Origin of the sequence: Roseovarius sp. THAF8 (assembly GCF_009363735.1) — a bacterium.
Lineage (GTDB): Bacteria > Pseudomonadota > Alphaproteobacteria > Rhodobacterales > Rhodobacteraceae > Roseovarius.
On record NZ_CP045410.1, the window covers coordinates 3934383 to 3989994 of the forward strand.

Annotated in this window: 56 protein-coding genes (1 of these 56 running past the window's edge); 25 read left to right on the forward strand and 31 right to left on the reverse strand. The window is 65.7% G+C overall.

From position 1 onward, the window contains the following. The 3 genes in view from FIU85_RS19330 to FIU85_RS19340 are tightly spaced (at most 20 nt apart) and all read left to right on the forward strand, a layout consistent with a single transcriptional unit that may run on beyond the window. A protein-coding gene (locus FIU85_RS19330) for a biotin--[acetyl-CoA-carboxylase] ligase (protein WP_152492800.1) crosses the window boundary here: on the forward strand, positions 1 to 253 show its 3' portion. It extends 500 nt beyond the left edge of the window; 253 of the gene's 753 nt are visible here — the last part of the coding sequence; its start codon lies beyond the left edge, outside the window; it ends in the stop codon at positions 251 to 253. A gap of 20 nt (positions 254 to 273) precedes the next feature. Next, positions 274 to 1044: a type III pantothenate kinase gene (locus FIU85_RS19335; RefSeq protein WP_152492799.1), complete on the forward strand. Its 771-nt coding sequence runs from the start codon at positions 274 to 276 to the stop codon at positions 1042 to 1044. Between the two features lie 6 nt (positions 1045 to 1050). Further along, the gene (locus tag FIU85_RS19340) at positions 1051 to 2718 is read left to right on the forward strand and encodes a ribonuclease J (protein WP_152498055.1); all 1668 of its coding nucleotides are present in this window, start codon (positions 1051 to 1053) and stop codon (positions 2716 to 2718) included. A 143-nt stretch (positions 2719 to 2861) separates the two neighbouring features. Here the strand turns inward: FIU85_RS19340 and FIU85_RS19345 are convergent, their stop codons facing one another. The 5 genes from FIU85_RS19345 to FIU85_RS19365 form a co-directional block, all read right to left on the reverse strand. Beyond that, on the reverse strand, positions 2862 to 4343 hold the full coding sequence (locus FIU85_RS19345; RefSeq protein ID WP_152498056.1) for a DEAD/DEAH box helicase: 1482 nt from the start codon (positions 4341 to 4343) through the stop codon (positions 2862 to 2864). A 181-nt stretch (positions 4344 to 4524) separates the two neighbouring features. After that, on the reverse strand, positions 4525 to 5496 hold the full coding sequence (locus FIU85_RS19350; RefSeq protein WP_152498057.1) for a glycosyltransferase family 2 protein: 972 nt from the start codon (positions 5494 to 5496) through the stop codon (positions 4525 to 4527). Between the two features lie 78 nt (positions 5497 to 5574). Then, a complete protein-coding gene (locus FIU85_RS19355) occupies positions 5575 to 6192 on the reverse strand; it encodes a hypothetical protein (RefSeq protein WP_152498058.1) in 618 nt (205 codons plus the stop codon). Next, the gene (locus tag FIU85_RS19360) at positions 6189 to 6941 is read right to left on the reverse strand and encodes a hypothetical protein (RefSeq protein ID WP_152498059.1); all 753 of its coding nucleotides are present in this window, start codon (positions 6939 to 6941) and stop codon (positions 6189 to 6191) included. The genes FIU85_RS19355 and FIU85_RS19360 overlap by 4 nt, the downstream gene beginning before the upstream one ends. A gap of 27 nt (positions 6942 to 6968) precedes the next feature. Beyond that, positions 6969 to 8576 (reverse strand): peptide chain release factor 3, encoded by a 1608-nt coding sequence (locus FIU85_RS19365; RefSeq protein ID WP_152498060.1) that lies wholly within the window; start codon positions 8574 to 8576, stop codon positions 6969 to 6971. Positions 8577 to 8798: 222 nt separating this feature from the next. Here FIU85_RS19365 and FIU85_RS19370 point away from each other — a divergent pair, with 222 nt between their 5' ends. Continuing rightward, entirely contained in the window at positions 8799 to 9173 is a 375-nt protein-coding gene (locus FIU85_RS19370) for a nuclear transport factor 2 family protein (protein ID WP_152492792.1), read from the forward strand. Between the two features lie 6 nt (positions 9174 to 9179). Here the strand turns inward: FIU85_RS19370 and FIU85_RS19375 are convergent, their stop codons facing one another. Beyond that, positions 9180 to 10196 carry a Hint domain-containing protein gene (locus FIU85_RS19375; protein ID WP_152492791.1) on the reverse strand — a complete coding sequence of 339 codons (1017 nt, stop codon included), beginning with the start codon at positions 10194 to 10196 and terminating at the stop codon, positions 9180 to 9182. A gap of 172 nt (positions 10197 to 10368) precedes the next feature. On the opposite strand from FIU85_RS19375, the gene FIU85_RS19380 reads away from it, so the two are divergent. The 5 genes from FIU85_RS19380 (at position 10369) to FIU85_RS19400 (ending at position 14048) form a co-directional block, all read left to right on the forward strand. Further along, positions 10369 to 11148: an SDR family oxidoreductase gene (locus FIU85_RS19380; protein ID WP_152498061.1), complete on the forward strand. Its 780-nt coding sequence runs from the start codon at positions 10369 to 10371 to the stop codon at positions 11146 to 11148. Positions 11149 to 11327: 179 nt separating this feature from the next. Continuing rightward, complete coding sequence (locus FIU85_RS19385) at positions 11328 to 11558, forward strand: twin-arginine translocase TatA/TatE family subunit (protein ID WP_152498062.1); 231 nt, start codon at positions 11328 to 11330, stop codon at positions 11556 to 11558. Positions 11559 to 11566: 8 nt separating this feature from the next. After that, positions 11567 to 12196 carry a Sec-independent protein translocase protein TatB gene (gene tatB / locus FIU85_RS19390; RefSeq protein WP_152498063.1) on the forward strand — a complete coding sequence of 210 codons (630 nt, stop codon included), beginning with the start codon at positions 11567 to 11569 and terminating at the stop codon, positions 12194 to 12196. Further along, positions 12193 to 13212 carry a twin-arginine translocase subunit TatC gene (locus tag FIU85_RS19395; protein WP_152498064.1) on the forward strand — a complete coding sequence of 340 codons (1020 nt, stop codon included), beginning with the start codon at positions 12193 to 12195 and terminating at the stop codon, positions 13210 to 13212. Before tatB ends, FIU85_RS19395 begins: the two co-directional genes overlap by 4 nt. Continuing rightward, the gene (locus FIU85_RS19400; RefSeq protein WP_152498065.1) at positions 13209 to 14048 is read left to right on the forward strand and encodes an ATP-binding protein; all 840 of its coding nucleotides are present in this window, start codon (positions 13209 to 13211) and stop codon (positions 14046 to 14048) included. The genes FIU85_RS19395 and FIU85_RS19400 overlap by 4 nt, the downstream gene beginning before the upstream one ends. Before the next feature lie 302 nt (positions 14049 to 14350). Here FIU85_RS19400 and FIU85_RS19405 read toward each other — a convergent pair whose 3' ends face one another. The 5 genes from FIU85_RS19405 to FIU85_RS19425 all read right to left on the reverse strand — a co-directional run bounded on the left by FIU85_RS19405 (position 14351) and on the right by FIU85_RS19425 (position 18574). Further along, entirely contained in the window at positions 14351 to 15493 is a 1143-nt protein-coding gene (locus FIU85_RS19405) for a peptidoglycan DD-metalloendopeptidase family protein (protein WP_254702955.1), read from the reverse strand. Between the two features lie 112 nt (positions 15494 to 15605). Beyond that, positions 15606 to 16259 carry a protein-L-isoaspartate(D-aspartate) O-methyltransferase gene (locus tag FIU85_RS19410; RefSeq protein ID WP_152498329.1) on the reverse strand — a complete coding sequence of 218 codons (654 nt, stop codon included), beginning with the start codon at positions 16257 to 16259 and terminating at the stop codon, positions 15606 to 15608. Positions 16260 to 16264: 5 nt separating this feature from the next. Next, positions 16265 to 17047, reverse strand: coding sequence for a 5'/3'-nucleotidase SurE (gene surE, locus FIU85_RS19415; protein WP_152498067.1), 783 nt, complete (start codon positions 17045 to 17047; stop codon positions 16265 to 16267). Positions 17048 to 17333: 286 nt separating this feature from the next. Then, positions 17334 to 17747 carry a DUF1801 domain-containing protein gene (locus FIU85_RS19420; protein WP_254702956.1) on the reverse strand — a complete coding sequence of 138 codons (414 nt, stop codon included), beginning with the start codon at positions 17745 to 17747 and terminating at the stop codon, positions 17334 to 17336. Between the two features lie 173 nt (positions 17748 to 17920). Then, the gene (locus tag FIU85_RS19425) at positions 17921 to 18574 is read right to left on the reverse strand and encodes an SDR family oxidoreductase (RefSeq protein ID WP_152498068.1); all 654 of its coding nucleotides are present in this window, start codon (positions 18572 to 18574) and stop codon (positions 17921 to 17923) included. Positions 18575 to 18683: 109 nt separating this feature from the next. On the opposite strand from FIU85_RS19425, the gene FIU85_RS19430 reads away from it, so the two are divergent. Then, positions 18684 to 19250, forward strand: coding sequence for a biotin transporter BioY (locus FIU85_RS19430; RefSeq protein WP_152498069.1), 567 nt, complete (start codon positions 18684 to 18686; stop codon positions 19248 to 19250). Positions 19251 to 19386: 136 nt separating this feature from the next. Here FIU85_RS19430 and FIU85_RS19435 read toward each other — a convergent pair whose 3' ends face one another. The 15 genes from FIU85_RS19435 to FIU85_RS19505 form a co-directional block, all read right to left on the reverse strand. Further along, on the reverse strand, positions 19387 to 19809 hold the full coding sequence (locus tag FIU85_RS19435; protein WP_152498070.1) for a DUF1284 domain-containing protein: 423 nt from the start codon (positions 19807 to 19809) through the stop codon (positions 19387 to 19389). Between the two features lie 39 nt (positions 19810 to 19848). Further along, positions 19849 to 20112 (reverse strand): hypothetical protein, encoded by a 264-nt coding sequence (locus FIU85_RS19440; RefSeq protein ID WP_152498071.1) that lies wholly within the window; start codon positions 20110 to 20112, stop codon positions 19849 to 19851. A 171-nt stretch (positions 20113 to 20283) separates the two neighbouring features. Continuing rightward, positions 20284 to 21762: an amidophosphoribosyltransferase gene (gene purF, locus FIU85_RS19445; RefSeq protein WP_152498331.1), complete on the reverse strand. Its 1479-nt coding sequence runs from the start codon at positions 21760 to 21762 to the stop codon at positions 20284 to 20286. A gap of 155 nt (positions 21763 to 21917) precedes the next feature. Further along, a complete protein-coding gene (locus FIU85_RS19450; RefSeq protein ID WP_254702957.1) occupies positions 21918 to 22364 on the reverse strand; it encodes a DMT family transporter in 447 nt (148 codons plus the stop codon). A gap of 10 nt (positions 22365 to 22374) precedes the next feature. Beyond that, entirely contained in the window at positions 22375 to 22974 is a 600-nt protein-coding gene (locus FIU85_RS19455) for a CvpA family protein (protein WP_152492779.1), read from the reverse strand. A gap of 33 nt (positions 22975 to 23007) precedes the next feature. Then, on the reverse strand, positions 23008 to 24372 hold the full coding sequence (gene radA, locus FIU85_RS19460) for a DNA repair protein RadA (protein WP_152498072.1): 1365 nt from the start codon (positions 24370 to 24372) through the stop codon (positions 23008 to 23010). Between the two features lie 66 nt (positions 24373 to 24438). Further along, complete coding sequence (locus tag FIU85_RS19465) at positions 24439 to 25203, reverse strand: DNA repair protein (protein ID WP_152498073.1); 765 nt, start codon at positions 25201 to 25203, stop codon at positions 24439 to 24441. A gap of 137 nt (positions 25204 to 25340) precedes the next feature. Further along, positions 25341 to 25781, reverse strand: coding sequence for a paraquat-inducible protein A (locus FIU85_RS19470; RefSeq protein WP_152498074.1), 441 nt, complete (start codon positions 25779 to 25781; stop codon positions 25341 to 25343). Between the two features lie 149 nt (positions 25782 to 25930). Beyond that, positions 25931 to 26677: an ABC transporter ATP-binding protein gene (locus FIU85_RS19475; protein ID WP_152492775.1), complete on the reverse strand. Its 747-nt coding sequence runs from the start codon at positions 26675 to 26677 to the stop codon at positions 25931 to 25933. Further along, complete coding sequence (locus FIU85_RS19480; protein WP_152498075.1) at positions 26674 to 27459, reverse strand: ABC transporter permease; 786 nt, start codon at positions 27457 to 27459, stop codon at positions 26674 to 26676. Before FIU85_RS19480 ends, FIU85_RS19475 begins: the two co-directional genes overlap by 4 nt. After that, a complete protein-coding gene (gene alr / locus FIU85_RS19485) occupies positions 27456 to 28496 on the reverse strand; it encodes an alanine racemase (protein WP_152498076.1) in 1041 nt (346 codons plus the stop codon). Before alr ends, FIU85_RS19480 begins: the two co-directional genes overlap by 4 nt. Positions 28497 to 28557: 61 nt before the next feature. Next, on the reverse strand, positions 28558 to 30060 hold the full coding sequence (locus FIU85_RS19490; RefSeq protein WP_152492772.1) for a replicative DNA helicase: 1503 nt from the start codon (positions 30058 to 30060) through the stop codon (positions 28558 to 28560). 292 nt (positions 30061 to 30352) lie between these two features. Next, the gene (locus FIU85_RS19495; RefSeq protein ID WP_152498077.1) at positions 30353 to 31027 is read right to left on the reverse strand and encodes an orotate phosphoribosyltransferase; all 675 of its coding nucleotides are present in this window, start codon (positions 31025 to 31027) and stop codon (positions 30353 to 30355) included. Positions 31028 to 31091: 64 nt separating this feature from the next. After that, positions 31092 to 32129 carry a dihydroorotase gene (pyrC, locus tag FIU85_RS19500; RefSeq protein WP_152492770.1) on the reverse strand — a complete coding sequence of 346 codons (1038 nt, stop codon included), beginning with the start codon at positions 32127 to 32129 and terminating at the stop codon, positions 31092 to 31094. Between the two features lie 42 nt (positions 32130 to 32171). After that, positions 32172 to 33137, reverse strand: coding sequence for a phosphoadenosine phosphosulfate reductase (locus FIU85_RS19505; RefSeq protein ID WP_152498078.1), 966 nt, complete (start codon positions 33135 to 33137; stop codon positions 32172 to 32174). Between the two features lie 186 nt (positions 33138 to 33323). Between FIU85_RS19505 and FIU85_RS19510 the strand changes: the two genes are divergently transcribed. From FIU85_RS19510 to FIU85_RS19530, 5 genes are all read left to right on the forward strand, one after another. Beyond that, complete coding sequence (locus FIU85_RS19510; RefSeq protein ID WP_152498079.1) at positions 33324 to 34232, forward strand: MoxR family ATPase; 909 nt, start codon at positions 33324 to 33326, stop codon at positions 34230 to 34232. 127 nt (positions 34233 to 34359) lie between these two features. Beyond that, positions 34360 to 35613, forward strand: a complete 1254-nt coding sequence (locus tag FIU85_RS19515; protein ID WP_152498080.1) for a VWA domain-containing protein — start codon at positions 34360 to 34362, stop codon at positions 35611 to 35613. Between the two features lie 123 nt (positions 35614 to 35736). Beyond that, on the forward strand, positions 35737 to 37890 hold the full coding sequence (locus FIU85_RS19520; RefSeq protein ID WP_152498081.1) for an OmpA family protein: 2154 nt from the start codon (positions 35737 to 35739) through the stop codon (positions 37888 to 37890). A gap of 160 nt (positions 37891 to 38050) precedes the next feature. Continuing rightward, the gene (locus FIU85_RS19525) at positions 38051 to 39019 is read left to right on the forward strand and encodes an XdhC family protein (protein ID WP_152498082.1); all 969 of its coding nucleotides are present in this window, start codon (positions 38051 to 38053) and stop codon (positions 39017 to 39019) included. After that, a complete protein-coding gene (locus FIU85_RS19530) occupies positions 39016 to 40011 on the forward strand; it encodes a molybdopterin-binding protein (RefSeq protein WP_152498083.1) in 996 nt (331 codons plus the stop codon). The genes FIU85_RS19525 and FIU85_RS19530 overlap by 4 nt, the downstream gene beginning before the upstream one ends. 40 nt (positions 40012 to 40051) lie before the next feature. Here the strand turns inward: FIU85_RS19530 and FIU85_RS19535 are convergent, their stop codons facing one another. Continuing rightward, the gene (locus tag FIU85_RS19535; protein WP_152498084.1) at positions 40052 to 40483 is read right to left on the reverse strand and encodes an SRPBCC domain-containing protein; all 432 of its coding nucleotides are present in this window, start codon (positions 40481 to 40483) and stop codon (positions 40052 to 40054) included. Next, a complete protein-coding gene (locus tag FIU85_RS19540) occupies positions 40480 to 40821 on the reverse strand; it encodes a helix-turn-helix transcriptional regulator (protein WP_152498085.1) in 342 nt (113 codons plus the stop codon). The genes FIU85_RS19535 and FIU85_RS19540 overlap by 4 nt, the downstream gene beginning before the upstream one ends. A 210-nt stretch (positions 40822 to 41031) precedes the next feature. Between FIU85_RS19540 and FIU85_RS19545 the strand changes: the two genes are divergently transcribed. The 10 genes from FIU85_RS19545 (at position 41032) to FIU85_RS19590 (ending at position 51606) form a co-directional block, all read left to right on the forward strand. Then, the gene (locus tag FIU85_RS19545; RefSeq protein ID WP_152498086.1) at positions 41032 to 41517 is read left to right on the forward strand and encodes a (2Fe-2S)-binding protein; all 486 of its coding nucleotides are present in this window, start codon (positions 41032 to 41034) and stop codon (positions 41515 to 41517) included. A 6-nt stretch (positions 41518 to 41523) separates the two neighbouring features. Then, entirely contained in the window at positions 41524 to 41973 is a 450-nt protein-coding gene (locus tag FIU85_RS19550; RefSeq protein ID WP_152498087.1) for a VOC family protein, read from the forward strand. A gap of 47 nt (positions 41974 to 42020) precedes the next feature. After that, on the forward strand, positions 42021 to 44384 hold the full coding sequence (locus tag FIU85_RS19555) for a xanthine dehydrogenase family protein molybdopterin-binding subunit (protein WP_152498088.1): 2364 nt from the start codon (positions 42021 to 42023) through the stop codon (positions 44382 to 44384). An 11-nt stretch (positions 44385 to 44395) separates the two neighbouring features. After that, positions 44396 to 45184: a xanthine dehydrogenase family protein subunit M gene (locus FIU85_RS19560; protein WP_152498089.1), complete on the forward strand. Its 789-nt coding sequence runs from the start codon at positions 44396 to 44398 to the stop codon at positions 45182 to 45184. Positions 45185 to 45391: 207 nt separating this feature from the next. Then, the gene (locus FIU85_RS19565) at positions 45392 to 47026 is read left to right on the forward strand and encodes a hypothetical protein (RefSeq protein WP_152498090.1); all 1635 of its coding nucleotides are present in this window, start codon (positions 45392 to 45394) and stop codon (positions 47024 to 47026) included. A 398-nt stretch (positions 47027 to 47424) separates the two neighbouring features. Continuing rightward, positions 47425 to 47952: a hypothetical protein gene (locus tag FIU85_RS19570; RefSeq protein WP_152498091.1), complete on the forward strand. Its 528-nt coding sequence runs from the start codon at positions 47425 to 47427 to the stop codon at positions 47950 to 47952. Between the two features lie 59 nt (positions 47953 to 48011). Beyond that, a complete protein-coding gene (locus FIU85_RS19575) occupies positions 48012 to 48776 on the forward strand; it encodes a hypothetical protein (RefSeq protein ID WP_152498092.1) in 765 nt (254 codons plus the stop codon). Between the two features lie 251 nt (positions 48777 to 49027). Then, entirely contained in the window at positions 49028 to 49612 is a 585-nt protein-coding gene (locus FIU85_RS19580; RefSeq protein WP_152492755.1) for an HNH endonuclease, read from the forward strand. Positions 49613 to 49685: 73 nt separating this feature from the next. Further along, complete coding sequence (locus FIU85_RS19585; protein WP_152498093.1) at positions 49686 to 50444, forward strand: carbon-nitrogen hydrolase family protein; 759 nt, start codon at positions 49686 to 49688, stop codon at positions 50442 to 50444. Positions 50445 to 50454: 10 nt separating this feature from the next. Then, a complete protein-coding gene (locus FIU85_RS19590) occupies positions 50455 to 51606 on the forward strand; it encodes a Xaa-Pro peptidase family protein (protein WP_152498094.1) in 1152 nt (383 codons plus the stop codon). 30 nt (positions 51607 to 51636) lie between these two features. Here FIU85_RS19590 and FIU85_RS19595 read toward each other — a convergent pair whose 3' ends face one another. The 3 genes from FIU85_RS19595 to FIU85_RS19605 form a co-directional block, all read right to left on the reverse strand. Next, positions 51637 to 52929 carry a DEAD/DEAH box helicase gene (locus FIU85_RS19595; RefSeq protein WP_152498095.1) on the reverse strand — a complete coding sequence of 431 codons (1293 nt, stop codon included), beginning with the start codon at positions 52927 to 52929 and terminating at the stop codon, positions 51637 to 51639. A 624-nt stretch (positions 52930 to 53553) separates the two neighbouring features. Next, positions 53554 to 54093 carry a polymer-forming cytoskeletal protein gene (locus FIU85_RS19600; protein ID WP_152498096.1) on the reverse strand — a complete coding sequence of 180 codons (540 nt, stop codon included), beginning with the start codon at positions 54091 to 54093 and terminating at the stop codon, positions 53554 to 53556. Further along, positions 54083 to 55405 carry a M23 family metallopeptidase gene (locus FIU85_RS19605; RefSeq protein WP_172978097.1) on the reverse strand — a complete coding sequence of 441 codons (1323 nt, stop codon included), beginning with the start codon at positions 55403 to 55405 and terminating at the stop codon, positions 54083 to 54085. Before FIU85_RS19605 ends, FIU85_RS19600 begins: the two co-directional genes overlap by 11 nt. Positions 55406 to 55612: the final 207 nt, after the last annotated feature.

Below are 55612 nucleotides of genomic sequence, written 5' to 3' on the forward strand. Positions count from 1 at the left end.
CGACCCCGAGGAGTTCCTCGATCTACTGGCGCCGGCCTATGCGCGGCTCGAGGCGCAGTTCGTGACCTACGGGTTCGCCCCCATTCGCGCGGCCTGGATGGACCGGGCAGCGCGGCTGGGCGAGGTGATCACGGCGCGGACCGGGCGCGAGACCTTTACCGGCACGTTCGAGACGGTGGACGCGGGCGGCAATCTTGTTCTAACAGATGCCAAATCGCGCCACGTCATCCCGGCGGCGGACGTGTTTTTCTAAGGGGAAGAGAGGGCGGTGCCATGCTTCTGGCGATCGACTGCGGCAACACCAACACGGTTTTCGCGATCTGGGACGGGTCGGAGTTTCTGTGCACCCTTCGCACCTCGACCCACCATGCGCGGACGGCGGATGCCTATTTCACGTGGTTCTCGACGCTGGTGAAGCATTACGAGATCGATCTGGACATCACCGACGTGATCATCTCGTCCACGGTGCCGCGTGTGGTGTTCAACCTGCGCGTCTTTGCCGACCGTTTCTTTGGCTGCCGGCCCATCGTGGTGGGCAAGCCGGAATGCGCCCTGCCGCGCCAGCCGCGGGTGGACGAGGGCACGCAGGTGGGGCCGGACCGGCTTGTTAATGCGGCCGGGGCCTATGACCTTTATGGCGGCAACCTGATCGTGGTGGATTTCGGCACCGCGACGACCTTCGACGTGGTGGCGGATGACGGGGCCTATGTGGGGGGCGTGATTTCCCCCGGCGTCAACCTGAGCCTAGAGGCCTTGCACATGGCGGCGGCGGCCTTACCTCATATCGACGTGACGAAGCCGCAGAAGGTGATCGGCACCAACACGGTGGACTGCATGCAGTCGGGCGTATTCTGGGGGTACGTGGGATTGGTCAACGGGGTGTGCGACCGCATCCGGGCCGAGTATGAGACGCCGATGAAGATAATCGGCACGGGCGGCCTTGCGCCGCTTTTCGCGCAGGGTGACCTGCTGTTCGACGAAATTAGAGAAGATCTGACGATGCATGGGCTGACCGTGATCCATGCCCATAACAAGGAAGGCTGATCGGGGATGAGCAGTGAGAGATTGACGTACCTTGCCCTTGGCGGGGCGGGGGAAATCGGCATGAACGCCTATGTCTACGGATACGGCGCGCCGGGCAAGGAGAGGTATATCCTTGTGGATCTGGGCGTGACCTTTCCGGACATGGACGGCACGCCGGGGGTGGACCTGATCTTCCCCGACATCGCGTGGCTGGAAGAGCGGCGCGACCAGTTGGAGGCGGTGTTCATCACGCACGCGCATGAAGACCACGTGGGGGCCGTGGCGCATTATTATGACCAGTTGGGCGCGCCCATCTATGCGCGGGCCTTCACCGCCAATATCGCGCGCCGCAAGATGGACGAGCATGGCCACCCCGAAAAGGCGGTGCAGACCGTGTCGCCCTGGCCCGAGACGACCGAAGCCGGGCCGTTCACGGTGGGGTTCGCGCCGATCTCGCATTCGATCCCGGAAAGTTCCGGCCTGGTGATCGACACACCCGCGGGCCGGATCGTGCATTCGGGCGATTTCAAGATCGACATGAGCCCCGTGGTCGGCGAGGCGTTCGACGAGGGAATGTGGGCCGAGATCGCCAGACCGGGGGTGAAGGCGCTGGTTTGCGATTCGACGAACGTGTTCAACGCCCATGAGGGGCGTAGCGAGAGCACCGTGGGCCCCGAGATCGAGAAGCTGGTGGCGGGGTGCAAGGGCATGGTCGTGGCGACCACGTTTGCCAGCAACGTCGCCCGGGTGAAGACGCTGGCCGAGGCCGGCGAGCGGGCCGGGCGGTCGATCTGTCTGTTGGGCCGGGCGATGCGGCGAATGATCGAGGCGTCGGTCGAGACCGGCGTGCTGACGGATTTCCCGCGCACGATCAGCCCCGAGGAGGTGCGAGAGATCCCGCGCGAGAACGTGATGTTGATCGTCACCGGCAGCCAGGGCGAGCGGCGCGCGGCCAGCGCGCAGCTGGCGCAGGGCAAATATAACGGGATCGAGCTGAAGCCCGGGGATACGTTTCTGTTTTCGTCCAAGACCATTCCCGGCAACGAGCGTGGCGTCATCCGCATCATCAACCAGTTCAGCGAACAGGGCGTGGATGTCGTGGATGACAGCAGCGGGCTCTACCACGTGTCGGGGCACGCCAACCGGCCCGACCTGAAGAAGCTGCACCAGATCGTCCAGCCGCAATTCGTGATCCCGATGCATGGCGAGCACCGGCACCTGCGCGAGCATGTGAAGCTGGCGGGGGAAAGCAAGCTGCACGGGGTGATGGCGCCCAACGGCACGATGATCGACCTATCCGGCAACCGCGCGGAGGTGGCCGAGTATGTCGAGACCGGGCGGACCTATCTGGATGGGTCGGTGAAGATCGGGGCGCTGGACGGCATCGTGCGGGATCGGATTCGCATGGCGCTGAACGGTCATGTCACGATCAACGTTATCCTGGACGAGAGCGACGAGCCGCTGGGCGAGCCCTGGTGCGAGATCATGGGGCTGGCCGAGACGGGCGGCAGCCGTGCGCCGCTGGTCGATGTTCTGGAAGAGGATCTCAGCCAGTTCATGGGGCGCGCGAAGTCGAAAACCCTGAGCGATGACGATGCGCTGGAAGACGGGTTGCGCAAGGTGGCGCGGCAGAGCGCGCTTGGCGAGATCGGCAAGAAGCCCGAGGTGACGGTGATCATCAGCCGGCTGTCGTAACGCGCGGCGAAGGGCGCGCGTGGGCTTTCGCCCACCCTACGCGGGTGTTGAGGAGCGGCGCGTTGGGGTGGGTTGGAAACCCACCCTACGGGATCGGTTGGACGCGTGGGGAAGTGAATATTCACCCACCCTACGGGATCGGTTCAGGAGACCATCCGTTCGTCGAAGCTTTTGGCGATGAAGCTGGGCAGGTGGTCGCCCATGCCCACCGGGCCTGCCTTGTCCTTGCTGTCCTGCTTTTGACCGCCTCCGCGGCCACGTGAGGAGGATTTGCGCGCGTCCTGCGGCGTGTCCTCGGGTTTGGCGTCGGGCTTGGCGTCGGACTGTGCCTCGGGCTTGGTGTCTTCGGGTTTATCCGCTGCCGTGTCTTGCCTATCGGGCGTGTCGTCGGATTTGCGGCGGCTGCGCGAGCGACGCGGCTTTTTCGGTGCGTCCTCGGAGGGCGCATCGCCGGCGTCGGCCTTGGGCGCGTCGTAGCCGGCGGGATTGTCCAGCTTGGGGATCTCTTTCTGGATCAGGTTCTCGACCGCCGCCAGGGCCTTTTCGTCGCGCGGGTTGCAGAGCGTGATCGCCTTGCCGTCGCGCCCGGCGCGGCCGGTGCGGCCGATGCGGTGGACGTAATCCTCGGGGTGGCCGGGGACGTCGAAGTTGAAGACATGGCTGACCGACGGCACGTCGAGGCCGCGGGCGGCCACGTCGGAGGCCACGAGAATGCGCAGATCGCCGGCGCGGAAGCCGTCGAGGGTGCGCGTGCGCTGGCTTTGATCCAGATCGCCGTGGATCGGCGCGGCGTCGTATCCGTATTTCTTGAGCGACTTGGCGACGATATCCACGTCCGTCTTGCGGTTGCAGAAGATGATCGCGTTGGTGAGCTTGTCGCCCTCGGCGTCGATGAGCGCGCGCAGAAGCTTGCGCTTTTCGCTGTCGGCGCGGTCGCGGCGGGAGGGTTTGAACATCGCCACGCCCTGTTCGATCGTCTCGGACGCGGTGGCCTGACGGGCGACCTCGATGCGTTCGGGGCTGGACAGGAAGGTGTTGGTGATGCGCTCGATCTCGGGCGCCATGGTGGCGGAGAAGAAAAGCGTCTGGCGGGTGAAGGGGGTCAGGCCGAAGATACGCTCGATATCGGGGATGAAGCCCATATCCAGCATCCGGTCGGCCTCGTCCACGACCATCACCTTGACGTCCGACAGGATCAGCTTGCCACGCTCGAAATGGTCGAGCAGGCGGCCGGGCGTGGCGATCAGGACGTCGACGCCCTTGTCGATGATCTGTTCCTGTTCCTTGAAGCTGACGCCGCCGATCAAGAGCGCCTTGGTCAGCTTGAGGTACTTGGAATAGGTGTCGAAATTCTCGGCCACCTGGGCGGCGAGTTCGCGCGTGGGGCAGAGCACCAGGCTGCGCGGCATCCGGGCGCGGGCGCGGCCCCGGGCCAGAAGCGACAGCATCGGCAGCGTGAAGCCCGCCGTCTTGCCGGTGCCGGTCTGGGCGATGCCCAGGACGTCGCGGCCTTCGAGCGCGGGAGGAATGGCGCCCGCTTGGATGGGGGTGGGGGTCTCGTAGCCGGCTTCTTCGACGGCTTTCAGAACCTTGGGGTTGAGGCTCAGGTCAGAAAATTTGGTCATGTATGTCCACAGTTTTGCGGACACGATTCTGGCCCGCCATCTCGAATTGGCCCATGCGTGCAGGGCCTTGGTCCACTCCCACTATCCCAAGGGCGAGCGTTGGTCAATGTGCGACGCCACGGGACGGACAGAGCGTGTATAACGTGTGAATTGTGTGCGTTTCGGCAACAATCAAGGGCGATCAGGCGAAATTCGGGAAGTGGCGGGCGCGTTTGGCGTCCAGGTCGAGGGAGACCGTGTGCAGGTGGCCGAGCGCGTCGAGCCGGCTGCGCAGGTCCGGCGTGGCCACGCAGACCTCGGTGAAGAAGGCGCGCAGGGCGTCTTCGCCGCCCTCGGACTCGAGCATCGAGAACAGCTGGTGCATCGTCAGGGCCGTTTCCGAGTGCCGGGCGTTGGCTTTGAGGTCGGGCCGGTAGGAGCCTTGGCTGAGCCGGTAGCGGAACCGCGCCTGCCAGTCGTCCCAGGTGGGGGCATGAAGATGCACGAGGCGACAGTCGTCGAGGTCGAAGAGGTTGGAATCGCGTGTCTTGCCGACGAAGGCATTGTGGATACGGATGCTGACATCGGGCTGCCCGGTGCGCACGAAGATCTTCCCGGCGACGTGGCTGAGAAAGCCGCCGTTCAGATGCTCGCCGTAGCGGGGGTACAGCCTGGTGGTCTGCTCGCGGCGGATCCGCAGCACGGGGTCGAAGCCCTTGCACCAGATCGTGCCGGGCGGCGGCGGGTCGGCGGGATCGGGCTGCATCGCCTCGACCGGGCGCACGCGGGCGGAGAGGATGCCGGGCGGGATCGCGGCCAGTTGGGCGGCGAGCGGCGAGAGAGGCTGCAGAAACTCATCGACGTCGACATGCAGGAGCCAGTCGACCTGCGGATCGCGTGTATAGCAATGGGTGGCGTTCAACGACTGGCGGTGCTGGTGCGCGTCCGGACGCCCCTTGTCGCGGCGGCGGCGTTTCCAGTAATCGGCATCCGTCAGGATCGCGCGGCACTTTGGGTGCCGCTTGAGCGCCGAGCGGGCCTCGGGGACGTCCTCGTCCAGATAAACGAAGACGCGGTGCGCGCCCAGGTCGAGATGGTGCGCGGCGAAATTCAGGATGTCCTGGGCGGGCGCCTTGATCGTGGCGACGAGGCCCCATGTGGGATCACTGCTCATGGCCAGAGCATGTGACAGGGGCGGGAGGCGCGCAAGAGGTCGATGCCTCCGGCGGGGATATTTGGAGCCAGGGGAAGGTCAGGTGTGGTTCTTTGTGGCCGAGGGGTGCGGAACGGGGCGATACCCGGCGGCCAGCGTGGCGACGATCGAGGCCGGGGTGAGCACGGTCGCGGGCCCCGTGCTGCGGGGCAGGGCGGCGGTGTAGCCGCCGGGGGCGTAGCGCAGGAGACGTCCGCCCCAGACCAGGTGCGGCGCGTCTTCGTGCAGGATGAAGGCGCCGTCGGGCAGCGTTTCGAGGGCGCCCGTGTATCGGACCTGCTCGCGCCTGCGGGTGACGCGGTCACGGTGCATCAGGCGGTCGATCTCGGCCAGCGTCTCGGTGCCGTTGGCGGCGTGGAAAAGCGTAGCGAAGCGTCGAAACGCGGCGCGGCGGCATTCGCCGCAGGGGCGGTGACCGGCGGCAAATGCCGTGGGCTCGTCGAGAAAGAAAAGCTCGGTGTAGGCTCCGGGCTGCATGAGCTTGCGACGGCGGTTCTTGAAATCGAGCAGGCAGGTGACCCAGTGCGGGTGGCGCCAGCGGACCTTTCCCAACTGCAGATCGGCGTCATGCAGGATGCCGCGATTGCCCATGAGGGTGCCGCGTTCGGGCGTGGCCGCGATCTCACCAGTGAGCAGGACGCGGTTTTGCAGGGTCACGGTTGCTTCCTGGCGCGACGCTCTGCCCGTGCGGCCTTCATCCGCTGAACCCGGGAGAAGACGGTACGCGTGTCGGAGACGACCAGCCGCAGCATCGCCCGGGCAAGGGGGGCGATGGTCGCGTCGGCCTCGGACAGCAACCAGAGCCGGGCGAGCATGTTCTTGTCGAGGTCGCCCGACTTGAAGGAATAGCGGGTGACCGCAAAGGGCATGCTGTGGCGCTTTTCACCGGGTCGAAGGCTGAAGAGCTTTCGCCCGGAGAGCCCGCTGTAGCTGCGTTCGCTCTCGTAGAGCTTGATCGTGTCGAAGAGCACCGCCAGCCCCATTCCGCAGGCGCGTTGGTCGCCGGTCCGGCCATGATCTGCAAAGGTGGTGGCGGAGGACACCATCCAACGCACGGGCATGTCCTTGACCAGGCGTGCGCCGTGCTCGGACCACAGGCGGAAAAACAGGCTCAGGGCCTCATCCGGCGGATCACGCCGGCGCAGCACCGCGATGAGGATCGCGTTCAGCACATGCGCCTCGCTGTAGCCGGCCAGTTGAGCGCTGAAATCCTCGTGCTTTTCGTAGATGTCGCGCGTTTTCCGGCGCGGTGGCACGGGGCCGGGGGAAACCGTCGCCTGGAAATAAGGCGAAAGATCCGCATCGACTGGCGGCAGCAGGTCTTGCCAATTGGTGAATTGGGTACGCTTGCTCTCGAACCGTCTTACGAGAGAGGCAAATCCGCCGGGGTATACCTGGTCATCCATTGCGCCAGGATGATGCGAAGAGGCCCGTCACACCATCATTTCCTTTGTCGCCGACAGCTTGATCTCGGGGTAGTCCCGCTCGACGCGGTCGATGTCCCATTGCAGGCGGGTAAGGTAGACCGTGTCGCCGTCGTTATCGAGCGCGATATGCTGCTTGTTGGCATTGGTGAATTTCTCGACCGCCTCTTTCGGGCCGTGGACCCAGCGGGCGGAGGTGAATTGCGACGGCTCGAAGCGGACGGGCAGGCCGTATTCCAGCTCGATCCGGGAGCCCAGAACCTCGAATTGCAGCTGCCCCACGACGCCGACGATGAAGCCCGCACCCATGGTGGGCTTGAAGACCTTGGCGGCCCCTTCCTCGGCGAATTGCATCAGGGCCTTTTCCAGGTGCTTGGCCTTCATCGGGTCGCCCGCGCGGCAGTTTTGCAGAAGTTCCGGCGCAAAGGAGGGGATGCCGGTGACGCGCAGGGCCTCGCCCTCGGTCAGGGTGTCGCCGATGCGCAGCTGGCCGTGATTGGGTATGCCGATGATGTCGCCGGCCCAGGCCTCTTCGGCCAGTTCGCGGTCGGAAGCGAGAAAGAGCACGGGGGCGGAGACCGTCATCGGTTTCTTGGAGCGCACATGGGTCAGTTTCATGCCGCGCTTGAAGTGACCGGACGCCATGCGCACGAAGGCGACGCGGTCGCGGTGCTTGGGGTCCATGTTGGCCTGCACCTTGAAGACGAAGCCGGAAACCTTTGATTCCTCTGGTGAAATCTGGCGTGGCTCGGCGGATTGCGGCTGCGGTTCGGGCCCGTAGGTGCCGATTCCGTCCATCAGTTCCTTGACGCCGAAGGAGTTGATGGCGGAACCGAACCAGATAGGTGTCATGTGGCCTTCGAGCACCGATTGGGGGTTCAGTTCGGGCAGCAATTCGCGGGCCATCTCGACGTCTTCGCGCAACTTTTCGACCAGGTGCGCAGGCACGTGATCGGCCAGTTTGGGATCGTCCAAGCCGTTGATTCCAACGGATTCCGCGACCTTGTTGCGGTCGGCGCGGTCCATCAGTTCAAGCCGGTCATTGAGCATGTCGTAGCAGCCGATGAAATCGCGCCCGACGCCGATGGGCCAGGAGGCCGGGGTCACGTCGATCGCCAGCATTTCCTGTATTTCGTCAATGATTTCAAACGTGTCTCGGCTTTCGCGGTCCATCTTGTTGCAGAAGGTCAGGATAGGCAGGTCGCGCAGGCGGCAGACCTCGAAGAGTTTCTGCGTCTGGCTTTCCACGCCCTTCGCGCCGTCGATCACCATCACAGCGGCATCGACCGCGGTGAGGGTGCGATAGGTGTCTTCGGAAAAGTCCGAGTGGCCGGGCGTGTCGACAAGGTTGAAGCGGAAGTCATTGAAATCGAAAGACATTGCGGAGGCCGAGACGGAAATGCCCCGGTCCTTTTCCATCTGCATGTAGTCCGAGCGGGTGCGCCGCGCCTCGCCCTTGGCGCGGACCTGTCCGGCCATCTGGATGGCGCCGCCGTAAAGCAGGAACTTCTCGGTCAGGGTGGTCTTGCCGGCATCGGGGTGGCTGATGATGGCAAAGGTGCGCCGCCGGGCAATTTCGGCCGGCAGATCGGGGCGATTTGGGACGGTATCCAACATGAGCGACGCTATAGAGGCGGCGCGGGGCGGGTGCAAGATTCGGGCGTCGGTATCGCATCGGTATCCGGGTGGCATCGCGTCGGTGTCATCTTGGTGTGTGAGGATCATGCTGTCAGGATGTGGCCAGAAGCGGCGTCGGGCACGACGATGCCGATGGATCCGACAGGTTCGGTGTGGCACCGTTGGAACATAGGATGAACATCAACATAGGAGTTTCGACAGATGGACATGATGGAGATTGCGGAGGAACTGGTGGCCGGATGCCGCGAGGGCCGGGCAAAGGAGAACCTGGAACGGCTTTACGCCGCCGACGCGGTGTCGGTGGAGGCCGTCGACATGGGGCAGGGCCGCGAGACCCACGGGCTGGACGGGATCCGGGCCAAGCACGAGTGGTGGGAAGGCGCGATGGAGATGCTGGAGGCCGAGGTGACCGGGCCGATGTGGCATGGCGACGACCGCTTCGCGGTGATCTTCCGCTCGAAGGTCAAGGAGAGGGAGACCGGCAAGGTGTCGGACATGGAAGAGGTCGGCGTCTACACTGTTGCGGGCGGCAAGATCGTGCGCGAGGAGTTCTTCTACACCTATTCGGAGGTGTGAGGCAGCCTAGCGCGTCGAGGCGGCCTTGAGCAGCTTGGCCATGTCGGGCCGGACCTCGCCTTCGTTCACCTCGAATTCGAGGTGGGTCCGCCTGGCATGGCCGCCGCCGGGCAGGGCGCGGGCCAGTTCGTCGTTGAGCTCCTGCGGAAGGACGGCGCGGGTGCGCGTGTCGACCAGCAGGGTCTCGGCGGCGATGCCTTCGGCGTAGATGATCTGGTGGGTGTCGAAGAGAAGCTGGTAATAGTCGACGAAGCCGCCATCCTCCTGTACCACGGTATCGCCGTTCACAAGGTGGCGGGCGCGGATCAGAACCTCGGACCGGCCGGCGCCGAGCGCATCGGAGCGTTGATAGACGAACAATCGGTGATCGGGGCTGACCAGCAGGTCGCCGGTGTTGTTCATGACGCCCGCGCGGATGCGGATGGGCGAAAACTCTCCCACGGCGCGCACGGTGGATTGGCCGATCCAGCGTACCGGCTGGGGCCCGTCGTCGCGGGTGAGCACGCGGTCGCCGACCTTGAGATCCTCGATCGGGGTCTGGGCGCCGGAGGCCATGGTGATATGCGTGCCCTTGGAGAAGGAAACGCAGGCCACCTCGGCGAATTTCTGGCGCGCGTTGACGGTATCGATGCCGACAAGGCTGTAGCCGGTGCGGGGCTTCAATTGCGCCAGCGGGTGGGCATAGACCTGCGCCACGTCGCCGGCGGCGTCAACCTCGACCAGGATCAGGATCTCGGAGGTCTGGCCGTTGGCGGACATCACCGTCAGGCAGCTGTCGAGATGCACGGTGGCGCCGGGCGTGCCGAGGCGGGAGCCGTCCACGACGGTGAGGGCGTTGCCGTCGCCGGGGGCCAGCGACAGGCGGTGCAGGCGGGCGCCGACGCGCAGGTCGTAAGTGTCGTCGAGATCCAGCTCGTCGGCGAAGGATATGGAATCGCCAAGGTTGGCACCGTTGATGACCGTGAAATCCGCCGCTCGGAGGACGGGGATGGCATAGGCCGGACGGTCTGGGCCCTTGGTCATGATCTTCCTTTGTCCTGTTACGGTCCGTTTGCGGACCTGCGCTGCCCTGATGTGACGGCATAGACTAGGATTATGGCGTCATGTGGTCAACATGGCGACGCGGACGGGGGATTTGCTGGTCCTTTGGCTGGAGAGAGTGCTAACTGGGCCGAAACTATCGGGAGATGATATCATGGACCTTGGAATAAAGGGTAAACGCGCGCTGGTCTGCGCGTCGTCGAAAGGGCTGGGGCTGGGCTGTGCCCGGGCGCTGGCGGAGGCGGGCGTGGATCTGGTGATGAACGCGCGGGGGGAAGAGGCGCTGGAGGCGTCGGCCGAGGCCATTCGCGGCGACTTTGGCGTGGATGTGATCACCGTGGCCTGCGACGTGACCACGCCGGACGGGCAAAAGAAGGTGATAAGTGCCGCGGAAGGTGTTGATATCCTTGTGACAAACGCGGGCGGCCCACCGCCGGGCAAGTGGACGGACTGGGACCGCGAGGATTTCATCAAGGCGCTGGATGCCAACATGCTGACGCCCATCGCCTTCATCAAGGCGCTGGTGCCGGGCATGATGGAGCGGGGCTGGGGCCGGGTGGTCAACATCACCTCGCAAAGCGTGAAGGCGCCGATTCCGGTGCTGGGGCTGAGCAATTCGGCCCGTGCGGGCCTGACCGGATATGTTGCCGGCACGGCCCGGCAGGTGGCGGGAAAAGGCGTTACGATCAACAACCTGCTGCCTGGCATTCATGCGACCGACCGGGCCGATTCGCTGGACAAGGGCGTCAGCGAGGCGCAGTCGATCAGCCTTGACGAGGCGCGGGCGCGACGGGCGGCGACGATCCCCGCGGGGCGCTATGGCACGGCCGAGGATTTCGGCGCGACCTGCGCGTTCCTGTGCAGTCGGCACGCGGGGTTCATCGTGGGGCAGAACATCCTTCTGGACGGCGGCGCGATCAACGCCACGCTTTAGGCGGGCCCAATTTTTGCGCAAAAATTGGGCCGGAAAATTCGAATTTTCCGGCTGCGCCCCTGAAAAACCCGGGATCTGCGGCGGATTGGTTCTTCCAACCGGCGGCGCAAGGGCATAGATACGGTTGACGTACATCCTGCGGGACCCCAGAAACGGGGCCGGGATAAGGGAGACATATCATGCTGAACAACATCGGCCTTCCGGGGCTTTTGCTGATCGCGGTGGTCGTGCTGGTTCTTTTCGGACGCGGCAAGATCTCTTCGCTGATGGGCGAAGTGGGCAAGGGCATCACCTCGTTCAAGAAGGGCGTCGCGGAAGGAAACAAGGAAGTCGAGGACGCCAGCAACGACGCGGCGGACTCGGCCCGGGACGTCACGCCCGAAGACGACAAAGAAAAAGACAAGGCGTAACCCCTTAAATGTTCGACTTGGGCTGGACCGAGCTCATGGTGATTGGCATCGTCGCGCTGATCGTCGTGGGGCCGAAGGATTTGCCGGGCATGTTCCGCACCGTGGGACGGTTCGTGGGCAAGGCCAAGCAGATGGCGCGCGAATTCAGCCGGGCGATGAACGACGCGGCTGACGAGGCAGGCGTCAGCGAGGTGTCCAAGTCGTTGAAATCGGCCACAAACCCGGTGGGCGCGGCGATGGACGAGGTCAAGAAATCGACCGACAGTTTCACTGCCAAGACCATGGCCGGGCCTGCGCCCAAGCGGGCCGAGTTCGACGACGACCGCAAGGCGATGGTCGACAAAATCTCGAAACGCTCGGCCGAGATGGCCGAGGAGCGCAAGGCGGCGGAAGAGGCGGCGAAGGTCAAGGCCGCGGAGGCCGAGACGCCCAAGCCTGCGGCGGATAAACCGGGTGAGGCCGCCAAACCCGCGCCGGCCAAGAAGAGCCCTGCGAAAAAGGCAGCAGCCCAGACAGGGGCCAAGGCTGCGCCCGAGAAGGCTGCGCCCAAGAAGGCGACGCCGAAAAAGGCGCCTGCAAGCAAGGCGGCGGCAAAGAAACCTGCGGCCAAGAAGCCCGCCTCGGATAAACCTGCATGAGCGCCACCGACGACGACGACATCGAGATGAGCTCGGCCCCGCTGATCGAACATCTGGCGGAGCTGCGTACGCGGCTGATCCGGTCGGTGCTGGCGTTCCTCGTGGGGATCGTTCTGGCCTTCGTCGTCGCCGAGCCGATCCTGGAATTCCTGCTGGGGCCGATCGAGGCGACGCTGCGGACGCTGGGCGATCCGTCGCCCACTTTGCAATATACCAGCCCGCAGGAATACCTGTTTACGCTTTTTCGCATCTCGATGGTGTTCGGCTTCATGCTGGCCTTTCCGGTGATCGCGGCGCAGATGTGGCGCTTTGTGGCGCCGGGGCTTTACCGCAACGAGAAGGCGGCGTTCCTGCCGTTCATCGTCGCGTCGCCGATCATGTTCCTCCTGGGGGCGGCGTTCGCGCATTTCGTGGTGACGCCGCTGGCGATGAACTTTTTCCTGGGGTTCGCGGATGTGAGCTCGATCTTCGCCAACCTGCTGACCGGCGCGATCGGCGAGGTCGAGACGGTGGCGGACCCGAACCTGCCGGTGGTGCCCGACAACCTGGGCGCGGTGGTGCCGGAGACCGACGAGGGCATTCGCATCACCTTTTTCGGGAAGGTGAACGAAAGCCTGGATATCACGCTGAAATTCATCATGGCCTTCGGTATCTGTTTCCAGTTGCCGGTGCTGCTGACGCTGATGGGCAAGGCCGGGCTGGTCAGCGCCGAGGGGTTGGGCGGCGTGCGGAAATACGCCATGGTGGGCATCCTGGTGTTGGCCGCCCTGGTGACGCCGCCGGACGTGGTGACGCAGCTGATCCTCTTCACGGTGGTGTACGGGCTTTACGAGATTTCCATCTTCCTTGTGCGCCGGGTGGAGAAGACCCGCGAGGAGAAACTGCGCGCCGAGGGCGTGTGGTTCGAGGATGACGACGCCGACGAGGTGGACCCGATGGAGGCCGAGTTCGACGCCGACGACGAGGATGACGGCGGCGACCTGGACGATCTGGGCGAAGACCGGAGCAAGACATGACCGCAGACCCGATGGAACGGATCGCCGCCGCGCTGGAGCGGATGAGCCCGGCGCCGTTGGACGCCCCGGATTTCGATGCCGCCGATGCGTTCGTGTGGCATGTGGAGCCGGATCGGCTGCGCCCCGTGCGGGAGGTGAACCGGGTGGATATGAATCTGCTCGTTGGGATCAACCGGTCGCGCGATACGCTGTTGGACAACACCCGGCATTTCGCGAAGGGGCTGCCTGCGAACAACGCGCTCTTGTGGGGCGCGCGGGGGATGGGCAAGTCGAGCCTTGTGAAGGCGGTCCATGCCGCGGTGCGGTCCGAGGGGCACGACCTGAAGATCGTGGAATTGCAGCGCGAGGACCTGCCGAGCGTGGGGCGGCTGCTGAACATCCTGCGGGGCAGCGACGCGCGGTTCATCCTGTTCTGCGACGACCTGAGCTTTGGCCATGACGACCAGCATTACAAGTCGCTGAAGGCGGTGCTGGATGGCGGGATCGAGGGGCGGCCCGAGAACGTGGTGTTCTATGCCACGTCGAACCGCCGCCACCTGATGCCGCGCGACATGATCGAGAACGAGCGGTCGAGCGCGATCAACCCCAGCGAGGCGACGGAAGAGAAAGTCTCGTTGTCCGACAGGTTCGGGCTGTGGCTGGGCTTTCATCCGTGCGACCAGGACGAGTACCTGTCGATGATCCGGGGCTATTGCGACGCCCACGGGATCGAGATCGACGACGCCACGCTGCGGGCCGAGGCCATCGAATGGCAGGCGACGCGCGGGTCCCGCTCGGGCCGGGTGGCGTGGCAGTATTTCACCGACCTTGCGGGGCGGCAGGGCGTGAGCCTCTGAGGGGTTTCCCGAGTATTTCCAGAACGAGGAGGCGGGGCGGAGGCCGCGCCTGTTTTGATCTGGTTCGCGGCGGTGGGGTGGAACCCCACCCTACGATGACGCCTGCATTGTTGCTGCGGGGGCAATGGAATCGCCAAGATCATTGCTGGCGCGGAATAAAGGCGCGGCAAGCTGTAAGGTGGAGGTGGCCGAGGCTGTCGGTAGGCGTGGTGGGGTGAAACCCCACCCTACGTTGTTGCGGTCAGAGCAATGATATCCTGGCAATTATTGTTTGGCCGGGTGCGCGACCTGCCGCAATGCGCCTATTGCAGGTAAGGCAGGGGATCGACGCTGTCGAAGCCCTCGCGCACCTCGAAATGCAGCGCGGCGGTGCCTTCGCTGCGGATCGAGGCAAGCTGGCCGCCGCGGGCGATCTGCTCGCCCTTGGACACTCTGACCTTGTCGACATTGGAATAGACCGTCAGCAGGTTGTCGGCGTGCTTGACCACGATGATCGGCACGCCGTTGGTGTCCTTGGTGATGGCGGCGACGGTGCCGGCCTCGGCGGCGCGCACCGGCGTGCCAGCCGGGGCGGCGATGTCGATGCCGTCGTTGCGGCCCTTGGCATATTCGCGGATGATGTCGCCCTTGACCGGGTAGGCCATGCGCGCGTCGCTGCTGGCGGTCGCGGTGTTGGTGCCCAGATCGGGGGCGGCGGTGCTTTCCACGGGCTTGGCCGCGGGCACGGTTTCCTCTTGCGGCAGCGGTTGCGCCGCCGAGGGCGGGGTGGGCGTGGGCGAGCCCTGGCCCGGCACGGTGGTTTCCAGCGAGGTGGTCTGAACCTCTTCGGGCGCGGCGTCGGGCAGGGCCACGGGGATCAGCAGGTATTGCCCCTCGCGCACGGCGAAATCGGTGCCGAGGCCGTTCCAGTCAGCCAGGCTGCGCACCGACACGTCGTAAAGCCGGGCGATGGTGAAGGCGGTTTCGCCGCGCTGGACCTGGTGGCGGACAGGCTCGACGCCCGACTGGCCGCGGTCGAGGCTGCGGTTGGTCGTGCTGGTGCGGCCCGCGCTGGCGTTCTCGATCGCAGTCCCGGCGACCGAGGCGATGTCGACGCCCGGACGCGGCGTGAGCGGACCGCCGGCGGGTTCGGCGACACGGCCGGGCAGGGCGATGATCTCGCCGTCGCGCAGGGTGTCGCCGGGCTGGATGCCGTTGTAGCGCGACAGTTCGGACACGTCGGCGCCGATGCGGCGCGCGAGGCTTTGCAGGGTGTCGCCCCGGCGGGCCACGGCGACCTGGTAATTGGGATAGGAGATGATGCCGCGGCTGTCGGGGGTTGGCCGGCTGGCGCTGGCGTTGCGCGCGGCCTCGGTCGTGCTGGGGCCGCCGTTGCGCAGGTCGAGGTCGAAATCGTCGCATCCGGCCACGGCCAGCAGCGCCACGGCGCAAACGAGGGGTCGCATGGGGGTCTTGAAGTGGCTCATCTCGATCTTGTCCTCATCTCGCTCCCCTTGTTGGCCGGGGATCAAAGCAGAGACCGGGAGCAGCCCCGGCCATGATGTCGTTCCTGTCCTGTCAGTCCCGGCCCAGCCCTTCGAGCAGGGGCACGAAACGGACCGGGCGCAGTTCGTCGTAGTCGAAGCCGGTTTCGGACCTGGTGACCCGGATCAGGCTTTGCACCGCGTCGGACTGCCCCACGGGTACCACCATGATACCCCCGATTTTCAACTGCGCCAAGAGCGGCCCGGGCGGATCCTCGGCCGCGGCGGTCACGAGAATGCGGTCGAAGGGCGCCTGGTCGGGCAGGCCGAAGCTGCCATCCGCTGTCAGCGCGGTGATGTTGGTCAGATCCAGCGCCTGAAAGATGGCGCTGGCATCGGTCACCAGCGCCTTGTGCCGGTCGACGGTATAGACTCGGCGGGCCAGCTGGCTGAGGATCGCGGCCTGGTAGCCCGAGCCGGTGCCGACCTCCAGCACCTTGTCGCGGGGCGTGACGCGCAAGGCCTGCGTCATCAGGCCGACGACGGAGGGCTGCGAGATGGTCTGGCCGCAGGCGATGGGCAGGGGCATGTCCTCGTAGGCGCGGGTGGCGAAATGGCCGCGCACGAAGGGGCCGCGGTCGATCTTTTCCATCGCCATGAGGACGCGCTTGTCGGTCACCCCGCGCGAGCGCAGCGCGAAGAGAAACTGCATCTTGCGTTCGGCGATATCGTCGGCGTCTTCGGTCATCAGCGTCATTCGATCGCCTTGAGCGCGTCGAGCGCGTCATGCGCGGTGAGGTCGGCGCGCATGGGCGTGACCGAGATGTAGCCCTTGAGGTTCCAGTCGGCGTCGGTGCCGTCGGCGGTGGGCTCGCCCTGCGGCGCGCCGGTAACCCACAGGAAACGGCGCCCGGACGGCGAGGTGGTGGGCTGCACGCCGAAGCCCATGTCGCGGCGGAAGCCCTGGCGGCAGGCGCGGAGGCCCTGCACCTCGGCGCCGGGGATGGGCGGGAAATTGACGTTGTAGAAGATGCCGTAGTCGTCGCGGGTCCAGACGCCCTTGTCGAGCAGGGTGCGCAGGGTGGCGAGGCCGTGCTGGCGGCTTGATTCGAACTTGTCGTCGAGATCGCGGTTGCGGGGGCCGTAATACTGGCTGAGGGCGACGGCGGGAAAGCCCTGAAGCGCGGCTTCCATGGCCGCACCCACGGTGCCGGAATAGACCGCGTTTTCGGCGGCATTGTTGCCGCGGTTGACGCCCGAGAGGATCAGGTCGGGGGGCGTGTCCTTCATCACGTCGTGGATGGCGGCCAGCACGCAGTCGGCGGGGGAGCCCTGCGCGGCGAAGCGGCGCTCGTCCATCTGGCTGATCATCATCGGCGTCGTGTAGGAAATGCAGTGGCCGACGCCCGATTGCTCAAAGGCGGGGGCCACGGTCCAGACTTCGCCCGAGGGCCCGGCAAGGTCGGTCGCGATCTCTTCCAGAACGGCGAGGCCGGGGGCCGATATGCCGTCGTCGTTGGTGATGAGAATGCGCAAGGGGCTGCTCCTGCCTGCAAGGGAGATTGGCGGGGTTTTGCCTTGTGTAGCTGCGCGGCGGGCAGGGAGCAAGCGCCGCCCGGTCCGACGGGAGAGGGCCGGTCCGAGGCGCGACCACAGGGCAACAGGAGGCGCGTGTCGCGTGGGGGGCAGGCGTCGGAGATGAGTATTTTTGGCAAGAAAAAGCCGGAAGCGGGGACCCGGGCCCGATGCTGCTGGGGCGCAGAGGGCGTGGGATGTGGTGGGACGGCGCGAGCGGTCGTGGGGCACGCGCCGACCCTATGCTCTAGAGTTTCTGGCCGGGAAGCTTGAGCGCCTGGCGAACCCAGCTTGCGAGTTGACTGGCGTCGAGAGCTTCCCCCTCGTGAATGTCCAGGTACCGGACGCCTTCAACCTTGGAGGCTTTTGGCGGCATGGGGTCGAGCGAAGTCCCGGTCAGGAACGTGATTTGCACGTAGGTTCTGTAACAGTAGATCGCAAGAAACCAGCCGTCTTCTTTCCCGAAGAACGGCGTGTTCCATCGGACCTGCTTGCGGACATCCGGAAACACTTCCTGTACGGTTTCGTCGATCCGCTTGCCCAGGGCGCTCTTCCAACCTGGCATGGCGGAGATATACGCTTGCACAGCCTCGTCGCCGTCCCCCTTCGGGATGTAGGGGTTTGTGCTCGAGGAATGCGTGGGTTTTCCTGTTTCGGACATGTGCGGATAGTAGCACGGAGATCACGCAAGGCCGACCGTGGAATTTTCGCGGCATCGGACAGTTCGAACCGGAAGCCGGTGGTGTTCAGGGGCGCGCGCGAACGTGGCGCGATCACCGAGACTTGGGCCATTGGCGGCACAGGAAACAGCCTGGTCGCCGTCTTGCCGCGGCGTCAGAGAATCTCCGGCAGCAGCCGTGCGGCGACGTCGGGCGCGGAGGGCAGTGCCTCGCGGTCCTCGCCCGGGAAAAACCGCGCGCGGGTCGCGGTGGCGATGGGGCCGGGGTCGAGCACCAGCACCCTGGGGCCGAGCTTGACGGTCTCGGCTTGCCAACTGCGGGCAAGGGCGATCTGGGCGGCCTTGGTGGCGCCGTAGGTGCCGAAGAATTTCTGCCCGGCGCGGGGGTCGTCGAAGAAGACGGCGCGGCCGGTTTCGCCCAGAAGCGGGCTGATGAAACCGATGAGGCGGGCGACCGCGTCGACATTGGTGTTGAGCGAGTTGCGCCAATCCTTGGCATCGATCTGATGCGTGGGGGTCATCGGGGCGGCGTGAACGGCGGTGTGCACCCAGAGGTCGAGCGCGCCCCAGCGGTCGTAGATCGAGCGGCAGAGCTGGGCCATGGCGGCCTCGGTGTTGATGTCCATGGGCGCCAGCGTCGCGTCGCCGCCCTGCGCCTTGATGCGGTCGTCAAGCTCTTCCAGCGCGCCGGTGGTGCGGGCCACAGCGACGATATGGTGGGTCGGCGCAAGGGCTTGGGCGAGCGCCGCGCCAAGACCGCGCGAGGCGCCGGTCACGAGGGCGAGTTTGCGAGATGCTGCGTCATTCATGCCCTGCCAAATCTCATCCCGGCCCGCCAATATCAAGCGTAATCCGCTTGACACTTGGCCCGGCGCACCCAAAAAAGGCGGGTGAAACGAGACAGGAAAGGACAGTGCCATGGCGGATACCGTTTTGAGCAAGGCCGTGATCGGCCACGAAGGTTTGACGAAGAAGCTGGGTCTGGTGATTGGCGGATCGCTGTTCATCGCCATGGCCGCGCAGGTGAGCTTTGGCTGGCCGGTGCCGATGAGCCTGCAGACGCTGGCGATCCTGATCGTGGGGCTGACCTTCGGTTCGCAGCTGGGGCTGGCGACGCTGGTCACCTACCTGGGCTATGGCGCGATGGGCCTGCCGGTCTTTGCCAACGGCGCTTCGGGCGCGGCGCTGATGGGGCCGACCGCCGGGTTCCTGTACGGGTTTGTCGCGATGGCGTTCCTGGCCGGACTGGCGGTGGAAAAGGGCCTGGCGCGGGGTGTCGTGTCGACCGCGGTCATCGCGATGGCGATTTCGGCGCTGCTGTATGTCCCCGGGCTGGCCTGGCCGGCGATGGTGATGGGCAAGACGATGCCCGAACTGTGGGCCGGCTGGATGGCGCCGTTCCTGCTGGGGGACGCGGTCAAGGCCGTGATCGCGGCGATGGTCGTCTGGGGCGGCTGGAAAGCGCTGCAGGCGCGCAAGGGCTAAGGCCTCACCGATAGGTTTTTGAAACGCCGTCCCGGTTCGGGGCGGCGTTTTTCGTTTGGGCGGGGCGGCAGAATTTGCGTAAATTCTGCGCCGGAAAATGCGTATTTTCCGGGAAGTTTTCTGCGTAGAAAACGGCTCAGGCGGTTTCGTGGAGGTCTTTCAAGGCGGCTTCGCAGAGGCCCAGCTCCAGCCATTGGCAGCCGGCGCAAAGCTGCGAGAGCGCGCCGGGCGGGACGTTCGCCACGATACGGCTCTTGGCCTCGCCCCATGTCAGGCGGGTGCCGATGAAAAGACCGAGCGCTTTCGCGTGACGGGTGTCGAGCGCGGTGATCTTGTCTTGCGAGGTGCAGAGCGTGCCGCGCCGCTTGGGGCAGGGGGCGCAGATATCGTCGGTGGCGCCGACGACTTCGATCATCGTGTCATCGCCGCCGGGCGCGCGCAGGCGACCCTCGACGATGCGGGCCATGTTGGCGGTGAACGCGTCTGAATAGCCCTTGCCCCGGAACCCCAGCGAGCAAAGGAAATGATGCGGGCGGTAGCGAAGGGGCGTATCGGACATGCAAGGCATGTGCCCTGACGGGCGGGGCGCGGTCAAGCCTCAGCCCTTGGGCATTTCCAGCGTCGTGGTGTTGGCGCCGCGTGCGATGACGAGCTTGCCTTCCTCGATCGCCACAACCTTGGCGTTGCCGATGGTTGCGCCCTTGGTGACGGTCGCGATCTTGCCCGAGGCGGTGCGGATCAGCGCACGGTCGCCATCGGGTTTCAGGAAGGTTCCGAGCAGCGCGAGGCGCCCCGAGGGGAGCGCGTTCTTGTCGGTCGCCGTCTCGAGTGTTTCGCGGGGTGTTTCGGTCTCGGATGCCATTCTGTGCCTGTTCGCGTTGCGTGGGTGAACGCGCGGCATCTAAGGGCGACTCAGGGCAATGAAAACCCAAGTTTTTAAGTATCGGCGGATAGGCGCTGCGTTGCAGCATGGGATTGGCGGAGGGGCGCTTATCCGCCCTTGCGAGATGCTGAGCCGAGAGGCAAGGCCGGTTTATTCGGCGGCTTTGAGCTCGAAACCCTTTTCGATCTGGTCGGAGGGTTCCACCGGGTAGTCGCCCGAGAAGCAGGCGTCGCAATATTGCGGACAGCCTGTGTCGCGGCCCTTGGCCTCGCCCACGGCGCGGTAGAGACCGTCGAGCGAGATGAACTTGAGGCTGTCCACGGCGAGGTGGTCGCGCATCTCGTCCTCGGACATGGTGGCGGCCAGCAGCTTTTCGCGGTTGGGTGTGTCGACGCCGTAGAAACAGGGCCAGGCGGTGGGGGGCGACGCGATGCGGAAATGCACCTCGGCGGCGCCGGCATCGAGGATCATTTCCTTGATCTTGCGCGAGGTGGTGCCGCGCACGACGCTGTCATCGACGAGGATCACGCGCTTGCCCTGGATGAGCGCGCGGTTGACGTTGAGCTTGAGCCGGACGCCCATGTTGCGGATCTGCTCGGTCGGTTCGATGAAGGTGCGGCCCATATACTGGTTGCGGATGATGCCCATGGCGTAGGGAATGCCGCTTTCCTGGCTGAAGCCGATGGCGGCGGGGGTGCCGGAATCGGGCACGGGGCAGACGAGATCGGCCTCGACCGGGCTTTCCTTGGCCAATTCCACGCCGATCTGGCGGCGCGTTTCATAGACCGAGCGGCCGCCGATGATGGAATCGGGGCGCGAAAAATAGACATGTTCGAAGATGCAGAAGCGCGAGCGGCGCGGGCGGAAGGGCCGGTGGCTTTCGACGCCCTCCTCGGTGATGACGACCATCTCGCCCGGTTCGATCTCGCGCACGAACTGGGCGCCGATGATGTCGAGCGCGCAGGTTTCCGAGCTAAGGACCCAGCCGTCGCCGACCTGGCCCAGAACAAGCGGGCGGACGCCCAGCGGGTCGCGCACGCCGATCAGTTTCGTGCGGGTCATGGCGACGATGGAAAACGCGCCCTCGACCCGGCGCAGCGCGTCTTCCATGCGTTCGGGGATGTTGCGTTGCAGCGAGCGGGCCATCAGGTGGATGATGCACTCGGTGTCGGAATTCGACTGGAAGATCGAGCCGCGCTCGATCAACTCGCGGCGCAGGGCGTTGGCGTTGGTGATGTTGCCGTTATGGGCAATCGCCGCGCCGCCCATGGCAAACTCGCCGAAGAACGGCTGCACGTCGCGGATCACCGGGTTCTTGCCGCCGGCGGTGGAATAGCGCACGTGCCCGATGGAGAGCGGGCCGGGCAGGGTTTCCATCAGCGACTGGCGGGTGAAGTTGTCGCGCACGTAGCCGAAGCGGCGGGCTGAGTTGAAGCCCTGTTCGGGGTCGTGGGAGACGATGCCGCCGGCCTCTTGCCCGCGATGTTGCAGGGCGTGCAGGCCGAGGGCCACGAAATTGGCGGCGTCGGTGACACCGATCACCCCGAAGACGCCGCATTCCTCGCGCAGTTTGTCCTCGTCGCCGGTGTCGCGCACCGCGTCGAAGTCGAAAGGATGGGCAGGGGGCATTTGCTTGTCGGACAAGGGGCAGCTCCGAATCCGTGGACGCTTGGGCACTAGATAGTGGGTCGGGGAGGATATGTCACGAAACTATCATGTGAAATTTTGCGCCGTGACGCGACGTGTCGAACGGGCGACGGTTATCCGGGTAAAAATGCGAGCCATCAATAGCGAGACAGGACCGCGCCCGCGGCAACCAGCATGGCGGCGAGCACGCGTTGCAGCGAGGCATCGCGCGGCGTCAGGCCGAAGAAACCGAAATGGTCGATCAGCAGGGCGGCGATCATCTGGCCCAGGATCAGCACGGTGGTGGTGGTCAGCACGCCCAGTATCGGCACCGCCCAGAGCGCGGACCAGACATAGACCGCCCCGAGCGCGCCGCCGATCAGAAGATATTTCGGCACGAAGGGCGCGCGGGCCAGGGCCGGGCCGTCGCCGTGGACGATCGAGAGCGCCAGTAGGATGAAGAACCCGACGCCGAACGAGATCGTGGCGGCGGCCAGCGTGCTGTCGATGGAGCGCCCCAGGGCGGAGTTGATCGGGGCCTGCATGGCGATGAAGGACCCGCAGACCGCGATCAGGATCGCCGCGAAGAGGGGGGCGGAGGGCAAGACGCTGCGCCTATTGCTGCTGCGTTTCGGTGGGCTGGGGGTCGACGGGCTCTGCCGGGGCGTCGCAGGCGCTGACCAGGTCCTCGTATTTCTGGGTGATCCAGCCGAGCGCCTGTTCGGGGTTGCCGTCCTCGACCTTGGAGGTGAGCTGGGCAAAGACGCGGGCCGAGCGGCTGTCGTCGATCATCTGGATGTCCTGGCTGGTCACCACGGTCTCATAGACGAAATAGGCGATGGCCACCAAGAGGACGCCGCGCGCCACGCCGAAGAGAAAGCCCAGGCCCTGGTCGATGCCACCCAGGGCGGAGCGCTGCACGACCGAGGAAAAGAGCGGGGTGATGAGCGAGGTCACGATGAGGGTGACGGCGAAAATCGCGGCGGCGGCGGCCAGCATCGAGAGCGCGCAGGTGTCGGCGAGGAAATCGCCCACCACGGGCACTTCCTTGACCAGCGGTTCGACCTGGGGTGCGAAGAGGAAGGCGAGGATGGCGGCCACGATCCAGCCGGCGATGGCCAGAAGCTCGCGCACGATACCGCGCGAATAGGCCAGAAGTGCCGACAGCACGATGATCAGCGCGACGATACCGTCGATGATGGTGAAGCCTTCCATGAGCGCGTCCTGTTTTACCTTTGGTTTGGCGCGCTACCCGGCGCCGAAGATCTCACCTACGAAGCTGGTCAGGTCGCCCATGCGTTGCAGCGACAGACCGCCCGTGCCGCCGGTCTTGCCTCCGGCGGGAATGATTGCGGAGCTAAAACCAAGTTTTGCGGCTTCTTTCAACCTGTTTTCTGTCTGGGACACCGGGCGCAGGGCGCCCGACAGAGAGATTTCGCCGAAAAGGACACAGTCGGCGGGCAGGGCGGTGTCTTCGCGCGCACTGAGCAGGGCTGCGGCGACGGCAAGGTCGGCGGCGGGCTCGGAGATGCGGATGCCGCCGGCGACGTTGAGATAGACGTCGAGCCCGGCGAAGGGCACGGCGCAGCGGGCTTCCAGCACGGCGAGGATCATGGCGAGGCGCGCACCGTCCCAGCCCACCACGGCGCGGCGCGGCTGCGAATGCGGCGTGGGGGCGACGAGCGCCTGCATTTCCACCAGCACGGGGCGGGTGCCCTCGATGCCGGCGAAGACGACCGAGCCGGGCGAGGGGTCGCCGCGGCCCGACAAAAAGAGGGCAGAGGGGTTGGGCACCTCGGCCAGGCCCGCACCCGTCATCTCGAACACGCCGATCTCGTCGGCGGGGCCGAAGCGGTTCTTGACCGCGCGCAGGATGCGGAACTGGTGGCCGCGCTCGCCTTCGAAATAAAGGACCGAATCGACCATGTGCTCGACCACGCGGGGGCCGGCGATCTGGCCTTCCTTGGTGACGTGGCCCACCAGGACGACCGAGCAGCCCTTGCGCTTGGCAAAGGTGACAAGCTCGTGCGCGGCGGCGCGGACCTGGGCCACCGAGCCGGGCGCGCTGTCGACATTGTCGGCCCACATGGTCTGGATCGAATCGATGATGACAAGCTGGGGCGTGTCGCGGTCGAGCGTGGTGATGATGTCGCGCAGGGCGGTGGCGGTGGCCAGTTTTACCGGCGCGTCGCCCAAGCCCAGCCGCTGGGCGCGCATGCGGACCTGGGCGCTGGCCTCCTCGCCCGAGACGTAGACGGTTTTAAGGCCGGCTTGGGCGAAGCGGGCGGCGGCTTGCAACAGCAGCGTGGACTTGCCGATGCCGGGGTCGCCGCCCACCAGCGTGGCCGAGCCGGGGACGAGGCCGCCGCCGAGGACGCGATCAAGCTCTGCTATGCCGGAATGGGTGCGCGGCGGGGGCGCTTCGGCGGTGGACAGGTCGCTGAGCGCGATGGCGTTGCCACGCTTGGTGCCAAGCGATTTGGACGCGGGGCCGGCGGAGAGCGGGGCCTCCTCGACGATGGTGTTCCATTCGCCGCAGGCGTCGCAGCGGCCGGACCACTTGGAATGGACTGCGCCGCAGGCGGTGCAGGTGAAGGAGGCGGTTTTTCCCATATGCGGGTGATGCCCCAAGCGCGGAGCGCGGTCAAACGCTGATGGCGTCCGGCCGGGCGGGGCGTGCTATTCGGCGGCGCGGTTGGGCAGGCCGACCACGGTGCCGTCGAGATCCGAGACCTCCTCGTAGCCCAGTTCGGGCAGGATCGGACGCAGGTCGTCGCGCAGGCGTTCGAGCTGGCTGACCGCAACGCTTTCCTCCATCTCGACCTCCTGGGCCCATTGCTTGAGCCGGACGCCGACCGCCTTGGCGTGGTCCAGGCGCTTGTTGAACTGCTCGACCTCCTGCTGGCGCTGCTTGAGGAAGGCGCGGGCGCGGTCGACCTTGTCGTCGGAATAGACCTCGGCCAGTTCGCGGCTGATGTAGGACATCTGGGCCGCCACCTCCATGATCTGCGGCTCCAGCGATTCCAGGTCGGGATGTTCGCGCATGTAGGCGAGGCGTTCGCGCACGGCGTCGAACTCGGACTGGATCCGGAACATGCCGGCGCGGTCGGCGGCGTGGGCGGCGGCATAGGCCTGGGTGACGTCCTGCATGTTCATGTGAAAGCGGCGGTGCGAGTTTTCCAGCGCCATGACGCGGGCATTGGTGGGCAGGTAAAAGCACAGCAGGACGGCGAGCAAGGTCAGGCCGATCTGGGCGATTTGGCCCGCGTTTTCATACACCTGTCCGCCGAAGCCGACCTGGAATTCCAGCCAGGGCAGGACGCCGAACGCGGCGAGCGCCGTGGCGAGCGTAAGCCCGAGCGCGGCCAGGGCGAACACGGCCACGGCAAGGCGGTTCAGGAAATACTGCGCAACAACAATTACCGAACGAAAGGTCTCGGTCATCACTTCCCCCCAAGAAAGTGCACCACACTCTGTATCGGCAAGTTTACGCCGAGAAAGTGAAATCACCTACAGTAAATTTAAGGCATTTCGGGAGGATCGAGGGACAATCTCCTTTTTTCGAGAGGAATTGTTTCCGTTTACGCGACGACGCGGCCGGGCTTTTCGGTGAAATGCCCGATGGCCAGGGAGGCGAGAATGCAGCCGGTGAAGAGGTAGAGACCCCAGGCGGTCTCGATCCGGCCCACGCCGATGCCCTTGGAGAGGGTGATGTAGAGTGCGATGAGAAAGATGTCGGCCATGGCGAGTTTTCCCAGGACGTGCAGGACCGGCAGGGTCTTGCGCCGCAAGAGGCCGAAATGGATGAGCGCGAGGCCGATGGTCTTCACGTAAGGCGCGAAAAGGGCGAAGAAGGTGACAATGAGGGCGAGGAAGACGTCGCTGTCCCAGAGCGATTGCAGCCCGGTGATGACGGAAATCTCGGAGAGGCCGAAGAGCGGCAGGAGACCGGCGCGCATCAGGGGGGCGAACCAGGCGATGGGAAAAAGGACCAGCAGGGTCAGGTTAAGGTATTTGAGCATGAATGGCCTTGGGTGGGTATGACCCAGAGGTAAGCGGTGCGAGAGGCCGGGGCAAGCGCAGGGGAAACAGGGCCTCGGGGAGCGATGCGTGGGGCAAAAGTCTTGAGAAGACTTTTGCCAAAACCTTTGAGAAAGGTTTTGGCGTGCGGTCAGCGGACGGATTCGATCGGGCCTTCGGCGGAGCCGGTGATGAATTGTTCGAGATAGGGATCGCCGGAATTGTCCATCCGGGCCACGGGGCCGGTCCAGCGGATCTTGCCGCCGTGGAGCATGGCGACGTTGTCGGCGATGGCGCGCACGGAAGTCATGTCGTGGGTGATGGTCATGGCGGTCGCGCCCATCTCGACCACGATCTCGCGGATCAGTTCGTTGATGACGCCGGACATGATCGGGTCGAGGCCGGTGGTGGGCTCGTCGAAGAAGATGATCTCGGGTTCGGCGCAAATGGCGCGGGCCAGTCCAACGCGTTTTTGCATCCCGCCCGAGAGTTCGGCGGGGTACTTGTCGGCCTGCTCGGGGGTGAGGCCGACGCGGCGCAGTTTCTCGATAGCGATCTCGCGCGCCTCCGCCCAGGGGCGTTTCAGCGAGCCGCGCAGCAGGCGGAAGGCGACGTTCTGCCAGACGGGCAGCGAGTCGAAGAGGGCGCCGCCCTGGAACAGCATCCCGAAGCGGGCGAGGAAGGCGTCGCGGTCGCCCTTGGTGACGTCCTGGCCGTCGAGGGTGATCAGGCCGCTGTCATGCTGGATGAGGCCGAGGATGCATTTCAGGACCACGGATTTGCCGGTGCCCGAGCCGCCGATGATGACCATCGACGTGCCCTTGGGGATCGACAGGTTCACGCCGCGCAGGACGTGGTTGTCGCCGAAGGACTTATGCACATCCGAAAGCTCGATCATACCGAGAAGAACACCCCCGTCAGCAGGAAGTTGGCGGCGAGGATGAGGATGGCGGCGGCCTGGACCGAGCCCTTGGTGGCGCGGCCCACGCCCTGTGCGCCACGGCCCGAGTTCATGCCGTAATAGCAGCCCATGACGGCGGCGATGACGCCGAAGACCGCGCCTTTGACGAGGGACGAGATGATGTCGAGCGGTTCGAGAAAGTTGACGGTGTTCTGGATATAGGTGGCGGCGTTGAAGCCGAGGTTCTGCACGCCCACGGTGTAGCCGCCGAGGATGCCGATGATGTCGCCCACGCCGACCAGCAGCGGCACGGTAATGAGGGCGGCCAGCACGCGGGGGGCGACGAGGTATTTCATCGGGTGGGTCGAGAGGGTGACAAGCGCGTCGATCTGCTCGGTCACTTTCATGGTGGCGATCTCGGCGGCGATCGAGGAGGTCACGCGGGCGGCGATCATAAGGCCGACGAGCACCGGGCCAAGCTCGCGCACCATGCCGATGGCGACGATCTGGGGCACCACGGCCTCGGCGTTGAAGCGCGCGCCGCCGGAATAGATTTGCAAGGCAAGCGCGCCGCCGGTGAAGATCGCCGTGAGTCCCACCACGGGCAGTGACAGCCAGCCCACCTGCATCAGCGCGTTGAACACCTCGCGCGGGTAGTAGGGCGGGCGCAGGATGTGGCTGAAGGTCGAGAGGGCGAAGAGCGTGATCCGCCCCAGCATCGCAAGTGCTGCCAGCGTGTTGCGCCCGAGCGCGGCGAGGGGTGACAGGATCAGGGTCATCCGCCGGTATAGAGCCGGTCGTAGCGGGCGCCCATCGCGGTCAGGATTTCGTAGCCGATGGTGCCGGCATTGTCGGCGAGGTCGTCGACGGTCTGATCTTCGCCCAGGATGCGCAGCCACTTGGGATCATGGCCCAGCTCCGTGATGTCGACCGAGATCGAATCCATCGAGATGCGGCCCGCCACCGGGCAGGGCGTGTCGTCGGCGTAGAGCACGGTCTTGGGGCCCATGATGCGGTGGAGGCCGTCGCCATAGCCCGAGGAGACGGTGGCGATGCGGGTTTCGCGCGTCGCGGTGAAGGTGTTGCCATAGCCGACGGTCTCGCCCGGTTCCAGGTAACGCGTCTGGATCACCGGCAGGTCGAGCGTGACCACGGGGCGGGCCCCCTCGAAGGGCAGACCGCCGTAGAGACCGATGCCGGGGCGGCACATGTCGAAGTGATAGTCCGGTCCCAGGAGCATACCACCCGTCTGGGCGAAACAGCGCGGCACGCCGGTGCCGTCTGTCATTTCCCTGAAGCAGGCAAGCTGTTGCGCGTTCATCGGGTGGTCGGGCTCGTCGGCGCAGGCGAGGTGCGAGATCAGCAGCACGGGGCTCGCCGCCAGTACCGTGTCGCGCACCGCGGCCCATTCGGCGGATTCCATCCCCAGACGGTTCATGCCGCTGTCGAGCTGGATGCCGAACGGGTGGGCGGGCAGCGCCTCGAGGTGGCGGATCAGCTGATCGGTCGAGTTCAGCATCGGCGTGAGGTTCAGATCCGAAATCATGTCGGTGTCGCCGGCCATGTGGCCCGAGAAGACGTGGATGTCCGGCTTGGGGCCGAGCGCCTGGCGCAGCGCGACGCCTTCCTTGGGGACCGCCACGAAGAAGGTTCGGGCGCCGGCGCGGGCCAGCGCGCGGGCGATGCGATCCATGCCGAGGCCGTAGCCGTCGGCCTTGACCACTGCGGCGGTTTCCACCTCGGTCTGCGCGTCGAGCGCGCGCCAGTTGGCGACGAGCGCGTCGAGGTCGATGGTAAGCTTGCCGGTACTACTCATGGGCCGTGGTTTTGACCGGATGGGACAGGGGGTCAAGCCCAAAGGCGGGCATGACGCCGGCTCAGAACTCGCCGCCGTCCTGCTGCCACGGTTTGACGAGGTTGCCGAAGCGGGTGAACTGGCCTTCGAAGCTGAGCTCGACGGTGCCGATGGGACCGTGACGCTGCTTGCCGATGATGACCTCGGCGCGGCCGTGCAGGCGCTCCATGCGTTCCTGCCAGGCGGCGATCTCTTCCAACTTGTCGTCGGAGGGTTTTTCGCGCTCGGCGTAGTATTCCTCGCGGAAGACGAACATCACCACGTCGGCGTCCTGTTCGATCGAGCCGGATTCGCGCAGGTCGGAAAGCTGCGGGCGCTTGTCCTCGCGGCTTTCGACCTGGCGCGAGAGCTGCGACAGGGCGATGACGGGGATGTCGAGCTCCTTGGCGATGGCCTTGAGGCCTTGGGTGATCTCGGAGACCTCGTTGACGCGGCTGTCCTTCGCAGACGCGGGGCGCACGAGCTGAAGGTAGTCGACGATCAGAACGTCCAGGCCATGGGTGCGCTTCAGCCGGCGGGCCCGCGCGGCCAGCTGCGAGATGGGCAGGGCGGGCGTGTCGTCGATGTAGAGCGGGCAGGATTCGAGGGTCTTGGCGGCCTCGACGAAGCGGCGGAACTCGGTCTCGGTCATGTCGCCGCGGCGGATCTGCTCGGAGGGCACCTCGGCGGCCTCGGAGAGTACGCGGGCGGCGAGCTGCTCGGCGCTCATCTCGAGCGAATAAAAGCCGACGACGCCGCCTTCGACCGCGCCTTCGGAGCCGTCGGGCAGCGTGCCGCGATTGTAGGCCTTGGCGATGTTGAAGGCGATGTTGGTCGCCAGCGACGTCTTGCCCATCGAGGGGCGGCCGGCGAGGATGAGAAGGTCGGACTTGTGCAGGCCGCCCAGTTTCTTGTCCATGTCGATGAGGCCGGTGGAGATGCCGGCAAGGCCGCCGTCGCGCTGGTAGGCGGCGTTGGCCACATTAACAGCGTCGGTTACGGCCCTGAGAAAGCTTTGAAATCCGGTCTCGGACTGGCCCTGTTCGGACAATTTGTAGAGCTTCTGTTCGGCCTCGACGATCTGGTCGCGGGGTTCCAGGTCGACCTCGGCGCGCTGGGCCTTTCCGGCGATGTCGTGGCCAAGCCCGATCAGCTCGCGGCGGATCGCCATGTCATAGATCATCTGCGCGTAGTCGCGCGCGGCGAAGGCCGAGATCGCGGCGCCGGCGAGGCGGGCGAGATAGGCGGGACCGCCCAGCTCCTTCAGGCCCTCGTCGTCTTCAAGGAAGGTCTTGAGCGTCACCGGCGACGCCAGGTTGCCCTTGGCGATGCGGGCGGCGGCGGTCTCGTAGATGCGGGCGTGGACGGGGTCGTAGAAATGCTGCGGCCCGATCAGGTTGGCGACCCGGTCGTAGATGTCGTTGTTGGTCAGGATCGCGCCCAGAAGCTGCTGTTCGGCCTCGGTGGAATGCGGCAGGGCATCCGGTGCCGGCGCGTCCTGTACGGCCGGTGTGCCGGACGCGTTGATGGTCGCAACTTCGTTCATTTCTTCCCCCGTACTGCTCTGGTTCCGGGTTGCGGCGCGATGGCCCCGATCGCGCTCTGCCCCAGTAGGGCGGTTTCTTAGCGAGGCGGCCTGCGCGGTGGCAACTTGTATCTTTGTGTGGATACTCTGTGGATATCCTCACCCTACAATATTTTGCATCCCAGAGGACCCCAACGTCAAGATTTCGTTGTCGTGCGATGCGAGAGGCACGCTAACGTTGCGTCATCACAACGTTAAAAAAATTTCACGAACGGGGTTGCCCGGGGGGACGCCGCCGGCGACTCGGGGTCGCCTAGCTGCGGGCGGCCTGCCAGGCGCGCGGATCGTCGAGAAACGATTCGACCCCGTCGAGCGTGGACGCGTCGAAGCTGCCCTGGGCGCGGGCCTCTGCCAGCACATCGCGCCAGGTGCAGAGGTAATGCAGTGCCACGCCGTGGTCGCCCAGGGTCTTCTCGGTCTCGGGGAAGATGCCGTAGTAGAAGATGACGGCGGTGTGCCCGCAGCTGGCGCCGGTGTCGCGGATGGCGTCGACGAAGCTGAGCTTGGAGCCGCCATCGGTGGTCAGGTCCTCGACCAGCAGAACGCGGTCGCCCTCGGTCATGGCGCCCTCGATCCGGGCGTTGCGGCCATAGCCCTTGGGTTTCTTGCGCACGTAGGTCATCGGCAGAGCCATGCGTTCGGCCACCAGCGCGGCGAAGGGGATGCCCGCGGTCTCGCCGCCGGCGATGTTGGTGAAAGCCTCGAAGCCCGCGTTGCGCATCACGGTGACGGTCAGGAAATCCATCAGCGTGGACCGGATGCGCGGGAAGGAGATGAGCTTGCGGCAGTCGATATAGGTCGGGCTGGGCAGGCCCGAGGCTAGCGTGAAGGGCTCGTCGGCGTTGAAATGGACTGCCTCGATCTCCAGCAGCATCCGGGCGGTGAGGCGGGCGATCTCGGCTTGGTCGGGGTAGGTCGAAGGGATCATGCGGGCGGTCCTTGGTGGCAGGTGTCGGAGCCTCCGGCGGGGATATTTGGGGCCAGAGGAAGAATCAGGTGACGCGCCAGTGCAGCGGCATCTGGGGATCGAAGACGGTGACGGGGCCGTCGCCGGTGTCGATGCTTGGCGGATAGGCGACCGGGTCGCCCCTGGTGAGCGTGATCGTGTCGGTGCTGACGGGCAGGCCGTAGAAGGCGGGGCCATGTTCCGAGGCGAAGCCGGCGAGGCGGTCGAGGGCGCCTTCCTGCTCGAACACCTCGGCCAGGATCGAGAGCGTGTTGGTGGCGGTGAAGCAGCCCGCACAGCCGCAGGCCGTTTCCTTGGCCGCGTCGACATGGGGAGCCGAGTCCGTGCCGAGAAAGAAGCGGGCGTCGCCGGAGGTCGCGGCGGCGCGGAGCGCGAGGCGGTGTTCCTCGCGCTTGGCCACGGGCAGGCAGTAGTAATGCGGTTTGATGCCGCCCACGAGGAGGTGGTTGCGGTTGAGGACGAGATGGTGCGTGGTGATGGTGGCGCCGAGATTTTCAGGGTTCGATTTGACGTAGTCCACGCCTTGCCGCGTGGTGATGTGTTCCATCACGACGCGCAGGCCGGGTGTGGCGCGGCGCAGCGGGTCGAGCACGCGGTCGATGAACACCGCCTCGCGGTCGAAGATGTCGATCTCGGGATCGGTGACCTCGCCGTGCACGCAGAGCGGCATGCCGATTTCGGCCATGCGTTCCAGCACCGGACGCACGCGGTCGAAGTCGCGCACGCCGGAGGCGGAGTTGGTCGTGGCGCCCGCCGGGTAGAGCTTGAGCGCTGTCACCAGGCCCGACGCGTGGGCGGCGGCCACGTTAGCCGGATCGGTGTTCTCGGTGAGGTAGAGCGTCATAAGCGGGGTGAAGTCCATCCCCTCCGGGAGCGCCGCCAGGATCAGATCCCGGTAGGCGGCGGCCTCGGCCCCGGTCACGACCGGCGGCACGAGGTTGGGCATGACGATGGCGCGTCCGAAATGACGTGCGGTTTCGGGCAGGACCGCGCGCAGCACCGCGCCGTCGCGCAGGTGCAGGTGCCAGTCATCGGGGCGGGGGATGGTCAGCGTCCGGCTCATGGCCGAAGGCCTTACAACAGCGCGCGCGCCTGTGCCAGAGCCTCAGTCGATTTCGCGGGGCGGCATGGCCACGCCCTGTTCCTCGGCCTTGGCGTAGGCGGCGCGGATCGCGCGGCGAAACCGCGGACCCGGCGTTTCGCGCATCACGGCCTGCGCCAGCCGCGCGGTGTGGTAGAGACGTCCGTCGTCTTCGAGCCGGGCCAGGATGGACTTGAGGTAGGGCACGTCCGTCCGGCGGGCGCGGTAGAGCCGGGCGAGCGACGCGGTGTCGAGCTTGCCCGCGCTGAACCGGGCGATGATGCGCAGAAGGATGTTCATGCGTATCAGGCTGCGGTCCAGCCGCGGACCCATGAAGCGCATCCGGAAGCGCATGACGTTGGCGCGGGCGAAGAGCGCCGCATGCATGGCGTCCTCCTCGATTTCCGGATCGTAGAGGATGACGGCGCGGTCGGCCGCGTCGAGCATGTCGGGGGCATAGCCGTAGCGGCTGGTGAAATCGAGCCGGCGGCGACGGCGGAACCGTTCGTCCCATTCGGTCATGCGCGGGTCGAGCGTGGCCTGCGGCTGGATCGCCAGCACCCTGGCGCCGGGGGCCGCGACCGAGAAGGCGGCGGCGGCATAGCCCGCGGGGCCGGCGCCGTAAAAGATCACCTGGTCGAACTCCTCGAAGAAGCCGTCATCGACGAGCCGGTCGAAATAGCCGTAGACGCGGCCTTCGCGGAACCAGCTGTCGGTCTTGCTGGCGAGGCAGAGATGCGACCATCCGAGCGCGCGCGCCAACTCCCAGCCCATCGGCCGGGCCTCGGGGGAGACCACGCGCAGGCTGGCGAAGGATTCGAAGGTCACCAGGAGGGTCGGCTTGTGCTCGATGAAGATCGCGGCATGGTCCGCCCCCAGCCGCTCGACATAGCCATCGGCATCGGCCACGTCGTCCAGCCGGTCCAGCCAGTCCTCCCAGTCCAGCCCGGACAGGGACGCCTCCAGCGCCTTGGGGGTATCTGCGCACATGCTCGATCCTCAATACTCGAAAAGCCCCGCTTCGCACGGGTGATTGATCGGCAAGCTAGGCAGCAAAAACGGCGAAACTTTGGAGAATTGGTGGGGTTTCTTGGGGGGCGGCAACGTACGGCGCGACTGGCGCGGCCCTTGACGGCGCGACAAACCCGTGCAGTTCTGCGGCGAAAGGGAGCCGCGATGACCGATCTGACATCCATAGACGACGTGCAGGCCATGCTGGCCCGGGAGGGCTATGTCTGCGGGCGCGGCCTGGGGACGGTGGTGTTCCTGGGGCTGCGCCTGGGCCGGCCCCTGTTCCTGGAGGGCGAGGCCGGCGTCGGCAAGACCGAGATCGCCAAGGCGCTGGCCGCCGGGCTGGGGCGGCGGTTGATCCGCCTGCAATGCTACGAGGGGCTGGATGCGTCGAGCGCGGTCTACGAGTGGAATTTCGCCGAGCAGATGATCGCCATTCGCGCCGCGGAGGCTACCGGCGGTGTCGACCGCGACAGGCTGACCGACGAGCTCTTCACCGAGGAGTTCCTGATCGAGCGGCCGCTCCTGCAGGCGATGCGCCCGCAGGAGGGCGGCGCGCCGGTGCTCTTGATCGACGAGCTGGACCGGACCGACGCGCCGTTCGAGGCGTTCCTGCTGGAGGCGCTGAGCGATTTCCAGGTGACGATCCCCGAGCTGGGAACGATCGCGGCGCCCGAGCCGCCCATCGTCGTGCTGACCTCGAACCGCACGCGCGAAGTGCATGACGCGTTGAAGCGGCGGTGCCTGTATCACTGGGTCGACTACCCGACTTTCGACCGCGAGATCGAGATCCTGCAGGCCCGCGCGCCCGAGGCCGCCGAGACCCTCAGCCGCGAGGTGGTGGCCTTTGTCCAGAAATTGCGCACCGAGGACCTGTTCAAGAAACCGGGCGTGGCCGAGACCATCGACTGGGCCAAGTGCCTCCTGGCGCTGGACGTGATCAGCCTCAGCCCCGAGGTGATCGCCGACACGCTGGGCGCGATCCTGAAATACCAGGACGATATCCAGAAATTGCAGGGCTCCGAGGCCAAGCGCATCCTCGACGAGGCCAAGGCGGGGCTGGAGCCGGCGTGACCCTTCCTCTGGCCTTAAATATCCCGGGGGTTTGGGGGCTGGCCCCCAATCCAACCTGTGTTTGGGGGCTGGCCCCCAATGGAACCGGCATTCGGTGCCGCCGCGCCCGCGCCCGTGCCGGTGCCTGATGGCATACCCCGACCTCGACCTGCCGGAGAATCCCAGGCTCGGCCACAACATCACCCATTTCGCCCGGGCCCTGCGCAAGGCCGGGGTGCCGGTGGGGCCGGGGCGGGTGATCGACGCGATCCGGGCGGTCGAGGCGGCGGGGTTCACCTCGCGGTCCGATTTCTTCTACGCGCTGAGGGCCTGTTTCGTCAGCCGTCCCGAGCATCGCGCGGTCTTTGCCCAGATCTTTCGGCTTTACTGGCGCGACCCGCGCTACATGGAGCACATGATGGCGATGATGCTGCCCGCCATTCGCGGCGTGCAGGAGGACCGCACGGCGCAGGCGGCCGAAAAACGCGCGGCCGAGGCGCTGCTGGACGGGATCGACCCGGACCTCCCCGAGGCCGAGCCGCAAGGGAATGACGAAGAGACGCAGATCGAGATCGACGCGTCGCTGACCATGAGCCGCGACGAGCGGCTGAAGACCCTCGATTTCGAACAGATGAGCACCGCCGAGATCGCGCAGGCCAAGCGCATGCTGGCAAGGCTGAGCCTGCCGGTGAAGCCCTTTGCCTCGCGCCGGGGGATGCCCAGCCACACCGGCCACCGGGTCGACGCGCGCAAGACGCTTCGCGCGGCGATGCGGCGCGGCGGCGAGATGCGCCGCATCCACCTGCAGAAACCGCGCCCGCGCTGGCCGAACCTGGTGGTGCTGTGCGATATTTCCGGCTCGATGAGCCAGTACAGCCGGATGGTCCTGCATTTCCTTCATGCCGTGGCCAACCAGAAGGGGGCGGGCTGGGCCAAGGTACATGCCTTCACCTTCGGGACGCGGCTGACCAACATCACGCGCCACCTGGACACGCGCGACGTCGATGCCGCGCTGGCCGCCGCCGGTGCCGAGGCGCAGGATTGGGAAGGCGGCACCCGGATCGGGGACTGCCTGCACCAGTTCAACCGCGACTGGTCGCGTCGGGTGATGGGGCAGGGCGCGGTCGTGCTGCTGATCACCGACGGGCTGGACCGGGACGGGACCGCGGACCTGGGCCGCGAGATGCAGCGCCTGCACCTGTCGGCGCGGCGGCTGATCTGGCTGAACCCGCTGCTGCGCTGGGACGGGTTCGCGCCCAAGGCGGCGGGAATCAGGGCCATGCTGCCCCATGTCGACGCGTTTCGCGCCGGTCATTCCATCGCCACGCTGGAAGATCTTGCCGCCGTCATCAGCCGGCGCGAGGATGCCGGCGAGAAAACGCGCCTCATGCAACAGCTGTGAGCCCGGGCCGATCGGCGGCGCCATGCCGATTTTACGCCCCGGTGTCGGGAACCCCCCATGCACCCCCAACGTTAGGAAGGGTAGCCACGCAAGCGCGGGGCATCCGAATTCTGGGAGAGAGACATGCGTAGACTGACCCTGACATCGACGACCGCGGCCCTCGCTTTGGCGATCGGCCAGACTGCACCGCTGCCACTGGCGGCTGAAACGGCGTTGCAGGAGGCGCAGGACGGAACGTATCGCACCGCGCAAGCCGATGTCGACACGACCGAGCCGAATGGCGACGAGTCGGTGCTGTCGCAGGCAGCCGAGGAGGTCGAAAACGCCGCCGAGGCTGCCGAAGCCGAGGGCGAGGCCGCTGCAGAGGCTGCTGAAGCCGAGGCAGCCCAGGCCGCGCAGGCCGCCGAAGAGCAGGCCGAAGCAGAGCAGCAAGCCGCCGAGGCCGAAGCGCAGGCCGAAGCGGATGCCGCCGCTCAAGCCGAAGCGGATGCCGCGGCGCAGGCCGAAGCGGACGCCGCTGCGCAAGCCGAAGCAGATGCCGCGGCGCAAGCGGAAGCGGACGCCGCCGCGCAAGCCGAGGCCGATGCGGCAGAGGCAGAGGCCGAGCAGGCTGCGGAGTCGACGGCTGAGAGCGTCGAAGAAGATGCGCAGCAGCTGGAGCAGGCGCTCGAGGCCGAGCAGGCCGAGGCCGAAGCGCAGTCAGAAGCGGAGGCAACAGCCGAGACCGAGGCAGAGGCAGAAGTGCAGGCCGACGGGTCTGCCGATACCGCCGAGCCCACCGAGGCTGAGGCCAACGAGCCCGAGACAAACGAGGCCGAAGCCGCCGCGCAGGCCGAGGCAGGCGCCGAGACGGAGGATGCCTCCGAGACCGCCGAGCCGGATGCAACCGAGTTGGAGCAGGCGCTTGAGGCCGAGCAGGCGGGGAGCGAAGCCGGAGCCGAGGCCGAGGACAGCGCCGACCCTGGCGACGCTGCCGACGCGGCGGGGCAGGATGCAACCGAGCTGGAGCAGGCGCTTGAAGCGGAACAGACCGATACCGACACGGCTGCCGGCAGCGAAGAACAGACGGGTCAAGAACAGACCGGCGAAGAACAGACAGCGGACCAGGCCGCCACCGAGCAGCCCGAGCCGCAGATCGACGAAGACCCGGTCGAACAGGCAGAGGCACAGGCCCAAGCCGCGGCCCAGGTCGAGGAGCAGGCCGCTGACGTGGCTGCTGCCAGTGACGATGCCGAAGCCGTGAACAGCGAAGAGGTGACGCTGACCGACGAGAACACACGGTCCTCGGACGAGGAGTTCGAGACGACGGTGGGCGGCAATGCGCAGACCGAGGCCAACACCCAGAACGCGCCCGCCGCAGGCACCCCTGTGACCAGCGACGACCGCGACGAGAACCTGCGCAATATCCTGACCGCCGCGGCCGCCATCGGCTTGGGCGCATATACGATCGGGCAGGTGACAGATGACGGCGGTACGGTCGTGTCCAACAGCGGCGACCGCGTCGTGGTCGAGCGCGACGGGCGGTATCGCATCATCAAGGATGACGACGCGCTTCTGCGCCGTCCGGGCAGCGACGTGCGGGTCCAGACCTTCGACGATGGCTCGACCCGCAGCACCGTGACGGCCCAGGACGGCAGTCAGACCATCACCGTGCGGGCTGCGGACGGCCGCGTTCTGCGCCGCACGCAGGTTTACCCGAACGGAGACCAGGTGGTGCTGTTCGATGACACGCGCCAGGTCGAGGCGGTGAACGTGCAGCAATTGTCGGACACCCGCGCGCAGGAATATGAATATGCCAACGCGTCGGAAGACGAGTTGCGCCAGGCCATCCTGGCCACGCGGGATACGCCGACCGCGCGCCGCTTTTCGCTGAACCAGGTGCGCTTCGTGGACGCCGTGCGCCACCAGGTGCCGGTGATCGCGCTGGATACGGTGAACTTCGAGACCGGCAGCGCCGTCATCCGGCCGGAAGAGGCCAAGGCGCTGTCGGTGCTGGGCAACGCCATGCGGGACTCCATCTCGGAGGATCCCCGCCAGGTGTTCCTGATCGAAGGTCACACCGACACGGTCGGCCCGGCCAGCATGAACCTGGCCCTGTCCGACCGCCGCGCTGAATCGGTGGCGCTGGCGCTGACCGAGTATTTCGACGTGCCGCCGGCGAACATGATCGTGCAGGGCTATGGCGAAGCCGACCTGAAGGTCCGCCAGGCCGGTGACATCCGCGAGAACCGCCGCGCGGCGGTCCGCAACATCACCGGGCTTCTGAACGACAGCTGAACGGTGTCGCCGGGGGACCGACGGGGCCGCCCTCCGCAGGATTGCGGGGGGCGTCCTCTTTTGTGCGCGGCGCCCGAGATTCATCGTACGAAGAATCTTGGGGCCACAGCTTGCCGAAATTGCGTTTGTGAAAGCGGTGCGCCCGGCCCATATTGACGCCATGTCCGACCGTTTCGACACCATTCCCGAAACCGCGCTGGCCTGGTTCGAGGCCGGCAAGGGCGCGGCCCTGGCCACTGTCGTCGAGACCTGGGGCAGCGCGCCCCGGCGCGTGGGCAGCCAGTTGGCCATCTCGGGGGAGGGCGAGATCGAGGGATCGGTCTCGGGCGGCTGCGTCGAGGGCGCGGTGGTCGCCGAGGCGCTGGACGCCATCGAGGCCGGCACGCCCGTGATGCTGGAATACGGCGTCAGCGACGGCGATGCCTTTGCCGTGGGGCTGGCCTGTGGCGGCACGATCCGGGTTCTGGTCGAGCCCGTGGGCAGCGTGATGCCGGTGGAGATCCTGAAGGACCTCGTGCTGGCGCGCGAGGCGAGGGTGCCGGTGGCCTATGTCACCGGAATGGACACCGAGCGCAGGCTGGTGCGCGAGGGCTTCGAGGACCGTTTTCGCGCCGACCGTTCGGGGTTCGAGGAGGATGGGACCACCTTTGTGGCGATCCACAATCCGCCCTTGCGGATGATCATCGTGGGGGCCGTGCACATTGCCCAGGCGCTGGTGCCGATGGCGCGGGTGGCCGGGTACGATCCGCTGTTGATCGACCCGCGCGAGAGCTTCGGCAGCGACACGCGCTTTCCCGGAGAGACGATACTGCACGACTGGCCCGACGAGGCCGTGGCCGCCTATGGCCTCGACGCGCGCACGGCATTGGTGCTACTGACCCACGATCCCAAGCTGGACGATCCGGCGCTGGAGGCGGCGTTGGCATCGGATGTCTTTTACATCGGGGCGCTGGGCTCGACCCGGACCCATGCGAGCCGCGTGGCGCGGCTGGAGGCGAAGGGCTTTGACGCGGGCCAGATCGCGCGCATCCATGGCCCGGTCGGGCTGGATATCGGTGCGGCGGGGCCGTCCGAGATTGCCGTGGCGATCCTGGCCGAAGTGACGCATGTGCTCAGGAAAGGCGGATGAAGTTCGGGCCGGTTCCGCTGGACCGGGCGGCGGGCGCGATCCTGGCGCATAGCGAGCACCTGCCGGACGGGCGGCTGCGCAAGGGGCAGGTGCTTGCGGAGGCGGATATCGCCCGGCTGCGTGCGGCGGGGCTGGAGAGCGTCGACGTGGCGGTTCTGGACGCGGGCGACGTGCACGAGGATGCCGCCGCCGCCCGGCTGGCCGAGGCGGTGCTGGACGGGGCCGCGGGCCTGTCGCTGAGCCGGGCGTTCACGGGGCGGGTCAACCTGGTGGCCGAGGCGCCCGGCGTGGTGGCGGTGGACGCGGCCAAGGTGACGGCGGCCAACCTGCTGGATCCGATGATCACGCTGGCCACCGTCGCGCCGTGGTTCCAGACCCATCCCGGCGGGATGGTGGCGACGGTCAAGATCATCTCTTACGGGGTGGCGTCCGAAGCGCTGGACCGCGCGGCGGAGGCGGCGCGGGGCGCGATCCGGCTGCACCGGCCGTGCTACGGCACCGCGAGCCTGATCGTCAGCGACACGGCCGACGGGCCGGGCCTGCGCGGGGTCGAGGCGATCCGCGCGCGGCTGGCGGGCCTGGGGATGCGCCTGAAACAGACGCTGAGCTGCCCGCACGAGGTGCCTGCACTTGCCGAGGCCATGGCGGCGGCCAACGGCGAGGTGGTCCTGGTGCTGACGGCCTCGGCCACGTCCGACGCGCGCGATACCGGCCCCGAGGCGCTGCGCCGCGCGGGCGGCACGGTGGCGCGGTTCGGCATTCCGGTCGATCCCGGGAACCTGCTGTTCACCGGACGGCTGGGAGAGCGGCCGGTGATCGGGTTGCCCAACAGCGCCCGGTCGCCGGTGCTGCACGGGGTGGACTGGGTGCTGGCGCGGATCGCCTGCGGCGTGCCGATCGGGGACGCGGATTTCGCGGCGATGGGCGTCGGTGGCCTGCTGAAGGAAATCCCGACGCGTCCGCAGCCGCGCCAGCGGAAACAGGCCGGGTAGGGACGCCGGGCAGGGGGCAGGGCCCGCCCGGCGCATGGGGTCAGCCGTCCAGGTGCGACAGCTTTTCGAGGATGCCGGTCCAGCCCCAGCGATGGCCTTCGCGCTGCTCTTCGCTGACGAAGCGGACCTGGGTCAGTTCAACGCGCGTGCCGCCCGGACCGGGGGTGAAGGTGATCGTCACCTCGCTGTCGTCGCGCGAGGCATGGCTTTCCCAGGTGAAGACCAGCCGGTTGGGCCGGTCGATTTCCCTGTAGGTTCCGGTGTGGGGCAAATCCTTGTCGCCGTTGCGCATGATGATCTCGAACCGCCCGCCCTCGATCGCGTCCGAGGACGCGCTGGGCACGACGGTTTCGCCGGGGCAGATGAAGCGTTTCATGGTGTCGGGGTCGAGCCAGGCGTCGAACAGGCGTTCGGGCGTGGCGTCGATCACGCGTTCGACGGTGAGCGTGAGGTCTTTTTCGGTGGCAGTCATGTGTCGGTCTCCTGTGTGAGCAGATGGTCGAGCGCCTCCAGCCGGAGGGCCCAGATCGAACGCAAGTCGCGGAACCAGCGGTCGACATGGGCCAGTTCCTCGACCCGCAATTCGATCAGGTGCTCGCGCCATTCGGTGCGGCGCGTGACCAGCCCCGCGCCTTCGAGCACCTTGATGTGCTTGGAGACGGAATTGAGGCTCATGTCGAAATGCGCGGCGATGTCGGTCACCCGGAGCGGTCCTTGCTGCGCCAGGAGCGTCAGGATGGACCGGCGGGTGGGGTCGCCTGCGGCCTTGAAAATATCGGTCAGTCGGTGCTGTGATTCTTGTTCAACCATAAGGGTGAATAACACGGCACGGGCTTTCAATCAACCGAATAGATGAATGATAGGGTGCGTCTGCTGCGGGCCGGGGCGAACCGCGCGCCGGCAGCACGTGCGCAAGTACGACGAAGGCAGGGGGGTGGCGCGACAGAAAGTGCCTTCTCAAGTGGGGGGCGGCGTGTTTAACTCCGGTCAGCCAATTAGAAAAGCCAATGGGAGGAGCCGATGGCACAGGTCAAGATGACCGTGAACGGCAAGCCTGCGTCCGGCGAGGTGGAAGGACGCACGCTACTTGTCGATTTTATCCGAGATACGCTGGGCCTGACGGGCACGCATGTGGGCTGCGACACCAGCCAGTGCGGCGCCTGCGTGGTGCATGTGGACGGCAAGGCGGTGAAGGCCTGCTCGATCTTCGCGGCCGAGGCCGAGGGCACGGAGGTGACCACGATCGAGGGGATGGCCGCGGATGACGGCACCATGACCCCGGTCCAGCAGGCGTTCCAAGAATTCCACGGGCTGCAATGCGGGTTCTGTACACCGGGGATGGTGATGTCGGCAGAGGCGCTCTTGAAGGACAACCCCAACCCGACCGAAGCAGAAGTGCGCGAGTACCTGAAGGGCAATATTTGTCGCTGCACCGGATACCACAACATCGTCAAGGCGATCCTGGCGGCATCCGGTCAGGACGTGTCAGGGATCGCTGCGGAGTAGACACGAATGCTGACCGGCCCGCCCAAGCTGCGCACATGCCTTTGGTTTCACGACCGCGCCAGGGAGGCGGCGGAGTTCTACGTGACTCTGTTGCCCGACAGCCGGATCGATGAGGCCAGCGAGGTCGATGGTGGCGTCGTGGTGGTTGAACTGACGCTGGCGAACGTGCCGTATCAGTTCCTGCAGGCGGGGCCGCATTTCACCCTGACGCCCGCGGCGTCGATCAGTGTTCTGACCGAGGATCAGGCCGAAACAGATCACCTGTGGGACAAGCTGAGCGACGGGGGCGAGGAAGGACTGTGCGGCTGGCTGACCGACCGGTTTGGCGTCAGCTGGCAGATCGTGCCGCGCCGGTTGCTGGAGTTGCAGGGCGGCCCCGATGCCGAGACGGTTCGGGCGGCCATGTTCAAGATGAAGAAGATCGAGATTGCGGCCCTGGAAGAGGCCGCAGCCTAAACAACAGGATCGGGCCTGTGCGCCCGCCAATATGGGAGGACTAACACATGCCCAAAGATGGTGGCATCGGCGCCAGTTCCAAGCGGCGCGAGGACGTACGGTTCCTGACGGGGGCCGGCAATTATACCGACGACATCAACCTGCGCGGACAGGCCTATGTGCATTTCCTGCGCTCGGACGTGGCGCATGGTACGCTGAACAGCGTGGACACCAGCGCCGCCGAAGGGATGCCCGGGGTGATCAAGGTCTTTACCGGCGCGGATTTCGCCGAGGTGGGGGGTATCCCCTGCGGCTGGCAGGTGACCGACCGGCATGGCGAGCCCATGCAGGAGCCGCCGCACCCGGTGCTGGCACAGGGCAAGGTGCGGCATGTGGGCGACCCCATCGCCGCCGTTGTGGCTGAAAGCCGCGAACAGGCGCGGGACGCCGCCGAGGCGATCGAATTGGATATCACCGACCTGCCCGCCGTGATGGACATGAAGGAGGCGCTGAAAGAGGGCGCCACCAAGGTGCATGACGACCTGACGAGCAACCTTTGCTATGACTGGGGCTTCGTCGAGGAGAACAAGGGCGCGGTCGAGGAGGCGATCCAGAACGCCGCGCATGTGACCACGCTGGAGCTGGTGAACAACCGGCTGGTGCCGAACGCGATGGAGCCGCGCGTGGCGGTCGGCGATTACAGCCGTTCGACCGACGACAGCACGCTTTACACCACGTCGCAGAACCCGCACGTCATTCGCCTGTTGATGGGCGCCTTCGTGCTGGGCATCCCCGAGCACAAGCTGCGGGTCGTGGCGCCCGACGTGGGCGGCGGTTTCGGATCGAAGATCTATCACTATGCGGAAGAGGCGTTCTGCACCTTCGCCGCGAAAAAGTTGAACCGGCCGGTGAAGTGGACCTGCTCGCGCTCGGAGGCTTTCATCAGTGACGCCCATGGCCGCGATCACGTGACCAAGATCGAACTGGCGCTGGATGCGGACAACAACTTTACCGCTGTGCGCACGGAAACCTATGCCAACATGGGGGCGTATCTGTCGACCTTCGCGCCGTCGATCCCGACGTGGCTGCACGGCACGCTGATGGCGGGCAATTACAAGACGCCCAATATCTACGTGAACGTGAAGGCGGTTTTTACCAACACCGTACCGGTGGACGCCTATCGCGGGGCCGGGCGGCCTGAGGCGACGTACCAGCTGGAGCGCGTCATCGACAAGGCGGCGCGTGAGCTGGGTGTGGACCCGATCGAGCTGCGCCGGCAGAATTTCATCACCGAGTTCCCGTATGCCACCCCGGTGGCGGTGGAATACGACACGGGCGATTACAACGCCACGATGGACAAGCTGCTGGAGATCATCGACAAGGACGGTTTCCAAAAGCGGCTGGAAGACAGCAAGGCCAAGGGCCGCCTGCGCGGGCTTGGCATCAACTGCTATATCGAGGCCTGCGGCATCGCGCCGTCGAACCTGGTGGGGCAGTTGGGCGCGCGGGCGGGCCTGTATGAATCGGCCACCGTGCGGGTGAACGCCACCGGCGGGATCACCGTGATGACCGGCAGCCACAGCCACGGGCAGGGGCATGAAACCTCGTTCGCGCAAGTGGTGGCCGACATGATCGGGATCGACGAATCGATGATCGAGATCGAACATGGCGACACGGCCAACACGCCGATGGGCATGGGCACCTATGGCTCGCGCTCCATCGCCGTGGGCGGCAGCGCCATGGTCAAGGCCACGGAAAAGATCATCGCCAAGGCCCGCAAGATCGCGGCGCACCTGATGGAGGCGTCGGAGGCCGATATCGAGCTGAAGGACGGCCAGTTCAGCGTTGCCGGCACGGACAAATCCGTGGCCTGGGGCGACGTGACGCTGGCGGCCTACGTGCCGCACAATTACCCGCTGGAAGAGATCGAGCCGGGGCTGGAGGAAACCGCGTTCTATGACCCGGCGAACTTTACCTACCCGTCGGGCGCCTATGCCTGCGAGGTCGAGGTCGATCCAGAGACCGGCAAGGTCACCATCGAACGCTTTGCCGCCGCCGACGATTTCGGCAATGTCATCAACCCGATGATCGTGTCGGGGCAGGTGCATGGCGGGCTGGCGCAGGGGATCGGGCAGGCGCTGCTGGAGCAGACCTCCTACGATGCCGACGGCCAGCTCTTGAGCGCGTCCTACATGGATTACGCCATGCCGCGCGCCGATGACGTGCCGTTTTACGATGTCGACCATTCCTGCCAGACGCCCTGCACGCACAACCCGCTGGGGGTGAAAGGCTGTGGCGAGGCTGGCGCGATCGGCAGTCCTCCTTCGGTGGTCAATGCCGTGGTGGATGCGCTGCAACGCGCTGGGCATGATGTGACGCATATCGACATGCCGCTGACGCCGTCGCGCGTCTGGCAGGCGATGCAAGGGTAAGGAGAGAGACGATGTACGCATTCGAAATCGAACGCCCGAGCACGGTGGCCGACGCGGTGGCTCTGCTCAAACAAAGCGACGAGAACCAAGCGCTGGGGGGCGGGCAGACCCTGATCCCCACGCTGAAGCAACGGCTGGCCGCGCCCGAGGTGCTGGTCTGCCTGAGCGGGATCGACGAGATCAAGGGCGTCTGCACCGATGACAATGGCCGAATCTGCATCGGCGGGGGCACCACCCACGGCGATGTGGCGGCGGGATCGGGCGCCTATCCGGCGCTGGTCTGGATGGCGCAGAACATCGGCGACCCGGCGGTGCGCAACCGGGGCACAATCGGTGGGAGCCTCGCCAACAACGATCCGTCGGCGTGCTATCCGGCGGCGGTGCTGGCCTCGGGGGCGACCGTGGTGACCAACGAACGCGAGATCGCGGCCGATGATTTCTTCGACGGCATGTTCGCGACCGCGCTGAACGAGGGCGAGATCATCACCGAGGTGAAATTCCCGGTGCCGGAGAAAGCCAATTATCAGAAGTTCGAACAGCCCGCGTCGCGTTTTGCGCTGGTCGGCGTCTTCGTGGCGAAGTTCGCCGACGGCGTGCGCGTTGCCGTCACCGGCGCGTCCGAAGAGGGCGTGTTCCGTTGGAGCGAGGCCGAAGAGGCGCTGGGCGGCAATTTCTCGGCCTCGGCGCTGGAGGGCCTGTCGGTGCCGGCGGACGGGATGATTTCCGACCTGCACGGCTCGGGAGCGTATCGTGCGCATCTGGTGTCTGTTCTGACAAAGCGGGCGGTAGAAGCGGCCTGAGCGCCGCAAAATCCGAACTGGTTGAACCGAAGCCCGGCCTTTCTTAGAGAAGGCCGGGCTTTTGCGTATGTCAGGTCGGAGCGCGCAGGCGCTTCGGTGAGGACAGGTTTTCGTGTATATGGCCCACCCAATTCTCGCTATGGATGTGCCTTGCGGAATTTTCGCAAACGCGTGCTATTCTCTCGCATCCAATCGGGAGGACTCAACATGTCGGATTATTTCGATCTGGGCGCCTATACCCGCCCCGTGACGTCGGTTCCCGTAGCCCAGACCTGGTTTGATCGTGGCCTTGTCTGGTTGTTTGCCTATAACCATGAAGAGGCCATCGTCTGTTTCGAGAAGGCGATCGAGGCCGATCCGGAGTGCGCGCTGGCGCATTGGGGCATCGCCTATGGCATCGGGCCCAATTACAACAAGGCGTGGGAGGTGTTCACGCCCGAGGAAAAGGCGCCCGCGCTGGAGCGCGCCCACGATGCGCTGAAGGCGGGGCTGGCGCTGGACGGCGCGCGTCCCCTGGAGCGTGCGCTGCTGGAGGCGCTGGCGTCGCGCTATCCTACCGATCCTGCGATCGAGGATTACCAGCCCTTCAATGACGGCTTCGCCGAGGCGATGCGCCCGGTCTACGAGGCGCACAAGGACGACCTCGATGTGGCGTGCTTCTTCGCGGAAGCGCTGATGAACCGCACGCCTTGGCAGCTTTGGGATGTCCAGAGCGGCGTGCCCAACCCCGAAGGCTCGACCGTCGAGGCGATGGCGGTGCTGGAACGCGCCTTTGCCGAGACGCCCGGCGCGTGGGACCATCCGGGCCTGTTGCATATGTACATTCACCTGATGGAGATGTCGCCCCATCCCGAAAAGGCGCTGCGCCACGGCGACCGGCTGACCGATCTGGTGCCGGATGCGGGGCACCTTGTGCATATGGGCACCCATATCGACGTATTGTGCGGCGACTACCAGAACGTGCTGGCGCGCAACCTTGCCGCCGCAGAGGTGGACGAGCGGTTCAAGGATTATGCGGGCGCGGCCAATTTCTATGCGCTCTACCGTATCCACAACCTGCATTTCGCGGCCTATGGCGCGATGTTCCTGGGACAGAAGGCGGCGGCCATCGGCGCCGCCAAGCGTTTGCGCGGCGAGGTGCCCGACAAGGTGGTGCGGTCCTATCCCGACATCTTCGAGACCTTCGTGGCCGCCGCGCCGCATGTCTATATCCGCTTCGGGATGTGGGAGGAGATCCTGGAACTGGATCAGCCCGAGGACACCGAGCTTTACGTGACCACCAACGCGCTGATCTGTTACGCCAAGGCCGTGGCGCTGGCCAACCTGGGACGCCATGCCGAGGCCGAGCGCATGGCGGCGGCGTTCACCGAGGCCTACGCACTGGTGCCTGACACAAGGATGCTGTTCAACAACAAGGCCCGCGACGTCCTGGCCGTGGGCGAGGAGATGATGAAGGGTGAACTGGCCTTCAAGGCCGGGCAGCGGGAGGCGGGACTGGAGCACCTGCGCCGTGCGGTCGCGCTGGATGACGGGTTGGAATACGAGGAGCCGTGGTCCTGGCCGCAACCGACGCGCCATGCGCTGGGTGCGCTTCTGATGGAGGCGGGGGAATACGACGAGGCCGAGGCGGTCTATCGCGCCGACCTGGGCCTGGATGGAAAGTTGCCGCGGCCCAGCCAGCATCCGCGCAATGTCTGGGCGCTGCACGGCCTGCACGAATGCCTGCAACGGCGCGGCGCGCCGGAGGAAGTGCCGCATGTGAAGCTGCTGCTGGACCAAGCGGTCGCACGGGCCGATATTCCCGTTCGCGCAAGCTGTCTGTGCCGCAAGGCCGCGGCTTGAGCGGCAGAGCCCGATTGCGGCGCGATCCCCTTGCCGGATGTGGCGCGCTGCCACCGTGACGGTGCAGCGCTGATACAATGTCAGCCTGCCGATGGCCTCGCGGATTTCTGCGGTGGCGGGAGGGTGTCGCATGTCGGGTCGGCGCGACCAAGCTGTCGTTCACGACGGAGGCGATCGCCAGCCCACGGGAGGGGCTGACGATGGCCGGGCCGCTGCGCGGCTGTTAACCGGCTGGGGGCGCGGTGCCAGTGCCTTGTAACGGACACGATCCTGACAGTTGTTGCGGGCGGCACAGATGTCGGCTGCGTCATATTATGGTGTAGATTGCTCGGACATGACGATCATGATAGCCGAAAATCTCAGGCCCTGATTGATCATGTAAAATTACTTCAAATCAAATGTCACTCTCGAAAACCGTACTCGATAAAACCAGCCTTCCGAAGGCAGTGCTTTTCACGTGCGCACTGTGTCTGCCCTTCAAACCTGCTTTCGCCTGCATGCCTCTCAACGAGCCGCTGGGTATCTCGATATGCCTCGACGACACGTCATGGGAGCCGCGTGAAGACGCCGGCGATGACTTTCTCTTCTACAATACCGCCGTTGGTTTTGCCGCCAACGTCAGGATTTTCGACGGGGGCACGAATGACGGCTTGGAAAGCGAACGCGCCGCATGCCGCCTGGCCGAGGCAGACAGCGAAGAAACCCGGGATTTCGCTCTTTTGCAGGCCGGAAAGGTCGCAAGCGGCAACTTTGTTTACGTCGCCCGCGGGTCACGGGATGGCCGGTCCAATATCTATGTGAATACGGTCTCTGTAGGCCCGACGAAAACGCTGCGCCTCACCACCTGGCGCTTGGGCGACAGGCTGTCCGATAGCGATCGCGACATGCATATCGCGTTTGGAAACCTGCTGAAGACCGAGCGGTGACACCTGCGGCTGTCGTCCTGACCTGAACATATCGCAACACAGACACAAGGTGCTTCATAGTGGGTTTTTTCACGGGTTTGGACGCAAACGATCATGACGGGCACTTCGATGCGCTAACCAGCATGGTGGAGGCGAAGCACGGTGTCGCGATCCCCCCCACGCAGGAGCGCGCGGCGCTCTGGCATGAGACGGAAACCGTTTTCAACGCTCCGCTCGGACAAGAGGTCAGATCGTTTCTGGGTTTCATCGCGGATGTCGCCGCCAGCGGGCATTTCGAGACACTGGTCGGTGACAAAGGGAAAATGAAGCCAACGCAGCCCTGCCAATATCTCCTTGAACTAAAGGATCTGACCGACATCGACCCCTTGCTCAAAGGGATCAGTTTCATGCAAACGCGCCAGTCGCGATCATACTTTTCAATTCTGTCATCCCGGCAAGCGCAATCCCCCTGTCCAACGGCAAACTACGCGCTGCAAAGATACAAGGGCAAAAAGGAACTGGTGCGCAGCCCATATGGTGATGTCAGTCTCATTTCCTTTGCGCTTCGGTTTTTCGGAGACAGATCGAGAAAGGAAGGCCGTTCGTTGAGTTCGGCCTCATCAGATGCCGAGGCGTTTTACGCGGAAGCATGCCGGTGTTTTGGCGATCCGGCTGAATTGGGCGCAGGCGTGTATTTTTTCGAAGCCGACAATGCCGAGATATTGATTAGGCCACTTGCCGATATCGGGATTGATCTGAGTGTATTCGACCTGCGCAAGCCGTGGCCCGTTTCAGATGAGCTTTTGAGGCTGTTGGATGGCGGGATGGCGACGTTCAAAGCCTGACCCGCCACATCCAATGCGGCGTCGCTCCTGCGGATGTCCGGCATGGCGCACAGGGGTTCCGGGGCTGATCGGCCCCTTGTGGATAACTGTCACATCCCCGTCACGGAATCGCGCTACCCAAATCGCAAGATGTTCCGCCAAATCCAGTGCTTGCCAGAGGCGGAACACGATATATAGTGAACTCAATCAAGGGGCGGCTGTCACGCCCCGCACCAGAGCACGAGGCGATACGAGCGGGGGTAACTAAGGTCATGGATGCAGATTTCAGGACGGAATTCGTAAGGTCGCCTTCGGCGCTGAAACATCATCCGGCGCTGGTTCTGAATGCCGATTATCGGCCGCTCTCCTATTACCCGCTGTCGCTTTGGCCCTGGCAGGATGCGGTCAAGGCGGTGTTCCTCGACCGGGTCGATATCGTCGCCGAATACGAGGACACGGTGCGAAGTCCCTCGACCGAGATCAGGATACCCTCGGTCATTGTTCTGAAAGATTACGTCAAACCTCAAAAGCGCGTGGCCTTCACGCGCTTTAATTTGTTTTTGAGGGATGAATTCCAGTGCCAGTATTGCGGGGCGAAGGGGGATCTGACCTTCGATCACGTGGTGCCGCGCGCCAAGGGCGGGGTCACCAGCTGGGAGAACGTGGTGGCGGCCTGTTCGCCCTGCAACCTGCGCAAGGGGTCCAAGAGCCTGCGGCGCTCGGGCCTGAGCCTGCGCAAGCCGCCGCGCGCGCCAGCGGCAGAACAGTTGCGCAACATGGGGCGCAAGTTTCCGCCCAACCACCTGCATGAAAGCTGGATCGACTTCCTTTACTGGGATGCCGAGCTGGAAGCCTAGGGCGCTCTTCTAAAAGATTGACCTGAAACCGATCTGCGTGTTGGCTTTGCCGGGTGGCACCGGGGAGGGGCGCATGCGGCTGGGGATCTATCAATGCGATGCGGGCGGGCTGTCGACCAGTGCGCGTCTGAGGGCGCTGGAGTTGCGGCTGGCCGAGCGGGAGGTCGACCTGATGGTCTGCCCCGAACTTTTCGCCTCGGGCTACATGGGGGCGGATCACGCGGCGCTGGCGGAACCTGCGACCGGCCCGTTCTTTGAGGCGGTGGCGGAGATGGCCAAGCGGCACGAGACGGCCGTGTGCTATGGCTACCCAGAGGCGGCGGACGGCGTGATCTACAACGCCGCGCGGCTGGTGGGGGCGGAGGGCGCGGCGCTGGCGAACCACCGCAAGCGGTTGCCGTCGCCCGGCAGTTTCGAGGAAGAGACATTCGCCAACGGCGATACGCTCACGCTGGTGGAGCATGGCGGGCTGCGCATCGCGATCGTCATCTGCTACGAGGTCGAGTTTCCGGAAAGCCTGCGCAAGGCGGCGCAGCATGGCGCCGAGCTGGCGCTGGTGCCGACGGCGCTGGTCGATCGGTGGGGCGTGGTGGCCGAGAAACTGGTGCCGACGCGGGCCTTCGAGAACGGGCTGTGGCTGGCCTATGCCAACCATGCGGGCCAGGAGGATGGTGCGCGGTACCTGGGCGGCAGCCGGATCGTGGCGCCGGACGGGGTGGAAGAGGCGGTGGCGGGCGACACGGAAACGGTGATTGTCGCAGATGTCGATGCCGAACGCGTGGCGGCGGCGCGGAACCGGCTGCCCTATCTGCGCGACGCGGTCAAATTGTGAGTGGCCTGATATGACAGGGCCTGCCTTCGATGATGGTGAATTGGCGGGTCGCGTGACGCGGGCCTGTGCGGTTCTGAAAGCGCAAGGGCTGGACGGTCTGCTGATCTCGGTGCCAGAGAGCATCTACTGGCTGACGGGGCTGGACCATTGGGGCTTTTTCGCCGCGCATGTGCTGGTGCTGAACGCGGATGGCGAGATGGCGCTGGTGTGCCGCGCGATGGAGGGGATCACGGTCGCCAACCAAGTGCGCAATGCGCGGTTTTACGGCCATGCGGATCACGAGGAATTGTCGGACCACGTGCTGCGGGCGATGGCCGATCTGGGCCTCAAGGGCGCGCGCGTCGGGATCGAGAAGCGCAGCCTGTTCCTGACCCCGCGCCATGCCGAGCGGATTAGGGCGGGGGAGGCCGCGTGGATCGACGGGTCGGGTCTGATCGACGATCTGCGGCTGGTGAAATCGCCGGTCGAGATGGCCTATACCCGCAAGGCGGCGCGGGCGGCGGACCTTGGCACGTTGGCCGCGATCGAAGCGGTAAGCGATGGCGCGAGCGATTACGAGGTGGCGGCGGAATACCACCGCGCGGCAATCCTGGCGGAAAGCGAATATCCCGGCTTCGGGCCGTTCTTTCGGCCCACGTCTCGGCTGGGCGAGGAACACACGACATGGCGCGGCGACGTGTTTCGCACGGGCGACGCGGTGTTCATGGAGACCTGTGGCGCCTATCGCAAGTATCAGGCGCCGATGGGGCGGCTGGTCTACGTGGGTGCGGCGCCAAAGGGCGTGGAGCGGTCGGTGGCGTTGGCAATCGAGGGCATGAAGGCGATTTGCGCCGCATTGAAACCGGGCGGTGTTGCGGGCGACGCCTATGCCGCGTGGCGCGAGGTGGCGAAGGATGCAGGCCTGGCGGACTATAACCGGCATCACTGCGGCTATCTGGTGGGGATCGGCTTTCCGCCCAGCTGGACGGGCGGATCGATGGTCACGAGCCTATTCCCAGGCTCGCAGCGCAGGCTGGAGGTAGGCATGGTTTTCCACGCCCATTCATGGTTCACCAACACGGATGTGGTGGACTATTTCATTTCCAATACGGTGATGCTGACGGAAAACGGCGCGGAGGTCCTGACGGACCAGACGCCCGAGACGTTGATCGTCAGGAATTAGGCCGGGCAGGGGCCCGGCCCATGATTTGGCTCAGGCCGCGGCGCGGTTACGGCGGCGCTGGCGGCGGGGTTTGCCCGCGCCCTGGTTCTGACCGCCTGCGTTCGCGCCTGCCTGTCCGTTGCCGCCGTGCGACGGCTTGCGGCGGCGGTTCTGGCCGCCTCCCCGTTTTTTCGGAGCTTGCGCCTGTTCGTTCACCGGGGCGGTGCCGCTGGCGACGGGAACGGTGATCTTCATCACCTTCTCGATGTCGCGCAGAAGGCCCGTTTCCTCGGGCGCGCAAAGCGAGATCGCCTCGCCCTCGCGGCCCGCTCGCGCGGTGCGGCCGATGCGGTGGACGTAGTTGTCGGCCACTTCGGGCAGGTCGTAGTTGACCACGTAGGCGACGCCGGGAATGTCGATGCCGCGCGCGGCCACGTCGGTGGCAACGAGGATGTTGGTGGTGCCGTCGCGGAACGCCTTCAAGGCGCGGTCGCGCTGGCCCTGGCTCTTGTTGCCGTGGATCGAGGCGGCGTTGAAGCCGTCGGACACGAGCCCCTTCATCAGCCGTTCCGCGCCGTGCTTGGTGCGGGAGAAGACGAGCGTGAGGGCGTGCGGGTCATCGGCGAGGATCTCGCGCAGCTTCGATGATTTGTCGTTCTTGGCGACGTGGTGCACCGACTGGGTGACCTTGTCGGCGGCCTTGCCCGGGGGCGAGACCTGAACCCGGCGGGGGTTGGTCAGGTAGGCGGCGGAGATCTCTTCCATCTGCTTGGGCATGGTGGCCGAAAACAGCATGGTCTGGCGTGGGCTGCCCAGGTGCGGCGCGATCTTGCGCAGCGCGTGGATGAAGCCCATGTCGAGCATCTGGTCGGCCTCGTCCAGCACGAGGTGACGTGCGGTGGACAAATCGAGCGCGCGGCGCTCCATCAGGTCGATCAGGCGGCCGGGCGTGGCGACCAGGATGTCGGTGCCGCGGCTGAGAAGACTGATCTGCTTGCCGATGGATTGCCCGCCGACGACGGTGACGACGCGCAGCTTGGTGCCCTTGGTGAGGTTGCGCAGGCTGTCGGCGATCTGGTTCACCAGTTCGCGCGTGGGCGCGAGGATGAGCGCCTTGACGGTCTTTTCGGCGGGTTTGCCGGGCGCCTCCAGCAGGTGCTGGATCAGCGGCAGGCCGAAGGCCAGCGTCTTGCCGGTGCCGGTCTGGGCGAGGCCCATGACGTCATGGCCTTCCAGCGCCAGCGGAATGGCCTTGTTCTGGATGGGCGTCGGCTCTGTCAGGCCGGCGGTCTTGAGAGCGGTATTGAGTTCGGGCGCGAGGCCCAGCATGTCGAAATCGTACAAGTCGTATCCTTTGCGGGCCACAAGGCGGAAGCCTGCGTGACCAAGAGGTATGGCCCGCACGGGATGCGCGGGTGCAAGGGTTGCGCGGACACTTTAAGGCGTCGCGGGCGTATCCCGCGCCACCTGGCGCCGCATCAGAAACCCTGCGTGATGGGGGAACTGGAAAAATCGGGCTGGTTGCTGGTTCGGGCGGTTGGCCCGGCTCACGCGCAATCGCAGCGATGGGAGACAGATGGGGGATTGCGGGGCAGGTGTCAAGCAATACCCAGAATTTTCGGAATTGCAGGAGGGGGTGATGCTTAGCGGTCGTGGTGAAGGTCAGGAGTGAGCCCTTTGTGAGACATTGGGTTCGAGCACCCAGCCGGTTAACCGCCGCGAAGCGGCCCGGCCATCGTCAGCCCCTCCCTTGGGCTGGCGATTTGGCGAGGCTGGGCGCAACGATCCTTTTGAGGACGTGTTTGGCAGGCATGAAGTGCTTCAGAATTGCCCTCGGATCGCCATCCCAGGGGCTGACGATGGCCTCCGTCGTGAACGGCGGCTTCGATTGCATAGCAGACAACGACTGGTCAACAGAAAAAGGCGCCGCGGTTTCCCGGGCGCCTTTCTATCGGGTCTGCATCGACGTCAGCTTTTCGCCGGCTCGTTCGCCGGGGCCGGGGTGGGCGCCGCGCCTTGCTGTGCCGGGGCGGCTTGTTTCTTGCCGCCGGCGTTGAGCGGGTCGTCCTGCCGCTGCACCGAGCCCTCGAAATGGGCACCGGATTCGATGGCGATGGTCTTGTGGATGATGTCGCCTTCGACGCGGGCGGTCGAGGTCAGGCGCACCTTTAGGCCACGCACGCGGCCGACGATGCGGCCATTGATCACGACATCATCGGCGATGATCTCGCCCTTGATCGTGGCGCTTTCGCCGATAGTCAGCAGGTGAGCGCGAATGTCGCCCTCGACAGTGCCTTCAACCTGGACGTCGCCGGTGGTCTTGAGGTTGCCGGTGACGTGCAGATCGGGCGACAGGACCGATGCGGGCGGCTTGGCCTTGGGGGCCGCGGCCTTGAATTCACCGCTGCTGGCGGTGCTGGTGTCCTTGCGCGGCTCGGCCGGCGCGGCGGGTTTGGCCGCAGAATCCTGCTTCGGCGCGGGGTCGTTGATTTTGCTTTTAGAAAACATCTCTTGCAGCCTTGATGTAGATCATGGGATTGACGGCCTTGCCGCCGACACGGACCTCGTAGTGTAGATGGGTGCCGGTCGAACGTCCAGTGCTCCCCATATCACCAATTCGATCCCCGCGCGAGACCCTTTGGCCTTTTTTGACCCGCAGCTGGGACATGTGGGCGTAGCGGGTCTCGATCCCGAACTCGTGCTGGATCTTGACCAGGCGGCCATAGCCCGACTGCCAGCCGGCATGGGTGACCACGCCATCGGCGGTGGAATAGATCGGCGTGCCGTGGGGGGCCGCGAAATCGGTGCCGGAATGCATCCGGCCCCAGCGCATCCCGAAGCCCGAGGTGTAGCGGAAGGAGGACTTGACCGGCATCGCGAAGGGCGCCTTTTGCGCGGCGATGCGGTAGAGGTTCAGCTTGTCCATGCCCTGAAGGATGCCATTGGCGCGGCGGGCGTCCGCCGAGGGTTCCTCGCCGCGGGTGGAAAAGCTGAGCGGCATCAGCGGGCCGCCCTGGCCGGAATAGCCCGAGCGCACCGTGGCGATAAGGTTGTCCGGGTTCATGCCGGCGGCGCTGAACATCTTGTCCAGCGGCTCGACCGAGATCGACATCGCCTCCTCCAGCTGGCGGAAGATCTGGTCGTTCTGGTCCTGCATCAGCTGGATCTGGCTGGCCATCTCATCGGCGCGCAGCAGAGCGTCCTCCGCATCGGCGGTGACCTGATCACGCTCCTGCGCGGTGGCGGCCAGCTGGGACGACAGGAACTCGACCATCGGGTCCTCGCCGGTGCTGCCCGAGGCGCCGGGCAGGGGCGTGTCGCCGGAATTCTCGATCGCCGCGGCCAGCTCTTCGGCCTCGTTGCGGGCGCTGTCGCGGTCTTTCATGGTGCGGCGCAGGGTGGACTGGATCACCTCGATCCCGGTTTCCAGTTCGCGGCGGCGGGTCTCGGACGACAGAAGCTCGGTCTGCATGACCGAAATCTGCTCCAGCGCCGAGTTGAAGCGGTTTTGTGCCGCGAGCGCCTCTTCGGCGCGCTTGTCGCGTTCGTCCTCGAGCGCGTTCAGCCGGGCCTCGTAGGTGCGCTGATCTCGCTTGGCCTGTTCACGGAAGTTGCCCGATCCGATCGAGTCCATCACCAGGACCGCGGTGGCGATGATCGCCCAGGCTACGATGGCGGAGGCGCCGAGGAAGGCAACGAGTTGCGTGGCGGGGCGGAGCCTGATGAAGCGTGTGTCGGTGTCTGACCGCAGGAAAACGCGGCGTTCCGGGAAGTGTCTTTCCAGAAAGTGGTTCAGCTTGATCAACAATCGACTGCGCACGTTTCACTCCGTCCCTTGCAACCTTTTCCCCGTGTCGATGCTCAAACCTCTGCCGCGTCGTCTGCCGCGATCGTGTCCATTCTTGGCCGGATGGTCCGGTGGCATCGTCCGGGGTTGGGTACACAGCAGGGTCGTATTGGGCAAGGATTTTGACCACGGCTGCGTGGCAGTGCGCCGATTTGTGCCGGAACTGGCAAAAAATTGCCG

Coding starts and splice junctions, on each gene's coding strand:
- FIU85_RS19335 (WP_152492799.1), top strand. CDS start 274: ATGCTTCTGGCGATCGACTGCGGCAACACCAACACGGTTTTCGCGATC.
- FIU85_RS19340 (WP_152498055.1), top strand. CDS start 1,051: ATGAGCAGTGAGAGATTGACGTACCTTGCCCTTGGCGGGGCGGGGGAA.
- FIU85_RS19345 (WP_152498056.1), bottom strand. CDS start 4,343: ATGACCAAATTTTCTGACCTGAGCCTCAACCCCAAGGTTCTGAAAGCC.
- FIU85_RS19350 (WP_152498057.1), bottom strand. CDS start 5,496: ATGAGCAGTGATCCCACATGGGGCCTCGTCGCCACGATCAAGGCGCCC.
- FIU85_RS19360 (WP_152498059.1), bottom strand. CDS start 6,941: ATGGATGACCAGGTATACCCCGGCGGATTTGCCTCTCTCGTAAGACGG.
- FIU85_RS19365 (WP_152498060.1), bottom strand. CDS start 8,576: ATGTTGGATACCGTCCCAAATCGCCCCGATCTGCCGGCCGAAATTGCC.
- FIU85_RS19370 (WP_152492792.1), top strand. CDS start 8,799: ATGGACATGATGGAGATTGCGGAGGAACTGGTGGCCGGATGCCGCGAG.
- FIU85_RS19375 (WP_152492791.1), bottom strand. CDS start 10,196: ATGACCAAGGGCCCAGACCGTCCGGCCTATGCCATCCCCGTCCTCCGA.
- FIU85_RS19380 (WP_152498061.1), top strand. CDS start 10,369: ATGGACCTTGGAATAAAGGGTAAACGCGCGCTGGTCTGCGCGTCGTCG.
- FIU85_RS19385 (WP_152498062.1), top strand. CDS start 11,328: ATGCTGAACAACATCGGCCTTCCGGGGCTTTTGCTGATCGCGGTGGTC.
- tatB (WP_152498063.1), top strand. CDS start 11,567: ATGTTCGACTTGGGCTGGACCGAGCTCATGGTGATTGGCATCGTCGCG.
- FIU85_RS19395 (WP_152498064.1), top strand. CDS start 12,193: ATGAGCGCCACCGACGACGACGACATCGAGATGAGCTCGGCCCCGCTG.
- FIU85_RS19400 (WP_152498065.1), top strand. CDS start 13,209: ATGACCGCAGACCCGATGGAACGGATCGCCGCCGCGCTGGAGCGGATG.
- FIU85_RS19405 (WP_254702955.1), bottom strand. CDS start 15,493: ATGCGACCCCTCGTTTGCGCCGTGGCGCTGCTGGCCGTGGCCGGATGC.
- FIU85_RS19410 (WP_152498329.1), bottom strand. CDS start 16,259: ATGACCGAAGACGCCGACGATATCGCCGAACGCAAGATGCAGTTTCTC.
- FIU85_RS19420 (WP_254702956.1), bottom strand. CDS start 17,747: ATGTCCGAAACAGGAAAACCCACGCATTCCTCGAGCACAAACCCCTAC.
- FIU85_RS19425 (WP_152498068.1), bottom strand. CDS start 18,574: ATGAATGACGCAGCATCTCGCAAACTCGCCCTCGTGACCGGCGCCTCG.
- FIU85_RS19430 (WP_152498069.1), top strand. CDS start 18,684: ATGGCGGATACCGTTTTGAGCAAGGCCGTGATCGGCCACGAAGGTTTG.
- FIU85_RS19435 (WP_152498070.1), bottom strand. CDS start 19,809: ATGTCCGATACGCCCCTTCGCTACCGCCCGCATCATTTCCTTTGCTCG.
- FIU85_RS19440 (WP_152498071.1), bottom strand. CDS start 20,112: ATGGCATCCGAGACCGAAACACCCCGCGAAACACTCGAGACGGCGACC.
- purF (WP_152498331.1), bottom strand. CDS start 21,762: ATGCCCCCTGCCCATCCTTTCGACTTCGACGCGGTGCGCGACACCGGC.
- FIU85_RS19455 (WP_152492779.1), bottom strand. CDS start 22,974: ATGGAAGGCTTCACCATCATCGACGGTATCGTCGCGCTGATCATCGTG.
- radA (WP_152498072.1), bottom strand. CDS start 24,372: ATGGGAAAAACCGCCTCCTTCACCTGCACCGCCTGCGGCGCAGTCCAT.
- FIU85_RS19465 (WP_152498073.1), bottom strand. CDS start 25,203: ATGACCGAGACCTTTCGTTCGGTAATTGTTGTTGCGCAGTATTTCCTG.
- FIU85_RS19470 (WP_152498074.1), bottom strand. CDS start 25,781: ATGCTCAAATACCTTAACCTGACCCTGCTGGTCCTTTTTCCCATCGCC.
- FIU85_RS19475 (WP_152492775.1), bottom strand. CDS start 26,677: ATGATCGAGCTTTCGGATGTGCATAAGTCCTTCGGCGACAACCACGTC.
- FIU85_RS19480 (WP_152498075.1), bottom strand. CDS start 27,459: ATGACCCTGATCCTGTCACCCCTCGCCGCGCTCGGGCGCAACACGCTG.
- alr (WP_152498076.1), bottom strand. CDS start 28,496: ATGAGTAGTACCGGCAAGCTTACCATCGACCTCGACGCGCTCGTCGCC.
- FIU85_RS19490 (WP_152492772.1), bottom strand. CDS start 30,060: ATGAACGAAGTTGCGACCATCAACGCGTCCGGCACACCGGCCGTACAG.
- FIU85_RS19495 (WP_152498077.1), bottom strand. CDS start 31,027: ATGATCCCTTCGACCTACCCCGACCAAGCCGAGATCGCCCGCCTCACC.
- pyrC (WP_152492770.1), bottom strand. CDS start 32,129: ATGAGCCGGACGCTGACCATCCCCCGCCCCGATGACTGGCACCTGCAC.
- FIU85_RS19505 (WP_152498078.1), bottom strand. CDS start 33,137: ATGTGCGCAGATACCCCCAAGGCGCTGGAGGCGTCCCTGTCCGGGCTG.
- FIU85_RS19510 (WP_152498079.1), top strand. CDS start 33,324: ATGACCGATCTGACATCCATAGACGACGTGCAGGCCATGCTGGCCCGG.
- FIU85_RS19515 (WP_152498080.1), top strand. CDS start 34,360: ATGGCATACCCCGACCTCGACCTGCCGGAGAATCCCAGGCTCGGCCAC.
- FIU85_RS19520 (WP_152498081.1), top strand. CDS start 35,737: ATGCGTAGACTGACCCTGACATCGACGACCGCGGCCCTCGCTTTGGCG.
- FIU85_RS19525 (WP_152498082.1), top strand. CDS start 38,051: ATGTCCGACCGTTTCGACACCATTCCCGAAACCGCGCTGGCCTGGTTC.
- FIU85_RS19530 (WP_152498083.1), top strand. CDS start 39,016: ATGAAGTTCGGGCCGGTTCCGCTGGACCGGGCGGCGGGCGCGATCCTG.
- FIU85_RS19535 (WP_152498084.1), bottom strand. CDS start 40,483: ATGACTGCCACCGAAAAAGACCTCACGCTCACCGTCGAACGCGTGATC.
- FIU85_RS19540 (WP_152498085.1), bottom strand. CDS start 40,821: ATGGTTGAACAAGAATCACAGCACCGACTGACCGATATTTTCAAGGCC.
- FIU85_RS19545 (WP_152498086.1), top strand. CDS start 41,032: ATGGCACAGGTCAAGATGACCGTGAACGGCAAGCCTGCGTCCGGCGAG.
- FIU85_RS19550 (WP_152498087.1), top strand. CDS start 41,524: ATGCTGACCGGCCCGCCCAAGCTGCGCACATGCCTTTGGTTTCACGAC.
- FIU85_RS19555 (WP_152498088.1), top strand. CDS start 42,021: ATGCCCAAAGATGGTGGCATCGGCGCCAGTTCCAAGCGGCGCGAGGAC.
- FIU85_RS19560 (WP_152498089.1), top strand. CDS start 44,396: ATGTACGCATTCGAAATCGAACGCCCGAGCACGGTGGCCGACGCGGTG.
- FIU85_RS19565 (WP_152498090.1), top strand. CDS start 45,392: ATGTCGGATTATTTCGATCTGGGCGCCTATACCCGCCCCGTGACGTCG.
- FIU85_RS19570 (WP_152498091.1), top strand. CDS start 47,425: ATGTCACTCTCGAAAACCGTACTCGATAAAACCAGCCTTCCGAAGGCA.
- FIU85_RS19580 (WP_152492755.1), top strand. CDS start 49,028: ATGGATGCAGATTTCAGGACGGAATTCGTAAGGTCGCCTTCGGCGCTG.
- FIU85_RS19585 (WP_152498093.1), top strand. CDS start 49,686: ATGCGGCTGGGGATCTATCAATGCGATGCGGGCGGGCTGTCGACCAGT.
- FIU85_RS19590 (WP_152498094.1), top strand. CDS start 50,455: ATGACAGGGCCTGCCTTCGATGATGGTGAATTGGCGGGTCGCGTGACG.
- FIU85_RS19600 (WP_152498096.1), bottom strand. CDS start 54,093: ATGTTTTCTAAAAGCAAAATCAACGACCCCGCGCCGAAGCAGGATTCT.